This window comes from Gordonia spumicola (assembly GCF_009932475.1).
In the GTDB taxonomy this organism is placed as follows: Bacteria; Actinomycetota; Actinomycetes; order Mycobacteriales; family Mycobacteriaceae; genus Gordonia; species Gordonia spumicola.
In genome coordinates, this window is sequence record NZ_BJOV01000005.1 from 1,206,900 (window position 1) to 1,263,185 (window position 56,286).

The 56,286-nt window shown below is 63.3% G+C and carries 54 protein-coding genes and 5 pseudogenes (1 of these 59 cut by a window edge); 24 read left to right on the forward strand and 35 right to left on the reverse strand.

Going from position 1 to position 56,286, the window contains the following annotated elements; genetic code table 11:
- Window positions 1–4: 4 nt before the first annotated feature.
- From lspA to GYB83_RS16945, 3 genes are read right to left on the reverse strand one after another with little or no spacing between them, the layout of a single operon-like run.
- Entirely contained in the window at window positions 5–535 is a 531-nt protein-coding gene (lspA, locus tag GYB83_RS16935; protein WP_008376365.1) for a signal peptidase II, read from the reverse strand.
- Entirely contained in the window at window positions 532–2,532 is a 2,001-nt protein-coding gene (locus tag GYB83_RS16940) for a heavy metal translocating P-type ATPase (protein WP_161896562.1), read from the reverse strand. Before GYB83_RS16940 ends, lspA begins: the two co-directional genes overlap by 4 nt.
- Window positions 2,529–2,951: an ArsR/SmtB family transcription factor gene (locus GYB83_RS16945; protein ID WP_039855988.1), complete on the reverse strand. Its 423-nt coding sequence runs from the start codon at window positions 2,949–2,951 to the stop codon at window positions 2,529–2,531. The genes GYB83_RS16940 and GYB83_RS16945 overlap by 4 nt, the downstream gene beginning before the upstream one ends.
- Window positions 2,952–3,034: 83 nt before the next feature.
- Between GYB83_RS16945 and GYB83_RS16950 the strand changes: the two genes are divergently transcribed.
- Together GYB83_RS16950 and GYB83_RS24125 are read left to right on the forward strand one after the other, a co-directional pair.
- Window positions 3,035–3,430, forward strand: coding sequence for a class I SAM-dependent methyltransferase (locus GYB83_RS16950; protein WP_223291435.1), 396 nt, complete (start codon window positions 3,035–3,037; stop codon window positions 3,428–3,430).
- A 485-nt stretch (window positions 3,431–3,915) separates the two neighbouring features.
- A pseudogene (locus GYB83_RS24125) lies at window positions 3,916–4,041 on the forward strand (class I SAM-dependent methyltransferase); the annotation flags it as partial.
- A gap of 35 nt (window positions 4,042–4,076) precedes the next feature.
- On the opposite strand, the gene GYB83_RS23695 reads toward GYB83_RS24125, so the two are convergent.
- Complete coding sequence (locus GYB83_RS23695) at window positions 4,077–4,253, reverse strand: hypothetical protein (RefSeq protein WP_228461558.1); 177 nt, start codon at window positions 4,251–4,253, stop codon at window positions 4,077–4,079.
- A gap of 350 nt (window positions 4,254–4,603) precedes the next feature.
- Here GYB83_RS23695 and GYB83_RS16960 point away from each other — a divergent pair.
- From GYB83_RS16960 to GYB83_RS17000, 9 genes and pseudogenes are all read left to right on the forward strand, one after another.
- A pseudogene (locus tag GYB83_RS16960) lies at window positions 4,604–5,857 on the forward strand (IS256 family transposase).
- Between the two features lie 240 nt (window positions 5,858–6,097).
- Window positions 6,098–6,349, forward strand: a complete 252-nt coding sequence (locus GYB83_RS16965; protein WP_008376372.1) for a hypothetical protein — start codon at window positions 6,098–6,100, stop codon at window positions 6,347–6,349.
- A gap of 257 nt (window positions 6,350–6,606) precedes the next feature.
- Window positions 6,607–8,094, forward strand: coding sequence for a multicopper oxidase family protein (locus GYB83_RS16970; RefSeq protein WP_040519338.1), 1,488 nt, complete (start codon window positions 6,607–6,609; stop codon window positions 8,092–8,094).
- A 142-nt stretch (window positions 8,095–8,236) separates the two neighbouring features.
- The gene (locus tag GYB83_RS16975) at window positions 8,237–9,451 is read left to right on the forward strand and encodes a L,D-transpeptidase (protein ID WP_008376374.1); all 1,215 of its coding nucleotides are present in this window, start codon (window positions 8,237–8,239) and stop codon (window positions 9,449–9,451) included.
- 303 nt (window positions 9,452–9,754) lie between these two features.
- Window positions 9,755–10,678: a M23 family metallopeptidase gene (locus tag GYB83_RS16980; protein WP_008376375.1), complete on the forward strand. Its 924-nt coding sequence runs from the start codon at window positions 9,755–9,757 to the stop codon at window positions 10,676–10,678.
- Between the two features lie 363 nt (window positions 10,679–11,041).
- On the forward strand, window positions 11,042–11,470 hold the full coding sequence (locus GYB83_RS16985; RefSeq protein ID WP_008376376.1) for a hypothetical protein: 429 nt from the start codon (window positions 11,042–11,044) through the stop codon (window positions 11,468–11,470).
- A gap of 49 nt (window positions 11,471–11,519) precedes the next feature.
- Complete coding sequence (locus tag GYB83_RS16990) at window positions 11,520–11,873, forward strand: BlaI/MecI/CopY family transcriptional regulator (RefSeq protein ID WP_008376377.1); 354 nt, start codon at window positions 11,520–11,522, stop codon at window positions 11,871–11,873.
- 28 nt (window positions 11,874–11,901) lie between these two features.
- On the forward strand, window positions 11,902–12,723 hold the full coding sequence (locus GYB83_RS16995) for a M56 family metallopeptidase (protein ID WP_228461560.1): 822 nt from the start codon (window positions 11,902–11,904) through the stop codon (window positions 12,721–12,723).
- A 93-nt stretch (window positions 12,724–12,816) separates the two neighbouring features.
- The gene (locus GYB83_RS17000; protein WP_161894958.1) at window positions 12,817–14,115 is read left to right on the forward strand and encodes an IS256 family transposase; all 1,299 of its coding nucleotides are present in this window, start codon (window positions 12,817–12,819) and stop codon (window positions 14,113–14,115) included.
- A gap of 283 nt (window positions 14,116–14,398) precedes the next feature.
- On the opposite strand, the gene GYB83_RS17010 is transcribed toward GYB83_RS17000, so the two are convergent.
- From GYB83_RS17010 to GYB83_RS17025, 4 genes and pseudogenes are all read right to left on the reverse strand, one after another.
- On the reverse strand, window positions 14,399–15,208 hold the full coding sequence (locus GYB83_RS17010) for a cytochrome c biogenesis CcdA family protein (RefSeq protein ID WP_008376379.1): 810 nt from the start codon (window positions 15,206–15,208) through the stop codon (window positions 14,399–14,401).
- The gene (locus GYB83_RS17015; RefSeq protein ID WP_008376380.1) at window positions 15,205–15,819 is read right to left on the reverse strand and encodes a TlpA family protein disulfide reductase; all 615 of its coding nucleotides are present in this window, start codon (window positions 15,817–15,819) and stop codon (window positions 15,205–15,207) included. Before GYB83_RS17015 ends, GYB83_RS17010 begins: the two co-directional genes overlap by 4 nt.
- A 143-nt stretch (window positions 15,820–15,962) precedes the next feature.
- A pseudogene (locus tag GYB83_RS17020) lies at window positions 15,963–17,708 on the reverse strand (heavy metal translocating P-type ATPase); the annotation flags it as partial.
- 173 nt (window positions 17,709–17,881) lie between these two features.
- Complete coding sequence (locus tag GYB83_RS17025) at window positions 17,882–19,273, reverse strand: IS1380 family transposase (protein ID WP_040520992.1); 1,392 nt, start codon at window positions 19,271–19,273, stop codon at window positions 17,882–17,884.
- A 420-nt stretch (window positions 19,274–19,693) separates the two neighbouring features.
- Here GYB83_RS17025 and GYB83_RS17030 point away from each other — a divergent pair, with 420 nt between their 5' ends.
- On the forward strand, window positions 19,694–19,939 hold the full coding sequence (locus tag GYB83_RS17030) for a hypothetical protein (protein WP_008382572.1): 246 nt from the start codon (window positions 19,694–19,696) through the stop codon (window positions 19,937–19,939).
- Window positions 19,940–20,331: 392 nt separating this feature from the next.
- On the opposite strand, the pseudogene GYB83_RS17035 reads toward GYB83_RS17030, so the two are convergent.
- Window positions 20,332–20,892: pseudogene (locus tag GYB83_RS17035) on the reverse strand (PaaI family thioesterase).
- Between the two features lie 53 nt (window positions 20,893–20,945).
- On the opposite strand from GYB83_RS17035, the pseudogene GYB83_RS23700 reads away from it, so the two are divergent.
- A pseudogene (locus GYB83_RS23700) lies at window positions 20,946–21,550 on the forward strand (TetR family transcriptional regulator C-terminal domain-containing protein); the annotation flags it as partial.
- Here GYB83_RS23700 and GYB83_RS17045 read toward each other — a convergent pair.
- The 6 genes from GYB83_RS17045 to GYB83_RS17070 all read right to left on the reverse strand — a co-directional run bounded on the left by GYB83_RS17045 (window position 21,510) and on the right by GYB83_RS17070 (window position 27,870).
- A complete protein-coding gene (locus GYB83_RS17045; RefSeq protein WP_161896564.1) occupies window positions 21,510–22,262 on the reverse strand; it encodes a TetR/AcrR family transcriptional regulator in 753 nt (250 codons plus the stop codon). The pseudogene GYB83_RS23700 and the gene GYB83_RS17045 overlap by 41 nt on opposite strands.
- Window positions 22,263–22,338: 76 nt before the next feature.
- The gene (locus GYB83_RS17050) at window positions 22,339–23,256 is read right to left on the reverse strand and encodes an alpha/beta fold hydrolase (protein ID WP_161896565.1); all 918 of its coding nucleotides are present in this window, start codon (window positions 23,254–23,256) and stop codon (window positions 22,339–22,341) included.
- Window positions 23,246–24,316, reverse strand: coding sequence for a ferredoxin--NADP reductase (locus GYB83_RS17055; RefSeq protein WP_161896566.1), 1,071 nt, complete (start codon window positions 24,314–24,316; stop codon window positions 23,246–23,248). Before GYB83_RS17055 ends, GYB83_RS17050 begins: the two co-directional genes overlap by 11 nt.
- Window positions 24,313–25,182, reverse strand: coding sequence for an SDR family NAD(P)-dependent oxidoreductase (locus GYB83_RS17060; protein ID WP_075052040.1), 870 nt, complete (start codon window positions 25,180–25,182; stop codon window positions 24,313–24,315). Before GYB83_RS17060 ends, GYB83_RS17055 begins: the two co-directional genes overlap by 4 nt.
- 40 nt (window positions 25,183–25,222) lie before the next feature.
- The gene (locus GYB83_RS17065) at window positions 25,223–26,746 is read right to left on the reverse strand and encodes a flavin-containing monooxygenase (RefSeq protein ID WP_161896567.1); all 1,524 of its coding nucleotides are present in this window, start codon (window positions 26,744–26,746) and stop codon (window positions 25,223–25,225) included.
- A gap of 155 nt (window positions 26,747–26,901) precedes the next feature.
- On the reverse strand, window positions 26,902–27,870 hold the full coding sequence (locus GYB83_RS17070; RefSeq protein ID WP_161896568.1) for an AurF N-oxygenase family protein: 969 nt from the start codon (window positions 27,868–27,870) through the stop codon (window positions 26,902–26,904).
- Between the two features lie 133 nt (window positions 27,871–28,003).
- Between GYB83_RS17070 and GYB83_RS17075 the strand changes: the two genes are divergently transcribed.
- Complete coding sequence (locus tag GYB83_RS17075; RefSeq protein WP_030175653.1) at window positions 28,004–28,345, forward strand: DUF4873 domain-containing protein; 342 nt, start codon at window positions 28,004–28,006, stop codon at window positions 28,343–28,345.
- 62 nt (window positions 28,346–28,407) lie between these two features.
- Window positions 28,408–31,497, forward strand: a complete 3,090-nt coding sequence (locus GYB83_RS17080; RefSeq protein ID WP_161896569.1) for an MMPL/RND family transporter — start codon at window positions 28,408–28,410, stop codon at window positions 31,495–31,497.
- Window positions 31,498–31,756: 259 nt separating this feature from the next.
- Here the strand turns inward: GYB83_RS17080 and GYB83_RS17085 are convergent, their stop codons facing one another.
- The 11 genes from GYB83_RS17085 to GYB83_RS17135 form a co-directional block, all read right to left on the reverse strand.
- Window positions 31,757–33,400 carry a long-chain fatty acid--CoA ligase gene (locus GYB83_RS17085; RefSeq protein WP_008382348.1) on the reverse strand — a complete coding sequence of 548 codons (1,644 nt, stop codon included), beginning with the start codon at window positions 33,398–33,400 and terminating at the stop codon, window positions 31,757–31,759.
- Window positions 33,401–33,427: 27 nt separating this feature from the next.
- Window positions 33,428–34,108 carry a hypothetical protein gene (locus tag GYB83_RS17090; protein ID WP_228461564.1) on the reverse strand — a complete coding sequence of 227 codons (681 nt, stop codon included), beginning with the start codon at window positions 34,106–34,108 and terminating at the stop codon, window positions 33,428–33,430.
- 49 nt (window positions 34,109–34,157) lie between these two features.
- Window positions 34,158–35,090: an MlaD family protein gene (locus GYB83_RS17095; protein WP_161897560.1), complete on the reverse strand. Its 933-nt coding sequence runs from the start codon at window positions 35,088–35,090 to the stop codon at window positions 34,158–34,160.
- Window positions 35,091–35,116: 26 nt separating this feature from the next.
- Entirely contained in the window at window positions 35,117–36,154 is a 1,038-nt protein-coding gene (locus GYB83_RS17100; RefSeq protein WP_161896570.1) for an MlaD family protein, read from the reverse strand.
- Window positions 36,154–37,203: an MlaD family protein gene (locus tag GYB83_RS17105; protein WP_161896571.1), complete on the reverse strand. Its 1,050-nt coding sequence runs from the start codon at window positions 37,201–37,203 to the stop codon at window positions 36,154–36,156. The genes GYB83_RS17100 and GYB83_RS17105 overlap by 1 nt, the downstream gene beginning before the upstream one ends.
- The gene (locus GYB83_RS17110; protein WP_161896572.1) at window positions 37,197–38,192 is read right to left on the reverse strand and encodes an MlaD family protein; all 996 of its coding nucleotides are present in this window, start codon (window positions 38,190–38,192) and stop codon (window positions 37,197–37,199) included. The genes GYB83_RS17105 and GYB83_RS17110 overlap by 7 nt, the downstream gene beginning before the upstream one ends.
- A complete protein-coding gene (locus GYB83_RS17115; RefSeq protein ID WP_161896573.1) occupies window positions 38,189–39,193 on the reverse strand; it encodes an MlaD family protein in 1,005 nt (334 codons plus the stop codon). The genes GYB83_RS17110 and GYB83_RS17115 overlap by 4 nt, the downstream gene beginning before the upstream one ends.
- Window positions 39,194–40,228, reverse strand: a complete 1,035-nt coding sequence (locus tag GYB83_RS17120; RefSeq protein ID WP_161896574.1) for an MlaD family protein — start codon at window positions 40,226–40,228, stop codon at window positions 39,194–39,196. It abuts the gene before it with no gap.
- A gap of 8 nt (window positions 40,229–40,236) precedes the next feature.
- On the reverse strand, window positions 40,237–41,100 hold the full coding sequence (locus GYB83_RS17125) for an ABC transporter permease (RefSeq protein ID WP_161896575.1): 864 nt from the start codon (window positions 41,098–41,100) through the stop codon (window positions 40,237–40,239).
- 10 nt (window positions 41,101–41,110) lie between these two features.
- On the reverse strand, window positions 41,111–41,848 hold the full coding sequence (locus GYB83_RS17130) for an MlaE family ABC transporter permease (protein WP_030175681.1): 738 nt from the start codon (window positions 41,846–41,848) through the stop codon (window positions 41,111–41,113).
- Window positions 41,849–42,396: 548 nt separating this feature from the next.
- Window positions 42,397–43,320 (reverse strand): metal-dependent hydrolase, encoded by a 924-nt coding sequence (locus tag GYB83_RS17135; RefSeq protein WP_161896576.1) that lies wholly within the window; start codon window positions 43,318–43,320, stop codon window positions 42,397–42,399.
- 465 nt (window positions 43,321–43,785) lie between these two features.
- Here GYB83_RS17135 and GYB83_RS17140 point away from each other — a divergent pair, with 465 nt between their 5' ends.
- Window positions 43,786–44,055: a DoxX-related protein gene (locus GYB83_RS17140; protein WP_161896577.1), complete on the forward strand. Its 270-nt coding sequence runs from the start codon at window positions 43,786–43,788 to the stop codon at window positions 44,053–44,055.
- A gap of 555 nt (window positions 44,056–44,610) precedes the next feature.
- Here GYB83_RS17140 and GYB83_RS17150 read toward each other — a convergent pair.
- Window positions 44,611–46,296 carry an FAD-dependent oxidoreductase gene (locus GYB83_RS17150; protein ID WP_161896578.1) on the reverse strand — a complete coding sequence of 562 codons (1,686 nt, stop codon included), beginning with the start codon at window positions 46,294–46,296 and terminating at the stop codon, window positions 44,611–44,613.
- Between the two features lie 10 nt (window positions 46,297–46,306).
- Window positions 46,307–47,323, reverse strand: a complete 1,017-nt coding sequence (locus GYB83_RS17155) for an AurF N-oxygenase family protein (RefSeq protein WP_161896579.1) — start codon at window positions 47,321–47,323, stop codon at window positions 46,307–46,309.
- 643 nt (window positions 47,324–47,966) lie between these two features.
- Here GYB83_RS17155 and GYB83_RS17160 point away from each other — a divergent pair.
- The gene (locus GYB83_RS17160; protein ID WP_228461568.1) at window positions 47,967–48,485 is read left to right on the forward strand and encodes an SDR family NAD(P)-dependent oxidoreductase; all 519 of its coding nucleotides are present in this window, start codon (window positions 47,967–47,969) and stop codon (window positions 48,483–48,485) included.
- A gap of 138 nt (window positions 48,486–48,623) precedes the next feature.
- Here GYB83_RS17160 and GYB83_RS17165 read toward each other — a convergent pair whose 3' ends face one another.
- Together GYB83_RS17165 and GYB83_RS24130 are read right to left on the reverse strand one after the other, a co-directional pair.
- Entirely contained in the window at window positions 48,624–50,015 is a 1,392-nt protein-coding gene (locus GYB83_RS17165; RefSeq protein WP_040520992.1) for an IS1380 family transposase, read from the reverse strand.
- A 101-nt stretch (window positions 50,016–50,116) separates the two neighbouring features.
- Window positions 50,117–50,299 carry a hypothetical protein gene (locus GYB83_RS24130; protein WP_371865215.1) on the reverse strand — a complete coding sequence of 61 codons (183 nt, stop codon included), beginning with the start codon at window positions 50,297–50,299 and terminating at the stop codon, window positions 50,117–50,119.
- Between the two features lie 69 nt (window positions 50,300–50,368).
- On the opposite strand from GYB83_RS24130, the gene GYB83_RS23710 reads away from it, so the two are divergent.
- The gene (locus tag GYB83_RS23710) at window positions 50,369–50,704 is read left to right on the forward strand and encodes a hypothetical protein (RefSeq protein ID WP_008376382.1); all 336 of its coding nucleotides are present in this window, start codon (window positions 50,369–50,371) and stop codon (window positions 50,702–50,704) included.
- 27 nt (window positions 50,705–50,731) lie between these two features.
- Here GYB83_RS23710 and GYB83_RS17175 read toward each other — a convergent pair whose 3' ends face one another.
- The gene (locus tag GYB83_RS17175) at window positions 50,732–51,316 is read right to left on the reverse strand and encodes a YdhK family protein (protein WP_008376383.1); all 585 of its coding nucleotides are present in this window, start codon (window positions 51,314–51,316) and stop codon (window positions 50,732–50,734) included.
- Between the two features lie 173 nt (window positions 51,317–51,489).
- The gene (locus tag GYB83_RS17180; RefSeq protein WP_040519341.1) at window positions 51,490–51,699 is read right to left on the reverse strand and encodes a heavy-metal-associated domain-containing protein; all 210 of its coding nucleotides are present in this window, start codon (window positions 51,697–51,699) and stop codon (window positions 51,490–51,492) included.
- 628 nt (window positions 51,700–52,327) lie between these two features.
- Here GYB83_RS17180 and GYB83_RS17185 point away from each other — a divergent pair.
- Window positions 52,328–52,489: a hypothetical protein gene (locus GYB83_RS17185; protein ID WP_157435742.1), complete on the forward strand. Its 162-nt coding sequence runs from the start codon at window positions 52,328–52,330 to the stop codon at window positions 52,487–52,489.
- A 119-nt stretch (window positions 52,490–52,608) separates the two neighbouring features.
- Here GYB83_RS17185 and GYB83_RS17190 read toward each other — a convergent pair whose 3' ends face one another.
- Both GYB83_RS17190 and GYB83_RS17195 read right to left on the reverse strand, forming a co-directional pair.
- Window positions 52,609–52,992, reverse strand: a complete 384-nt coding sequence (locus tag GYB83_RS17190) for a hypothetical protein (RefSeq protein WP_008376386.1) — start codon at window positions 52,990–52,992, stop codon at window positions 52,609–52,611.
- Entirely contained in the window at window positions 52,989–53,258 is a 270-nt protein-coding gene (locus GYB83_RS17195) for a hypothetical protein (RefSeq protein ID WP_186349799.1), read from the reverse strand. Before GYB83_RS17195 ends, GYB83_RS17190 begins: the two co-directional genes overlap by 4 nt.
- A 23-nt stretch (window positions 53,259–53,281) precedes the next feature.
- Between GYB83_RS17195 and GYB83_RS17200 the strand changes: the two genes are divergently transcribed.
- A complete protein-coding gene (locus tag GYB83_RS17200) occupies window positions 53,282–53,596 on the forward strand; it encodes a hypothetical protein (RefSeq protein ID WP_008376388.1) in 315 nt (104 codons plus the stop codon).
- On the opposite strand, the gene GYB83_RS17205 is transcribed toward GYB83_RS17200, so the two are convergent.
- Window positions 53,593–53,946 (reverse strand): Rv2640c family ArsR-like transcriptional regulator, encoded by a 354-nt coding sequence (locus GYB83_RS17205; protein ID WP_005206748.1) that lies wholly within the window; start codon window positions 53,944–53,946, stop codon window positions 53,593–53,595. The two genes, GYB83_RS17200 and GYB83_RS17205, sit on opposite strands and share 4 nt — an antisense overlap.
- 95 nt (window positions 53,947–54,041) lie before the next feature.
- Between GYB83_RS17205 and GYB83_RS17210 the strand changes: the two genes are divergently transcribed.
- The 4 genes from GYB83_RS17210 to GYB83_RS17225 all read left to right on the forward strand — a co-directional run.
- Window positions 54,042–54,497, forward strand: a complete 456-nt coding sequence (locus GYB83_RS17210) for an ArsI/CadI family heavy metal resistance metalloenzyme (protein ID WP_161896580.1) — start codon at window positions 54,042–54,044, stop codon at window positions 54,495–54,497.
- A gap of 125 nt (window positions 54,498–54,622) precedes the next feature.
- Window positions 54,623–54,997, forward strand: a complete 375-nt coding sequence (locus GYB83_RS17215; RefSeq protein ID WP_085941944.1) for an ArsR/SmtB family transcription factor — start codon at window positions 54,623–54,625, stop codon at window positions 54,995–54,997.
- Complete coding sequence (gene arsB, locus GYB83_RS17220; protein ID WP_161896581.1) at window positions 54,994–56,091, forward strand: ACR3 family arsenite efflux transporter; 1,098 nt, start codon at window positions 54,994–54,996, stop codon at window positions 56,089–56,091. The genes GYB83_RS17215 and arsB overlap by 4 nt, the downstream gene beginning before the upstream one ends.
- On the forward strand, window positions 56,091–56,286 hold the beginning of the coding sequence (locus GYB83_RS17225) for an arsenate-mycothiol transferase ArsC (RefSeq protein ID WP_161896582.1). It continues 239 nt past the right edge of the window; 196 of the gene's 435 nt are visible here — the first part of the coding sequence; it begins with the start codon at window positions 56,091–56,093; the stop codon falls past the right edge of the window. Before arsB ends, GYB83_RS17225 begins: the two co-directional genes overlap by 1 nt.

The following is a 56,286-nucleotide window of genomic DNA, read 5'->3' on the forward strand; positions in this document are numbered from 1 at the left end:
CAGCTCACTGGTCCTCAGCCGGTACCTGCCCCTCGTTCTGCGATGGTGATTCGTGTGGGTCGACAATGATGCACACGACGAGGGTGAGGGCGCCTAGGACGATGAACGTGTCGGCGAGATTGAACGTGGGCCACCAGCCGGTGTGTAGGTAGTCTGTGACTTTTCCGTCCGGTATGCGGTCGATGATGTTAGCGATCGCTCCGCCCAGGACGGCGGCAATCGCGACGCGCCAGAGCAGTCCGTGGGAGTCTGCGGTACGCCAACCGAGGACCGCGACTCCACACGTGACCGCGGCGGGAATGACCAGCAGTACCCACCCCGGAGCGGTGGCGGCAAAGGAGAAGGCCGCGCCCGAATTGAACGCTAACTGCAGGTCCACCGGCCCGGCCTCTATTCGGGTGCCGTCAAGTGCATCGACTGCCCATGCCTTGACGGCCACGTCAACGATGACGAAGGTCAGGGCCAGCAGCAGCATCCCCAGGCGGCGGGCATATCCCGACCTACCGCCTGACACCGCCGGACCAGACGGGGTCATCGGTTCGCCCCGACTGCTACCGATGCTCCAGCGGTATCGGCCATCGTCAGGCGGTTCTTGACCCGCCCAGCACGGACGCCGTTGGCGATGACGACGATCTCACCGAGTTCGTGGACAGCGACCACCGCGGCCAACCCGAGCAACCCGAACAGTGCGAGCGGGATGAGAACGGCGATCAGACCAAGGGACAGCCCCACATTTTGCAGCATGATGGTCCGCGCCCGACGAGCATGATCGAGCGCTTGAGGCAGCACCCGCAGGTCCTCGCCCATCAGTGCCACGTCCGCGGTTTCAATCGCGACATCAGAACCCATCGCGCCCATGGCGATTCCCAAGTCAGCTGTGGCCAGTGCGGGAGCATCGTTGACCCCGTCACCGACCATTGCGATGAATCCGTCGCCGCGCAGCGTGGACACGATTCGTGCCTTGTCTTCTGGACGCAGATCCGCATGGACATCGTCGATCCCGGCGATCTGTGCAAGAGCAGTCGCCGTCGCGGCATTGTCACCGGTGAGCATCACCACGGCATTTCCAGAATCGTGCATGTGCGTGATGACCTCCCGTGCTTCGGGGCGAAGCTCATCACGTACCGCGACGACTCCGAGGAGACGTTGGTCTTCCTCGACGAGAACCGCGGTTGCACCATCAGCTTGAAAGGCCGCGACCCGGTCGGCCAGAGCACCCGCATCGATCCAACCCGGCCGCCCAAGCCGAGCGGGGCGACCCTCGACCAGACCGGTCAGACCCGCTCCTGGCACCGCCTGTACATCAGTCGCAGCCCTACTCACCCCACCGTCAGCTGCAAGGATCGCACGAGCCAGAGGATGTTCACTGTGAGCTTCCAGCGCCGCGGCAACCGCGAGCACTCGCGCCTGCTCAATCGAATGCCCAACGTCGCCGGTCACACCGGGTTCTCCCGCGACCTCGTTCGCCTGACCGCCAACAGCAACACCGACAACAACCGGCTTGTTCGCGGTGAGCGTTCCCGTCTTGTCAACAGCCACGATCCGGACCCGGCCGAGAGACTCCAACGCCGCACCACCTTTGACCAGCACACCAATCTTGCTGGCGGCGCCGATAGCAGCAACCACTGTCACCGGAACCGAGATTGCCAGCGCACAGGGTGAGGCTGCCACCAGCACCACAAGAGCTCGTTCCACCCACGTCGCCGGGTCGCCAAACACTGCGCCGATACCCGCGATCACAGCGGCCATGAGCATGATTGCCGGAACCAGCGGCTTAGCAATCCGGTCAGCTAACCGCTGCGCATCGCCTTTTCGAGACTGCTCCGCCTCGACAATCTGCACAATCTTCGCCAGCGAATTGTTCTCCGCAGTAGCGCTGACATCAACGGCCAACACACCAGTGCCGTTGATCGATCCCGCGAACACGACGTCCCCAGGATTCGCTTCAATCGGCACCGATTCGCCAGTAATCGCCGATACATCCAGCGACGATCGCCCCTCGCTTATGCGCCCATCAGTGGCGATACGCTCACCCGGCTTGATCAGGATCTGATCCCCGACACGAAGAACTGACGGCGACACCGCTGTCGGGACGCCCGCCCTCAACACCATCGCCGAATCTGGGACCAGATCCAACAACGCCCGCAGGCCCCGACGAGTACGACCAACGGCGTACTCCTCAAGGCCCTCGCTAATCGAGAACAACACCGCGAGCATCGCCGCTTCCCCGACCTCACCGAGAATCACCGCACCCACCGCAGCGATCGTCATCAGCGTTCCAACGCCGATCTTCCCCGATGCCAGCCGCCGCAGTGTCGACGGGACAAACGTCGCCGCGCCTACTAGCAGAGCACCCCACTCCAGGGTCATACTGATCGTCCTCGGACCATCTGCCCAGCCAGTGAGATAGGCGGCCACCAACAACAATCCGGCAACCGCAGCTGCCTGAAGTTCTCGGACGTTCCACCAATGTCCAGGCGCCTGCTCATCCTCCCCGATCTCGTCGTGCCCACATCCACATGCATCACTCATCGTCGATCACCCCCCACACCGCGGATCTCCTCAACGACCGCGCCGGCAGTGGCCTCACCATCGCAGGCACTGTCCAACCCATAGTTGGGACACAGCACTACGGCACTGCCCGTCGCAGCAAGCACCGTCTCAGCCGCCGCCAGCAGGTCGAGAAGCTCCGGCCGCGCCAGACGGTAGAACACCTGCCTGCCCTCTGGCCGACCCACCACCAATCCGCAGTCCCGCAGGCACGCAACATGCGCGGACACTGTCGACTGAGCAAGACCCAACTCAGCCATCAGATCAGCCACTCGAGCCTCACCACTGCGGGCCAATCGAGCCGCGATCGCTAGCCGGGTCCCGTCAGACAAACTCCGAAACAACGCGACCGCAGGATCGAGCTCCGTCCCCACCATCACCGAACATCTATTCATCGTCATACGACGATGATAGCGTCCAGGCACGGTGGAATCGAAGCTCCCACCTCACCCGCACCCCGAAGGAGCAATCCGCGATGCCGTCGATGTCACAAGTCGAAGCACTGTTCTGCCGAAGCGCACCATGGGAGACCGCGACCAGTCGGTGGGTGCTCCCTTGGGCTCTACAAGGAGTCCAGCCCAACGGCGCCCTCCTCGAGATTGGCGGCGGCGGTGGCGCTATGGCGGCCCACATTCTGGCGGCAAGCCCAGAACCGCAGACGACAACCATTACCGTCACCGACTTCGACCCCCGAATGGTCACAGCCGCTCAAGACCGCCTCCGCGCCTTCGGTGACCGCGCGCACACCCGGGTTGCATACGCAACTGCTTTACCATTCGCCGACGGCCAGTTCGACATGGTCGTCTCGTTCATCATGCTCCACCACGTCGTCGACTGGGAGCAAGCACTAGCCGAAGCAGTCCGAGTGCTTTATCTGTAACTTGGCCACAGCGTATCCGACTGTGAATCACATAACGGTTTAGATCGTGGGTGACACCCCTCCAGTCGGGTGTACCCGTCGATAGGGCTTACGGGGCGTCGAGGACTGGCGTGGAGTCGTTTGAGATTGGCAGTCGGGGCCGGCGGAGGATAGGTACCGTGATTCATCCGGTGAGTCGCTTCCGATGTCACACCCGGGCGAACTCTCCGGGAGTCCCCTGATGCGGTTGCCGGGTCTAGGATGCTGCAATCGAGGTATGGATGTCGGCGAGCAGGTCGTGGCGAGTATTTCTCGGCAACTTGGGCGACCTGCCGGGATTCGCGGTCGAATCGTCGGCCGGGTACTGAATCGACGCAATCGTGAACCTATTGCTGCCGCGGTGGAGGCTGCCGGAATCCGGACGGGTCGAGTAGTCGCCGATGTCGGGTTCGACGGTGGTGTCTGTCGGATTAGGGTTGTTGCTTGATCGTGTAGGGCAATCGGGCATGGTGCACGGATTCGAGATCTCCACAACGATGATCGACGGCGCACAGAGACGCTTTCGTCGCGAGATCCAAACGCGGAGACTGTCACTGACTGCCGCGCCGATGGAGTCCCTACCTGTTCCGGACGCTTCGATTGACGCGTTGATCAGCACGAATACGATTTACTTCATCGATTCGCCGCATTCAGTGAGCTCCATCGGATTCTCGCCGGCAACGGCTGCGCCGTTCTCGGCATCGCAGATCCGGATGCTTTGTGAGCGATGCCGTTCACCCAGTACGGGTTTCAGGTCCGGGAATTCGATGCGATTGTCGACGAACTCCAGCGAGCCGGCCTGCATGTCGAGGAACGGATCCGCGCCGGCGGTGTCGACTTTCCCTATTGGTTGCTCGTCGCACGCAAGTCCGGTGTCCGGTAGCGGCTTTTCGATGGCGCCGTTGCCTGAGTGCGCCTGACCGCGTCTCTGTGCGGTCCGGCTCGCCCGCAGCTTCAGGTAGGCGACGTCGCTGAAGGAAACTCGTCGCGGACAACAGCATCAATGCTGGGGTGAGTCCCCTGGAGTGGTGGGGTTTGGTGGCTCGGTGACGGTGGTGGACACGCCGCACGGGGTCGGTGTCGCCGGTTGGGCGGGCCATCGCGTGATGATCAGTGAGTTACCGGCAAGTGACTCAACTGAAAGGCATTCACGCGATGACCCACGACCATTCTGCCCTGCTCGACCAACTGACCGAAATCGCCTCACTGCGCTCTGATGAACTCGCCCTGGTCGGGGTGCTCCCGGAGATCCTGCGGGCCGGCCTGCAGGCCCTGATCGAGGCCGAGGCGACCACCAAGATCGGCGCCGGCCGCTACGAGCGCTCCGCAGACCGCACCACCGTCCGCAACGGCCACCGACCCAAGACGATCTCGACCCCCGCCGGTGATGTGCAGGTGAAGATCCCCAAACTGCGCGCCGGGTCGTTCTTCCCGGTCCTGTTGGAGCGACGACGCCGGATCGACAAAGCCTTGTACGCGGTGATCATGGAGGCCTACGTTCAGGGCATCTCCACCCGCAGCGTCGACGATCTGGTGCGCGCCATGGGCGTGGACTCCGGCGTCTGGAAAAGCGAGGTGTCCGGCGATCTGTGCAGGTCTAGACGCCGAGATCGCCGAATTCCGCGGCCGTTCGCTGACTCATGCCGAGTTTCCGTATGTGTTCTGTGATGCCACGTTCTGCAAGGTCCGCGTCGGCGCCCACGTGGTCTCCCAAGCGTTGGTGGTGGCGACCGGGGTGTCGGCGACCGGGACTCGCGAGGTGCTCGGTACCGCGGTCGGCGAGAGTGAGTCCTTCGAGTTCTGGAAGGACTTCCTCACGAGTCTGAAAGCCCGTGGTCTGCACGGGGTGCACCTGGTGATCTCTGACGCCCATTCAGGTTTGAAAGCTGCTGTGGCACAACAGTTCGTGGGCGCGGCGTGGCAGCGGTGCCGGGTGCATTTCATGCGGAATCTGCATGGGGTGGTGCCGGCCAAGCAGCAGCCGGTCGTGACTGCCGGGGTGCGGACGATCTTCGCGCACACTGACCGCGAAGACGTTGCGGCGCAATGGGATCAGGTCGCGGACAGTTTCCAGGCACCGATGCCGAAGGTGGCGGCGATGATGCGAGAAGCCAAACCGACGTGCTCGCGTTCTTGCCGTTCCCGAAATCCCATTGGCAGAAGATTTGGTCGAACAATCCGATCGAGCGGCTGAACAAGGAGATCAAACGCCGCGCCGACGTCGTGGAGATCTTTCCTAACCCGGACGCGTTCCTCCGGCTGGCGACAGCGGTGGTGATCGACGCCCACGACGAATGGCAAGTCACCCGCCGCTACATGTCCGAGGTGTCCATGGACGAGCTCCGCGCGGTCCTCGCCGAGAAGGCGAAAGCCGCCGCACTACTGGACGAGCAAGCCCAGCTCGCATAGCGTTCACAACGACTCGTTGATCAGAACGCGTGGGCCCCACGCCCGATCCGAAGTCCACCACCCCACGGGGCTCTATCCAATGCTGTTCAGTCCAGGGCGGTGTGACATGGGGAAGGCATCGTTGGGCCGTGATGGCCGAATGCCTGAAGTTGTCGGCCTGTGCCCCGGTCGGTGCAGGCGAGACTCGGTCTGCCACGGTCGGCGGCGTACTGTTGGATCGACGGTGAGTGAGGTGTAGCGATGATGTTCTCTAACGGCGGCCACATGGGCAGTTTCGGACACGGTTGGATGCTGCTCGTACTGATCGCAGTCTGGGCGTTGATCGCCGTCGGAATCACTCTGGCGATCCGTTCGTCGATACGTGCCTCTTCGGTGCTGGACCCCGAGTCTGTCCTCGGCCAGCGTTTGGCGTGCGGGGAGATCTCTGACGTGGACTACACGCGGATGGTTCGGCTGATTCGCGACGACCCCCAGGGGCCTCCAAACTGGTGAGAGCCGACGAGTCGGCGCAGTGGTCAGGCCTGTGGGGTTGGTGATACTTCTCGTTGAACGGTGAGCCAGGACATGCCGTTGTGCGTGCTCCAATGTCGGTGACGGTGATCGGCCACATTCGTATCGTCAGCATCGATTCAAGGTTTCCTCAAGATCGTCCGCGAGAGTCGCTACCCGGCGCGTCGGAGACGACTATGGGAGTGGACGTCCGCGATACATGCTCGCGGATTCAGCGCGGACCAGAAAGGCTGATCAGGATGGTTGAGGTTTCGAGGCGATCGGTGCTCATCGGAGGGTTGGCGGCGCTGGGGGTCGGCGTACTCGGCGCGTGCAGCCCGGACCGCCCTCAACGCCCTGAGTCGTCGCCGTTGCCGGGACCGCCGTTGCAGGCGTCGCCGAAGCCGGGGCAGAAGGTGGTGGAGGCGTCTTTGACGGCCCGACCGGTGGCTGTCGATCTCGGTGCGGGCATTATCGCGAACACCTGGGCCTACGGCGACGAGGTTCCCGGGCGAGTGGTTCGCGCCACGGCGGGCGACTTCCTGCGAGTCAACGTCGACAATCAACTTCCTGCGCCGACGACCGTTCACTGGCACGGCATCCGACTTCGCAACGAAGCCGACGGAGTCCCAGACGTCACGCAGCAGGCGATCGCACCCGGAAACCGGTTCGTGTACGCCTTCACGGCCCCCGATGCTGGGACGCACTTCTTCCACCCCCACGTCGGGGCACAGCTCGATCGGGGTCTGTACGCGCCGATCATCATCGATGATCCGGCCGATGCGGGCGACTACGACGCGGAATGGATCGTCGTCCTCGACGACTGGACGGACGGGGTCGGGAAGAGCCCCGATCAGATTCTGGCCGACTTTCAGGCCGAGTCCGGACCGTTGAAGTCGGGCATGGGCGGGATGGATCACTCGTCGATGCCGGGAATGAACCACGGCAACTCGTCGCTGGGTGACGCCGGAGACGTCGCCTACCCGCACTATCTCATCAACGGCAGGGTTCCGGAGGCGCCGACCGAGTTCCGCTGCCGACCGGGTCAACGAGTCCGGGTGCGACTGATCAACGCGGCATCGGACACGGTCTTCAAGGTCGCACTCGCCGACCACACGATGACGGTGACGCACAGTGACGGCCATCGGGTCAACGACAAGCAGACCGGAGCCCTGTACGTCGCGATGGGCGAGCGCTACGACGTGACCATCACCGCCGGAGATGGTGTGTTCCCGCTTGTCGCGGCAGCCGAAGGCAAGAGTGGCCAAGCCTTGGCGTTCCTGCGGACAGCTTCGGGACAGGCCCCGCCGAGCACCATCCGCCCGCGCGAACTCGAGGGCCCAGTACTTCTTGGCGCCGATGACCTGGCCGCGGCGGAATCGGCACGATTGCCCGACCGCGATCCCGACACCACACTCAAAGTCACTTTGAACGGGCAGATGTCGCCGTATGCCTGGGGGATCAACGGCAAGAAGTACGGCGAGGACACACCGCTGACTGTCCGGCCCGGCCAGCGGCTGCGAATGCAGATCACGAACTCGACGATGATGGTCCATCCGATGCACATCCACGGCCACACCTGGTCGCTGCCCGACCGCTCGGGTTTGCGCAAGGATACGGTGCTGATCCGTCCGATGGGCCGCGTCAACGTCGACCTCGACGCCGACAACCCCGGCGCCTGGGCTCTGCACTGCCACAACATCTATCACATGGAGACCGGCATGATGACCACGCTCCGATACGCGTAGACCCACCAGCCCTGCGGCGCCTAGACCGGTACACCGCGGGCCGACTGCGACACCTCGACCACCCCATCTACTAAGCTGCTTAGTAGATGGGGTGGTTTCGCCCCTCGCGGTCGCGTTCTGTGCACACGAGAGGTCGTATCTCATGGTCAAAATCCCTAGAGGCGGTCCCGTCGCCCTCCTTCTTGCTGCCGTCCTGATCATCGCAGGGTGTTCGCAGCCATCCCAGGATCCGGTGGCCGATCCATCGATTGCGTCGGCCGCGCCGTCGATCGAGCTCACCCCCGACGACGGCGCGAGCGGAGTCGATCCCCTCGCCCCGGTCACGGCCACCGTTCGGGGCGGCACCCTCGAGGAGGTGACGCTCGTCAACGAGGAGGGGCGGCCCGTAGTCGGCATTATGACACCGGACCGCACCTCCTGGAAGGTCGGTGAACCGCTCGGCTACGGCCGGAACTACACCGTGACCGCCACGGCTCGCGGCGGCGGACAGGGCGCCTCGCGCACCGGGTCGTTCACCACGCTCACCCCCGACAATCAGGCCGGCGTCACCCTGCAGACGACCGGCGGCACGCCGCTGTCGACCGGAGGGACCTACGGCGTCGGAATTGTCATCGTTGCTCACTTCGACGAGCCGATCGGCGACCGCGCCGCAGCCGAGCGGCGACTGTCGGTCCGCACCACGCCCGGAGTCGAGGGCTCCTGGTACTGGCTCGACGACCAGAACGCCCACTGGCGGCCGCGCGAGTACTACCGTCCTGGCACCGAGGTCACCGTCGAGGCGCGGATCTACGGCGTCGACCTCGGCGGCGGCCTCTACGGTCAAGAAGATGTCGAGGCGACTTTCACGATCGGTGACTCGCACGTAGCGATCGCCGACGATCGCACCAAGCAGGTCAAGGTGTACGAGAACGGCAACCTCGTCCGCACGATGCCGACCTCGATGGGGATGGGTGGCACTGAGGTCGTCGGGGGCACCGAGATCAGCTTCTGGACTCAGCGTGGCATCTATACGGTGCTGGATAAGGCGAATCCGGTCGTCATGGACTCGTCGACCTACGGTCTGCCGATCAACTCCAGGCTTGGCTACAAGCAAACCATCGCCTACGCCACGAGGATCAGCACCGACGGTGTCTACCTGCATCAACTGGACGAGACCGTCTGGGCGCAGGGAAACACGAATCTCTCGCACGGCTGCCTCAACCTCAATGGCGCCAACGCCCGCTGGTTCTACCATTTCTCGATCCCGGGCGACGTCGTCGAGGTCCGCAACACCGGCGGGGCGCCGCTGGAGGTTTGGCAGAACGGCGACTGGGGCGTGCCCTGGGAACAATGGCGAGCAGGCAGTGCGCTGGCCTGATCAGAACTCCTGCGAGACGATCACGAATAGATCTCACTCCGGCAACGATCTACTAAGGCGATTAGTAGATCGTTGCGGTGACATTGACGGCGTTGCGGCCCGCGCTGACGTCGGCCCGTCGACCGCGCTGACCTTCATGTTCTGTGATTGAAGGCGGGTCACACATGCATTCTCCGTCTGGTCGAATGTCCAGTTTGTTACTGGTGGTGCCAGTGGTGTGCAAGTGTCATAGTGACGTCCATGACTAGAGATCCCCTCGTCGGACTCACCTCCTCGCGATCATCGGCAACGCTCACGCCTCGGGTGCGGCACTGGGTGGGCACGGCCCCTGTCGCTCTTGGCCTGGCCGCGGCTGTTGCGGCGGGGACGCTGAGTCCAGCGCCCGCCGTGGCTGAGACCGCCAACGGTGTTGACGGTCACGTTGTGGTCGAGCTGGCGGCCATCGTCAAAGACAGCGTGCGGGCCGTGGCCGGACCTGACGGACTGGTGAAGCTGCTGGCCCCGATGGCCACCGTGACTTCATGTCTGACCGTCTCTGCCGAGACCGACCCCGCCGCAGGCGATCGGGTCGGAGCTCTGGGGTGCTTCGCGGCCGCCGGGACTGCCTTCGGTGGGCAGGCGCCATTGATCCTCGACGCGGTCCCTGTCAGGCGCCTACTGGCGACACTCGCTGCCGCCGTCGCGCCGCACGACCCGTCGATTTCGCACGGGGGATCCTCCGATCGGCCGGCCCCGGACGACGCCCGCCCCGCTCCCGGGCAGACTGCGGCCACCCCCACCCCCGGCGGGGTCTTGACCTCCACGTTCGGTGACGGTCGCGGTCATCAGGGCATCGACATCGGCAACCGCCTGGGAGCGCCCATCCTGGCGGTCGAGGACGGCGAGGTCATCAACTCAGGGCCCGCGGAGGGGTTCGGCCTGTGGATCCGCATCCGCCACGCGGACGGTACTGTCACGACCTATGGTCACAACGATCAGAACTCGGTCAACGTCGGCGACCGTGTGCGAATGAGTCAGCAGGTCGGCACTGTCGGCAGCCGCGGGGTCTCAAGCGGGCCGCACGTGCACTTCGAGGTCGCCGACCCCGCCGGGACGGCGATCGATCCGCTGCCGTGGCTGCAGGCCCGCGGCGTCACCATCGCCACCGAGGCATCGCCGCCGCCGACTGTGACGCCTCCGGACGTGTCGGTGCTGGCTCGGGGGCAGGTGCGCGACCGCCGACCCTGACCTACTATGTCTCTTAGTAGATGGAGAGGGGTTGGCAGTGACGCGAACAAGGGTCAGTCATCAACTCGCCGTGGCGGTCGGCGTTCTCGCAGCAGTCCTCAGCGGTGCAATGATCATGGTTTATGCCGAGACCGTTGACGTGCGAGGGCGCCCACATGCGCACCGCCTCGACTGGCCGCCGACCTGGCATTGGGTGTGGGCGGCAATAGGAGCGGCGATCGTGGCGCTCGTCGCGCGAGCGCTGCTGCGGCGACTGGTATTCACCGCGCACTTTCGCCGTGCTTCGACGACTGCCGACCCGGCGGACGGGACCGACTCGGCGGGCTGAGACACAGATGCTGACCAAGACAAGAAGGAGTGGCCATGCTGCGTGAGTGGTCCCTGGTGCGCTGGGTGGTGGCAGCAGTCACCGCCACCGCGATCGGATTGGCCGTCGGTATTCCGTCCGGGCTGATTGACACGCCGTGGTATTCACGCATGACGCCGACCCTGTGGTGGAACTACCCGATCTGGCTGGCGACCGCAGTGTTGGGCGGCCTGATCGCGGCCACCTACATTCAAGCCCGGACGGCGCCGCGGATGGAGAAGAAGCTCTGGGCGACGGTCGGTTCGGCGTTGGCTGTCGGATGCCCAGTGTGCAACAAGGTGGTGGTCGCGGTCGTCGGTGTCAGTGGAGCCTTGACTGTCTGGGCGCCGTTGCAGCCGATCCTGGCTGTGGTGTCCGTGGCATTGTTGGGTTGGGCCCTTCAGCGACGGCTGCAGGGCGAACGGCGATGCGCGGTCGCGGGCTGACCGCGCCGTTTGCCGCAGTCAGTGCGGTGGGGTGAGGGAAAGGTGTGCGATGCACGGTCTGGGCGAGCTGGAGGCGCGCATCATGGAGGTCTTCTGGCGCGATGACGCGGACAAGCGCGTCCGCGATGTGCTCGAAGGGCTGGACGCGGAGCGCGAACCTGCGTACACGACGGTGATGACGGTGATGGACAACCTGTATCAGAAGGGCTGGCTGGGACGCGACCGGCGAGGCCGGGCGTATTGGTATCACTCGCTCAAGTCGCGTGAGCAGACCGTCAGCGATGCCTTGCGTGCGGTGCTGGCCGACGCCGGCGACCCGTCTGGGGCGCTGCTGCATTTCGTGCGGCACGCCTCCGACGAGGAAAGTGCAGCAATCGCTCAGGGCCTGCGGGAAAGGGACTGACACGGTGGTCACGGCAGCATTGTTGGGCGTGAGTGCGCTGGCTGCGACTCTGGTCGGTGACCGGGTCCTCGACGTCCTGATCGCGCGTGATCGACTCACGGCCAGGACCCTGCTGCGGGTGTGGGCCGCGCTGACCGCTGGCGTGTTCGTCGCCGCTGCGAGCTCGGTGGCCATCGTCGCCGTTCCCGGCCATGCGAGCGTCGTGGGTGGGGCGCTGCAGACCTGCCTGAACGGTCTCGACAGTGCGGTCAGCCGCACCATCGAGTTGGTCGCCGGGCCAGGCGTGTTCGCACTCGTCCTGGCCGTGTCCGGGTGGCGGGCTGCGGCGTTCTGGCAGACCGCCCGTCGCCGTGACCTCGAGATCGGGGCGCACCACGCACTGTTGGCGCGATTGCTGAACCCGACGGGCGCCCGGTCCCCGCTGTGGCTGCCGACGAGCACACCCATGGCGTACAGCACGCCCGGACGGACCCGGGGCCTGATCGTGGCCAGCGAAGGGCTGAGGCAGCGACTGGACCCGGAGGCGTTGTCGGCGGTGATGGCTCACGAACAGGCGCACGTCCATGGTCACCATCATCTGTTCGTCCGCGTCGCCGACTGTCTCTCCCACGCGGTGCCCTGGCTACCACTGACTCGGCAGGCGAGTCCCATCGTGCGCGCCCTGGTCGAGTTCGACGCCGACGCACACGCCGCGCATGAGCACGGCGATGATGCCGTCGTCCGCGCGATCACGCACGTTCACCCGACCGCGCCGGCGGGCGCTCTAGGGATCGCTCGTGACTGCGTCGAACTGCGGTTGCATCGACTAGGCCGTTCCGCGGGCGTGTCAGATGGTCTGTGTAAGCGGTGAGGTTCAACCCTGAAGGGAACCGCTGTAGTGACTATCAATGATGATGTGAGCGTGGATGATTCGCGTGCAGATCGACGACAGAAGCAGACCGAGATGGCCAGTGAGTTGGTGGCATCGGGTGCGTTGGATGAGGTGTTCGCTCGTATCGATGCCGGCGAGCCGGTCGGCGGGCAGGACGGACTACTGAGCTCGCTCCTCAAAGCCACCCTCGAACGCGGCATGAACGCGGAGCTGACCGAGCATCTCGGGTACGAGGCCGGAGACCCCGAAGCAGCATCGTTTCCGAACTCGCGCAACGGATTCAGCGCGAAGACGGTCGCTTCCGAGGTCGGCGATGTGGATCTGGCCATCCCGCGCGATCGGGACGGGACGTTCACCCCGATGCTCGTGCGCAAGGGCCAACGCCGCCTCGATGGTCTGGACGCGATGATCGTCTCGCTATACGCGGGCGGGATGACGGTCCGCGATATCGCCCACCACCTTGCGTCGACGATCGGCACCGAACTCTCGCACGAGACGATCTCGAAGGTGACCGAGGAAGTCGCCGACGAGGTCGCGACCTGGCAACACCGTGATCTCGACGCTCTGTATCCGGTGATGTACCTCGACGCGATCGTGGTCAAGATCCGCGATGGCGCACACGTGCGGAACAAGGCCGCCCACCTCGCCGTCGGCGTGGACATGGACGGGGTCAAACACGTTCTCGGGATTTGGATCCAACAGAGCGAAGGCGCGAAGTTCTGGGCGTCGGTGTGCGCGGAACTGCGTAACCGCGGCGTACAGGACGTGTTGATCGTGTGCTGCGACGGGCTGACCGGGTTCGCTGAAGCCGTCGAGGCCACGTGGCCGCACGCAACAGTCCAAACGTGCGTGGTGCATCTGATCCGGGCCTCGATGCGGTTCGTCTCCTACAGCGACCGTAAAGCCGTGGTGCGCTTGCTCAAGCCGATTTATCAAGCGCCGACCGAGCACGCTGCCGCGGACGCGTTAGACGCGTTCGCGGACTCGGATATGGGCCGAAAGTACGTGTCGGCGGTTAAAACGTTCCGCGATGCGTGGGAACGGTTCATTCCGTTTCTGGCGTTTCCACCGGAGTTGCGGCGGGTCATCTACACCACGAACAGTATTGAGTCACTGAACTATCAACTGCGCAAGGTCACGAAGAACCGGGGGCATTTCCCGAACGACGCGGCCGCGATGAAGCTGTTATGGCTGGCCATCGGCAACATCGAGGACAAACGAGCTCGCGAGCGCATCAAGGAACAAGGACTTCCCTCGCACAAACGCAAAGCCGCGGGGCGGCTCGTGGAAGGCGCGGTCACCACGAACTGGAAACGAGCGCTCGAGCAACTCTCACTGACCTACCCCGAACGTATCGACCATCACCTCTAAACCGAACACCTGACCGACTTACACAGAAATCTTGACAGGCTCCGTTCCGCCGCTCCCGGCACGCGACCGTCGCGTAGTTCGTCTTACGCTGCCCCGACAGCCGCCGCGATGTTCCCAGTTCTGCTATTCCTCGCCGGTCTGGCCACCGTGGTCCTGGCCGCCTGCCCTGCCTGACCCTCCCAGGAACCGACCGGTGCTCGCCGGCCCGTGGCATCGATCGCGATCGAGAGTCCGCACGCCGACGCGCACCGTCAGCCCGGGGCCAGGCTTGTTGGTCGCCCGGTCACACGGGCAGGACGACGTCGTTGACCAGCGCCATTCGAACCCAGTCCACGAATACATTCCACAAGCCCGTCACCAACATCACGCCGACACCGACCAACAGGACGCCCCCGACGATCTGAATGGTGCGGGCGTGGCGGCGGAGGAAGCCAAGGCTGCGGACAGCCCATGCCGATGAGAACGCCAGGACCACGAACGGGACGCCGAGGCCGAAGCAGTACGCGACGACCATCAGCGCGCCGCGGAACGGCGCGTCGCCGTTCGTGCTGATCGCTAGCCCGATGACGGCACCGAGGGTGGCACTGCTGCACGGTATCCACCCGATGGCGAATACGGCCCCCAGCAGTGGCGCGCCGACCATACCCGTGCGGCGGTGAGGCGTCATGCGACGTTCGCGCCGGAAGAACGGAACCACGCCGACGAACACCAAGCCCATCACGATGGTCACGACCCCGCCGATGCGTTGCATCACTGCCAGGCGGGCCTGATCGAGGAAGATCGAGGTCATACCGAACAGCGCCACCGTGGCCAGGACGTAGACGAGCGTGAAGCCGAGGACGAACAGCCCTGCCGCGGCAACCACCCGCCACCGGCCGGACTTGGGGCCCTCACCGACATGGACGGCGGGAGCTTCGGCGCCGACCAGCCCCGCCAGATACGACAGGTAGCCCGGTACCAGGGGCACCACGCACGGCGAGGCGAACGAAATGATCCCGACCAGCGCCGCGACACCCAGGCCCAGCAGCAGCGGACCACTGGTGACCGTGGCCGCGAACGTCGTTCCCAGATCCGCCAAATACAACTGACTCACTTCGGTGCCGCCTTCTCCTCGGCCACCGTCAAAACGGCGGCACGCAATTCGGCCTCGGTGATCGCTCGCAGGAACAGCTTCGCCGGGCGGTGCTGTCGGTCGAGGATCAGAGTGGTCGGGACAACGCCCACGGGGACTCCGAGTGCGGCGAGGGTGGCGCCGCCGTAGTCGAAGATCGACCGATAGGGCACCTTGCGGTCGGTGGTGAAATCCTGCGCGGTCGAGCGCGAATCACGAAAGTTGATCCCCACGAACTGCACCCCACGGGCGCGGGTGTCGCGGTAGACGTTCTCCAGTGCCTGAAACTCGGTACGGCACGGTGGGCACCACGAAGCCCACACGTTCACCACAACAACGTCACCGCGGTAATCGGCGAGCCGGACAGTTCCCCGGTCGAACAAGTCCTCACCCTCGACCGCGCCGATCGCGCGCCGCTTGGCTGGCGCGTAATCGATGACCGTCTTGCCGTCAGGGGAGACGAACTGATTGGCGCGCACCGCAGACACGGCATCAGTGCCTGTACCGCACGCGGTCAGCACCGTGGCACCGATGAGCATCGCGCCGACGAGCGCCTGCACGCGTCGCCGACGGCCACGCGCGCAGTCCGGCATCCTCTCTGCGATCCGGTACCGGTCCTCGGGAATTTGTCTGGGTTCCACAACCACCTCCATCTACTAAGAAGCGTAGTACTAACCGGCTTAGTAAATGGTGAGAGTGATCGATGCTCCGGCGCTGACGGCGGCCTGGCTGCGGATTAACCCGGCCAGCGGTCCAAGACTGCGCGCGTCGTTGATCCTGGATGCAGGTCGAGTCTGCGCAGCAGTTGTGCGTTCAGGGCCACGACGATGGTCGACACCGACATGAGGATCGCACCCACCGACATCGGCATGACAAATCCGATGGGTGCGAGCACTCCGGCCGCAAGCGGGACGGAGATCAGGTTATAACCGGCCGCCCACCACAGGTTCTGTTTCATCTTGCGGTACGCCGCTCGCGACAGTTCGATAACCGAGAGCACGGAGCGAGGATCGTCGCTGGCCAGGATGACACCGGCCGAGGCGATAGCGACATCAGTGCCTGCGCCGATCGCCAGGCCGATATCGGCCTGGGCGAGCGCGGGAGCATCGTTCACCCCGTCTCCGACCATCGCCACCCTGCGACCTTCGTCCTGCAGTTGAGCTACCTTGGCGGCCTTGTCTTCGGGACGGACACCGGCGAAGACACGGTCGATGCCGAGTTCATGAGCAACGGCATTCGCGACAGCTTCAGCGTCACCGGTGATCATCACGACCTCGACACCCTGCGCATGAAGCGCATCGACAGCCTCGCGTGACTCGCTGCGGATCTCGTCGGCGAGTTTCAACGCTCCGATCAGTCGCCGGTCTTGAATGACATGCAAGATGATCGCCCCGTCCGCACGCCAGCGATCAGCAACCGGCAGTTCGTCGAGGTGTTCTTCGGCGAGCAGGTGCGGGCCCCCGACCCGCACTGTCGTTCCCTCGATCGTCGCGGTGACCCCTACTGCGGGCGATGAGGAGAAATCGCTGCTGGTCGGGACTCTGAGGCGGTGGCGATCGGCGGCACCGACGATCGCGCGTGCGAGGGGATGCTCGCTGTCGGACTCGGCGGCCGCCGCCAACGCCAGCAACTGATCCTGGTCGACGTCGTCGACGGCAAAGACGTCCGTGACAGTGGGTTCGCCCCGGGTGAGCGTGCCGGTCTTGTCGAACAGGACGCTGTCGACCGTCCGCATGCTCTCCAACGCAAGTCGGTCTTTGACGAGTACGCCGCCCCGAGCCGCACGCTCGGTCGCGATCGAGACGACGAGCGGAATCGCCAGGCCCAGAGCGTGCGGGCACGCGATCACCAAGACGGTGATCGTGCGAACCACCGCTTCATCGGGCAAGCCGATCGCCGTCCACACAATCGCGGTGATCGCCGCGGCTCCGAGCGCAAACCAGAACAGCCATCCGGCCGCGGTGTCGGCGAGTCGTTGAGCACGAGACGACGAGTTCTGAGCATCGGCGACAAGCCGTTGGATCCCGGCGAGAGTCGTCTCGTCGCCGGTGGCGGTGATCACGATTCGTAGTCCTGAATCGGAAGCGACGGTCCCCGCGGTCACGCTGTCGCCATCACTACGGGTGACCGTCTGGGACTCACCGGTGACCATCGATTCGTCCATCGCCGCACGCCCCTCGACGATCCGACCGTCGGCCGGGATGCTCCCGCCGGGGCGAATGACGACGATGTCGCCGACCTCCAGATCAGCGGGGGCCACGGCCATGATTTGCCCGTCTCGGACACGTTCTGCTTGATCGGGCAGAAGCGCGGCCAGGGAGTCCAGAGCCGAGGTGGTCTGAGCCAGCGACCGCATCTCGATCCAGTGGCCCAGCAGCATGATGACGATCAGCAGCGCCAATTCCCACCAGAACTCCAGTTGATGACTGACAAGTCCCAGCGTCGCCGCCCAGGACGCAAAGAACGCCACCGTGATCGCTAGCCTCGATCTTTCATCCGGTGCCTATCCCTGCCTGAGCGGTTCGGATTGATTGCGGCAGGGCTGATTTTGCGGTTCGGGTACGACAGGCTGGCCGGTTGCCGCCGGATCACGGCCGGGTTTCACGGGCCCGGAGGGTGTCTTTCAGGTCGTTCGGATACGTCAGGACACGCTGGTCACGTGCTGTTCGGGTAGCCGTCGAGACGATCGAGCCCGGCGATCAGCAGACCGGTGTACTTGGCACGGGCATCGAACCGCAGCCGTCGCTGACGGGCGTGCCGAGCGATCCGAGCCGCGATCGCGAACAACCGAAGACGCAATGTCTTCAACTCCCACGTGCGGGCATCAGTGCTGGTCAACGCCAGCATCTGCATCCACGCGTTCAGATCGATCGCCAACGCTACGATCGAGGTCCACACCTGGTTCTGCGCGAACGAGAACAACGGAAGGTTCAACAGCCCGCAGTCTTTGCCCTGCCGGATCCGATCCTCGCACCGGGCGCGTCGGCGGTGCCGTAGTTCCAGATCAGCCAGCTGCCCGCGCGTGGTATTCGTGGCGAACGCGGTCAATCGCCACCCGTTGCGGTCAGTGATCCGCAGCTGTGCACCGGGATGGGGTTTCTCCCGCCGCACGATCACCCGCATCCCCGGCGGCCACCCCGACAGGTCGATCACTCCGGTCAACTCGGCGACGTCGGCGCCGTCTCGCTGCTCGCGGTCGCTGTTGTAGGCCGGAGTCCATGCCTTCTTCGGGAGTCGGTCGATGATCTCACCCAACCGGGCATCGAGACCGAATCCGACCGAGTACGAGACTCGCTGTTTGTGCAGGTAGTCGAGGAAGTCGTGAGTGGCGCCGGCCGAGTCGGTACGGATCAGGATCTTGCGGCCGGGACGCGGTGGTAGGTCGGGGATCTGCGCCAACGACTGCTGGGTGGTGGTGATGTGGTCGGTGGCGGTGTTCGATCCGGCATTGCCTGGTCGTAGCAGGATCGTTCCGGCTTCTCCGGTCGCGCCGGGCCCGTGGTCGATGAACGCGGTCATCGGATGAAAACCGTAGCCGCCCTTGTAGTTTCCCGCCGCTGACTGCTTGTCCGAGTGTGCGGTGACCAGGGTTGCGTCGAGGTCGATGACCAGTGGGTTCTTCGCCGAAATCCCGTGGTTCGGAGCAGCAGGACCGGCCAACGCCCACACCCGTGCCCGGGTCGCTGCTCGAGCCGCAGCGATCGCCGACAACGCCTGGACCGGCGAGGCGGCCAGCGTTGAGATCAGGCGGGAGACGGTCGGGTCGGAGGCGACGTGGCCGAACGTGTCGGGTTGTTCGCGGATGGTGGCGATGTCGGCGAGGCAGTCGCCGCCGGCGACCAGTGCGACGGCGAGGTCGGCGATGATCTTGCCCGGATCATGGACTGCGGAGGGCGTGCGCCACGGCGCGAGTGCGGTCGACAACTCGGCCGCGAGGCCGCTGACCTCGACTGTTCGGGTCAACAGGATGGTTCCGGCGTGGGACACGAGGTTCTCGCCGTCGCCGGTGGCGCGGATGTGTGGGTAGAACACGGTAGAGTTACTCACCAGAAAGGTGCTCCCTCGCTCTGACGTAATCGGACTGTCGCAAGAACGATTATCGCAGGTGAGAGCACCTTTCTTCATGCATCAGGGTCGGCGAGTCGAATTCACCGATGAAAGAACCAGGCTAGTGACAAATACACCATGGACGCATCCCGCCGGCACACTCGACGGGGTCGCTGCGCGACCAGCTCATCGAACTGATGTGAGTAGTTCGACCAGGACAACGACGCCGAGCAACGAACCGACACCGACGCCATGATCAGGACCATCACCAGGTTCGCTCCGATCAGTGAACTCGAGTGGGCCGGCAGGCTGCCTGAACATATGGGCGGTGGAGAACAGCAAAGGCCTCTGCCATCCTGTAGCTGTGGCTGCTCGAGCAGGGGAATCAGTTGTCGATGTCCCTCCACCGAGACCGCCCGAGTGCGCCAGCTCTCCCGCGGCGGCCGCCGCAAGAACGACCACATCCACGCCGCCGCCGACGCGTGCGTTGCGGCGCTGCAAGGCGAAGGCCGGCCGATCTACACCGAGGACTACACCAGCGTATTGCGGGTCCTCGATGAACGCCGCCGCAACCTCTTGCACACCAAAGGCCGGCTGATCAACCAACTCCACGCGATCCTGCGCCCGGTGCTTACCCGGCGGTGCCCCAACGGATCTCGACTCTGAGAAAGCTGCGATGGGGGTTTTGATTCGGGGCTGATCAAACTGGCTCTTGAACGCGGCTTCAAAGCCGAGCCGACCGACCACCTAGGCTATGAGAAGGGCGACCCCGCCGGGCGACCGAGAAAGCTACTTGACCCTGGCTCCAATCGGCGCCGGCGGCAGCCAACTCGGCAGCATTAAACCTTCGAACTGCGGGCCGTCGATGACGTGCACATCTGCCTGGAACTCATCGCCTCCTTGTCATTCGAGAAGTTCCATCCGCACCAGAAACGAGCAGGCCCCATGACAACCAACGTCACCGGGCCTGCGCCTCACAGTTCTCCGACTTCTTCCCGGCGTTCGTTGCTCGGGACTACCGCTCCGAACGGTGAGTCACAGCGCATGCAGGGTTGGCGTCATCGGCGGATTCGGTTGCCGTGTCGGTGATGACGGCGGTCACCCGGTAGGTCCGGCGTCGCGGGAAAGCCGGTTGAGCAGGCCCGCCGCAATCGCCGAGATCGATCTCCGTGCGCGGCGAAATGGTCGGTGTCGACAGCGACGAAGACGGCGGTTGCGGTGAACCGGGTGACACTGTCGTCTCCGGTGCCGTAGCAGTGACGTGCAGAGCGCGGCCCCTCCTTCCGGTGAGGCGGCCGCTGATGCGGTGCGGGCGGCGCAGCGGGACCGGCAACAGGTACTCGACTGTGAGGCGGCGGGTGACCGCCGGGGTTGCAGCAACCACAAGGTGAGCCCGGCAGGTCATCACACGCGGCGGCGATCGCGCCGCCGTGCGCCAACCCCGGCGCGCCTAGATGCCGTTCGTCGAACGCGATATCGGTGAACACCTCATCGCCGCAGCGGTGCACGGCCATCTCAATGCCGTGCAGGTTGTCGGGGCCGAAGCCCATGCACCTCGCAGTGTGCGGGGGTAGCAATACTGGTGACTCGTCCGGCGGTTCCTCACGATGATCCGCCATCCGATCGGGTATGGCCGCCCACCGGCAACCGCGCGTTGGCGTCATCGTTGCGGCTGTCTCGTCACAGTTCCTCGCAACTGCTGGCCGCCACCTTCGAGCGACTGCTGCCCCACGTAATCCCACCGGCACCCTCGACGGGTCCGCTACGCAGCCAGCTCATCGAGCTACTCAGCCGACAAGCTTCCCTCTTTGCCGCGGCGCCCCTGCATGTCACGACTCTGGCCTGCCTTACCCTCGGGTCGCAAGTAGTGACCCAGGGAAAGCGTAGACGCGCAGACCCCAACCGGAACGCTGCGCATCCGGGTAATCGACCAGTACCGCCAACCGTTCGACGCCATTCTCAAAGCTCTCATGCCCGCGAGGAACTAGACGACTTCGACATCGAACTCGCAATGTGCAACTCATCGGACCGTTGGTTTTCGCACGAAGAACCGGGCTACGAAACATCGACCGGCACGACTGCGCGCACATCGTTGACGACTTTCTCGCCGCCCACCAACGCACACACACCCCTCCACCGGAACGCACGATCAACCCGACCGCAACGCAAAGAATTGGTCGAATCGCGCCGCCACTGGCAAAACAAGTTCGGCGAATGGCTCGCTGCCAAACATGGGTCAGTCCACTTCGAGGCGGGACGCGAAACCGGGATGGCTGAATGGCAGACCACGTGAGAAGGCAACGCCTACGGTTGCGGCCGCGCCGTCGATGATTCCCCACGTCGTCTCCAATAGGTGTGCGGCGAAGAACTTGTCGTCCACCCCTTGCTCACGACCGCCGTCGGTCCACCACTGCGTCGCAGATAGACCAGAACCCAGAATGGACGCCACTGCCATGGGAACAATCGAGGTATCTGCATGAATACGCTGCAGACATTCAGTAAACCGACCGGCGATGACCTCCATCACCGACCTCAATTGCTCCGCAACTCCGCCACTTCCCGATCCGGAGTACTCAAACAAATGATTCGCCATAAGAAATCTGACGACCACGGGATGTTGCCCGACGAGCGCGACGTACGACTGGATAGACGAGCGAACCATGTCGTCGACCGAAGCATGATCTTGCTCGGCAAAAATTGTGACTTGCGCCGACTCCCACATCAACGCCCCGAGCTTCGCCGCCACCGCCCCGTTCAAGCCCGCTTTGTCGCCGAAATAGCGGTACAGCTTCGGTTTAGATACCTCGGCCTCCGCAGCGATGTCGTCCATGCTGACGCCTACGCCACAGCGTTCGATGGCCCGTATGGCCGCCTCGACCAGCTGCGCGCGTACCGCGACCCGATGCTCATCCCACCGCGTGCTACGGGCATCACGCACCCGACGCTGTACCTGAGATGGTGCGGAGGAAACGCGGCGGACGACTGACATTGTGGAAGAAATGATACCGGAAGGGCCCTCCCCCCGCGATCATCAGCTATGTGCGTCCGGTCATAGGCATCAAGAGTTAGCCTTTCTCCGTGGCTGCGTCCAATCGCGCCACCGCTTCGTTGAAATCGTTCGGTGCCTCCATGTTGATCATGTGACCGATCTGCGGCAACACCGCGAAATCGTGCAACTGCCCGCGCTGCTGCAGCCGTTCGGCGAGATCGGTGGAATGAACCTCGGGTGTCAACCGGTCGGCAGAGCCCACGATCACTGTCGTCGGAACCGCCAGTGAGTCGACTCCTTTGCTGACATCGATAGTGGCCAGGACCCTGCCCCACATTCCCCGCACCGCAGGAGGGCAACGCAGTACTATCTCAGAACACTCAGCCACAACGTCGGCCGACGCGTGCGGACCCATCGTCCCGTATTTCACCAACCGCCGGTTGAAGCGAGTGTCAAGCATCTCCGGCCCCGCCATGGCGAGCCCGGCCGCGAAGGCCCGCTCCAATGAGGCGCGGAATCGACGCGGCGACCCAATCAGCGTCGATCTACTTACCAACTGGGAGGGGCCAGTGCTCGCCAAGACGGCACCGCGGGACAGGAGGGGCACCGACTCCGGGTGCTCGGCAGCCCAACCCATGACCGACATCCCGCCCATACTGTGACCGGTCACCAATGCCTTACGACTCGACGTGACGACAGCCCGCAGGACAGCCTCGAGATCGTCGCCGAGGACCGACGCAGAGAAAGGGGTATGACCCCGGTCACTCCAGCCATGCCCTCGTTGGTCATACACCACCACACGGTGTGTGCTGGCGAAGTGTTCGATCTGAGGTCTCCAGAATCGGCCCTGGCACGCCCACCCGTGACTGAACACCACCAGCGGCGCATCATCACCCAGCCCGTACTCCTCGACGAACAGCCTCGTGCCGTCACTGGAGAGAACCTCACGCGAGCGCCGCGACAGTAGGCCGGCTCCCGAAGACTCAGAGGTCATCGAAACTCACCGTCACAGCGTCGGTGAGCGGAAGTGCCTGGCACGCGAGTCGCTCACCGTCCTCGATGTCGTCGTCGACGAGGATGTTGTTTTGCACCATGTCGACATCGCCTTCGATGAGTTTGCAGACACACGCGCTGCATGCGCCCTCTCGACACGAGTATGGGGCGTTGTGTCCTTGCGAGAGAAGCACGTCGAGCAGCGGCGTGTTACGTGGCCATGCCGTGGTGATGCACTCTCCGTTGAGATAAACCGTGGCCGTCGCCACACCCTCGTCGTCACTGAGTCGACGCAGTGTGGCGGTGTCGAACGGGTCACCCGCCAGAGACTGGAACACCTCGCGATGCACACTCGAATGGTCCACTCCACACGCGGCGGCGGACCTTTCCACCAGGTCCATGAAGGGGGCAGGGCCGCAGGTGAAGATCTCCGCCCCTTTGTGGTCACGGATAATTTTCTCGACAGCCTCGGATGTGGGGATCCCGTTCTCGGACTCAAGCCAGCCGACCAAAGTGAACCGCTCGGCGAACTCAGAGCTGATCTGCTGAAGCTGGCGCTCGTACATGATCGAGTCGGCGTCACGGTTCGCGTAGAACAGGACGACGTTCCCACCGCCTGACACCAGTGCCGACTTCACCAGCGACAGGACCGGCGTGATGCCGCTTCCGCCAGCGAAGAAAAGCATGTCGACGTCGAGGCTCTTCGCGGTAAACTTCCCTGACGGCGTGAGGACGGTCAGCTCCATGCCGACGGAGACGTTGTCGCACAACCAGTTCGACGCATATCCCCCATCGGTGCGCTTGACCCCGATCTCGAGGCGGAAGTCATCGACATGAGGCGAACTGCTCAGCGAATAGCATCGTGCGACGTGGCCCGTCTGGTCGGACGGGATCTTCAGCGTGATGAACTGCCCGGGAAGGTGTTTGAAATCGTCGACGATCTCGTCAGGCACCTCGAAGGCGATGCTCACAGAGTCCTTGGTCTCTTGCACGACCTCCGACACGGTCAGCGTCCGCGACCGGGCGGTGGTGCCCGGCCGAGTCTCCTGCTCGACGGTCATTTGATGATCCCCCGCTTGCGAGCCAAGGCGTAGCCCGCGCGTGTCATCGGCGCAGCCATGTCCTGGTAGCGCGGACCCACCACGCGTGCGACAAAGTCAAAGCCCCGTGCGTCTGCGCCGATCAACACGCGGGGCTTCTTCTTGTCCATTCCTTTGAGGATGGTGGCCGCCGCTTTTTCCGGGGTGGTCCTGGCGATGTTGTTGAACATCGAGGCAATGGTCGCGGTATCTGCCCCCATATCGGATACACCGCGAGCGTTGTTGACGATATTTGTCTTGACGCCACCGGGGTGAACGCATGTCACCGTGACCGGATACCGGCTGATTTTCATCTCTTGGCGAAGTGCTTCGGTGAAGCCACGCACACCGAACTTCGCGGCGTTGTAGGCACTCTGACTGGGGATTCCGACCAGACCGAAGACACTGGAGGTGTTCACCAGATGACCATCACCCGAGGCGATCAGATAAGGCAGGAACGCCTTCGTCCCGTTGACAACACCACCGAAGTTGATACCCATCAGCCAGTCGAAGTCCTCCCAGGACATGTCGACGACGTCGGCGCCGAGGGCGACGCCGGCATTGTTGAACACCATATTGACGCGCCCGAATGTCGACTGGACGCCATCGGCGTAATCCTGGAACGCCGCCCGATCTGCCACGTCCAACACGGCGGTCTCGACCGTCGCCCGATGCGCGGTACGGCACATGTCCGCCGTCTCTTTGAGATGCATCTCGTCGACGTCGGACAAGGCAAGGCTGGCCCCGCGTCCGGCCAATTGGAGGGCAAGGGACCGGCCGATCCCCGAGGCGGCTCCCGTGACGACCGCGACCGGGGTCGCGTTATGGCCTGCTGTCGAACTACTCACTGTTGTGTACTCACTTCTCCGATGACCTACGGCTGGACTGTCAGGCGATCTCGTACTCGGCGGGCTCGAAGTCTTTCGTCGCTCGCCAGTACTGCCAGGTGAACCCCGGCCACACCGTACGGTTGACACCCTGCGAGTCCAGATACCAGCTCGTACATCCGCCGTTGGTCCACACGCCCTTGGCGAGCTTGCGCTGGATGTGCTTGTTGAAGTGTTCTTGCACCTCGGGCCGTACATCAACGCGCTGCGCACCGCGACTGTCGACGGCGTCGATGGCCTTCAAGATGTACTTGATCTGCTGCTCGATCATGAACACGACAGAGTTGTGCCCAAGACCTGTGTTGGGTCCGAGCAGGAAGAACAGGTTCGGGAAGCCCTCGGTGGTGATGCCGAGGTGGGTGTTGATGCCCGTCTGGTGCCAGTGCGACGGCAGGTCCTCGCCCCGCGCGCCTTTGAGGGCGAGTTGATCGAACCCGTCCGTGACATGGAACCCTGTGGCGTAGATGATCACATCTACCGGATGCGACACGCCGTCAGCGGTGACGATCGAATCCGCGGTCACCTTCTCGATCCGATCGCTGATCACTGTCGTGTTGGGCGCGGCGAGCGCAGGGTAATAGTCGTTCGATCCCAGGATGCGCTTACATCCGATGCGGTACGACGGCATCAGCTTCTGGCGTAGCTCGGGGTCGGTGATGGAACGTTCGATGTTCCACTTGGCCACCTTTTCGATTGGCCGCATAAGGTTGGAGTGGCCGTTGAGCCCGAAGGCCAGGCTCTCTGCGCCCCAGTAGACCGACCACCGAGCGAGGCGGCGAGTAATCGGGATCTTGCTGAGCAGGGTACGAAGTGGTCCCGGCACCGTGAAGTTCTTGCGCGGAAGTACCCAAGCCGGGGTGCGCTGGAACACCGTGAGTGTGCCGGCCTCCTTCTGCACGAACGGCACGAACTGAATCGCGCTGGCACCGGTGCCAATGACGGCCACCCGCTTGCCTTGGAGGTCCACCGTGTGGTCCCACTTTGCCGAATGGAACGCCTGGCCGGCGAATTCGTCGATTCCGGGGATGTTCGGGAAGTTCGGGATGTGCAGAGCGCCGACACCGGACACGACGTACTGCGTGACGTACTCCCGGCCCGACTCGGTACGCAGGTGCCACCGGGATTCGGACTCGCTCCAGTATCCGGAGACCAGTTTCTGTCCGAAGTGGATCTTCTGGGTGATCCCACGCTTGTTGGAGATCTCCTTCAAGTACTGCTCGATCTCAGGCTGTGAGGACCACACCTTCGACCAGCTACCGCGGCTCTCGAACGAGTAGGAGTACATCAGGGACGGTACGTCGCACGCACATCCCGGATAGGTGTTGTCGCGCCACGTCCCACCGACGGAGTCGGCCTTTTCCAGCATGATGAAATCGTTATTCCCGCGTCGGCGGAGCTGCACGGCCATACCGAGGCCGGAGAAGCCGCTGCCGATGATGAGCACCTTGGTAGTGATGGGTTCGGTCGTTCCCGGGTCTGTCGCCGTGGCGGCGCGCGGCGCGCGCTTGGTGTTGGAAGACGGCATTGAGTGAAGGTCTCCTGATCAAAGAGTAGAGCGAACGGACCTGCTCGGCGCGGGACGCGTGGCAGGCAGATGCGAGGCATCCGTCTGAGCCCAGAGAGATCCGGGCGTAGGGTCGAGAGACGGATTAGCGGCCGCGTGGACTCGGCCGGGACGGGTCAGCGCAGGTCGTCGGGGAGGCTGCGCGTTGCGCGCCACATCGCCATTGTGAACTTCCCCTCCATCATCCCGGCCTCGTGGAAGAACCGGATCATCGGCTCGGACATGAACTGCAAGTTGACGCGATAGTTGGGGCTCGTCTGCTGCGCCCACAGGCCACGCAGCCGGTTGATTCCGTTAGCCGGGTATACCTTCGGATTGATGAGCAACGGGTACGCAAAGTTCGCAATGACCGCCAACGTGCCTCGATGCCAAGCGCGGGAGATTCGCCCGCGGCGTTGCATGCCCTCCACCATTTCCAGCCGCGCGAACGTAATGTGGCGGGCCTCTTCGAGAACGTGGATCTTCATGAGCTGGCGCAGGTGCGGCTGCATCTTCGGGTCATTCATCGCCTCACGCTGAGCGCGGTCGAGGATCTCCTCGATGAGCAGTGTCGCACCGGACACGGACGGGCCGAGGGGCACGACGTGCAAGATCTTCGCGAAGCTCAAGAACCCCTTCGGTAACCTGTACGGTGCCACCCCCGTCTTGTTGATCAGCCGGGCGAACATCGTCGAATGGCGTGCCTCGTCGCCGATCTCGTTGAGGGCGTAGAGGGACCTTTGATCTGTCAGGGCGCCTTTGGCAGACATTCGGAGCAGCGCCGAACTGAGCAGATTCTCTGCGTATATACCGAAGCTGAGAATGCTGACGATCTCGTGGCGCCCGAGTTCCACCTTCTGCTCGTCGCTCATCTTCTCCCACAGCTTGGTGCCGTAGAGCGAGACCCGATGCTCTGGCAGGAAGTACTTTCCTTCCTCCCAAGGCGAGTCCCAATCGATGTCGATCTCCGCGTCATAAAATTTCTCGGCCGCCGCACGCAGCAGTCGACCGGCAGACCTCTGCATGTCGACGGGCTTGCGGGCGCTGACGCGCGCAACGCCTTCCGTCGAGACGTCGGGCTGGATCTCCACATTTTGAACGGTCATGTGACACCTCCGTTGTGTTCCGGGTCGAGCTGAGTCTCGACTTCATACCCGATACTATGGGTACCCGATACTGCTAGTGTCTCCGCTAGCTGGTTCTTTTGTCAACGTTCGATGTGAAGAAAGTGGGCCTTGCGTGTCTGACAACCACGATCTCGACTACTCCGGCGAGGGCACCCTGGTGTGCCGTGGCAAGGAGATTGCTGTCGAGGTGGAGATCAAGGGCTATTTTCAGCCCCTGAACGGCTTTTACACCTGGTACGGCAGGATCGACAAGAACGATGCGCTCGACGCCCTCCTCGGGGGCAGGCGCACGGTTGCTGTCTTTGTGACACCACAGGGACGCGCCGAGTGCGTCGTGGGCGATCCTGATTTCTGGGATCGCTATCGCATCTCGGGCACGAGCAGGCCGCCGTACCACATCCCCACCACCCTGGAGGAAGTGGAGGCGATAGCAGAGAGCGAACATCACAGCTGACCGATCTGCGCAGCCGCCCTGGGGGCGTCCCCCAACAATCCAGTCTGAGAGGAAATTTGTACGTGGCCAGGCCGTCGATCATCCGGAACCGTCCATCGAGGCGTTCTGCCAGAACCGGTGAATACAGCGCTGTACTGGAAAAGGTCGCCTGGTTCACGCTGCGGCGCAAGGGGGTCGTGGCGTTGGTCTGGGTCGTGGTCGCGGTCGGCCTCGCAGTGCTGTTCCCGCAGCTGGAGTCGGTGATCCGACAGCAGTCGGTGGACCCGATACCCGCGAGCGTACCGTCATTCCAGACGCTCGACCGGATGGGTGAGGCGTTCAATGAGAAGGGGGCCAAGACCACCGTCTTCGTCGCCATGGAGAACGACGAGGGCTTTTCGGACACCACCCGCGCCCTATATGACGAATTGGTGACCACACTACGTGCGGACACAGAACACGTCATCGCGGTCCGCGACCTGCTCGGTGACCCGCTCACGGAGAGTCAGGCGTTGAGCAAGGACAAGAAGGCGTGGTATCTGCCTATCGGTGTCACCGGGACGTTGGGCGGGCCGGACGCTGCCGACGCGGTGGAAGCGGTCCGTGACACCACGGACGAGATCTTCGGTGGTACCGGCACAACTGTCCGGGTGACCGGTCCACCTGCCACGTTCACCGACCAGCTCGCGGTGGGTGAGACCGATCTGGTCGTGATCACGCTCGCCACGGTGCTGTTGATCGCCGGGATCCTACTGATCGTTTACCGATCGATCTTCACCGCTCTCATGCCGCTGCTGGTGGTCGGCATGAGCCTGGCAGTGGGCCGCGGGGTGCTCTCGGGTCTGGGCGAATTGGGCATGCCCGTGTCTCAATTCACCTCGATGTTCATGACAGTAATCATCTTCGGCGCCGGAGTCGACTACTCCGTATTCCTCATAAGCCGGTATCACGAGGGCATCCGGGCGGGTGACACCCCGGACGTGGCCATTGCGAACGCCACCGCAACGATCGGTCGCGTGGTGCTCGCGTCCGCAGCGACAGTTGCCCTTGCCTTCTTGGCGATGGCGTTCGCCAAGCTCAGCGTGTTCAACACGCTCGGCCCGGCGTGCGCGATCTCCATCGCCTTCGGCTTCCTGGCAACCGTCACTCTGCTGCCCCCCGTGCTGTCGTTCGCGGCAAAGCGTGGCGCGGGGCTACCTCGTCGTGACCTCACCAGACGGTACTGGCATCGGGTGGGAACGGGGGTGATCCGGCGTCCGGTCCCGCTGCTCGCGGTGAGCCTGGTGGCACTGATCGCTCTCGGCCTCATCGCGACCACCATGACAATCACCTACGACGATCGGGAAGGTCAGCCGCCGGACACCGGAAGCAACGAGGGATACGCGCTGCTGAACCGGCACTTTCCCAAAGACACCATCATCTCCGAATTCCTTCTGGTGGAGTCGAACAAAGACATGCGCACCGGCCAGGGACTGGCCGATCTTGAACAGATGGCGTCGCGCGTCGCGCAGACTCCCGGTGTCACCCGCGTTATCGGGGTGACTCGCCCGACGGGTGAGAAGCTTGAGCAGGCTGAGTTGTCATGGCAGAACGACCAGATCGGTAGTGGTATCACCGAACAGACCGGTGACGCACAGTCGCGGAAGGGCGAACTGGAGCTACTGAGGACCGGGTCCTCACAACTCGCCGACGGTCTTGCTTTGCTGAACGAGCAAATCACCACCGACCTCGCGCCGCTGTCGGGGTTGCTCGAGCAGGCCTCGTCGGCCGGCGAGCAGCTCAGCCAGTATCGTCCGCTCGTCGATCAGCTGGCTGCTGCGGCGCCCGCACTCGATGAGTTTTCCCAACAAGCTCCCGAGCTGTCTCGAGTGGCACGACAAGCACAGTCGGCTGCCGACGCCGTCGCACCAGTGTTGAGTGCACTCGATGCTCCCTGGTGCGTCCAGATCCCGCAGTGTTCGGCCTTGCAGACACAGACCTCGGACATCCGCGCACTGGCCGACAACCAGTCCCTCGGTCGCTTCGCGGACTTCGCTACCCAGCTCGGTGGAGTCAACGGCCCGGGAACGGCGGACATCGCGCAGTTGCAGAGCTCATTGAACGTCCTCGACTCCGCTCTGCAGACGATCAACGGCCAGGACCTCGGCAGTCGGTTGTCACAGCTCCAGACGGGCGTCCGAGCGCTCGCCGACGGGGCCCGCCAGCTGTCCGGCGGTGTGAGCGCATTGGTGGACAGCAACCTACAGCTGCTGGCGGGCCTGTCTCAAGTGGCCGCCCAGCTACGCGCGCCCGCCCGGGACATCGGCAACACCGACTCGGCAACGGGATTCTACCTACCCGCCGACGCGTTCAAGGATCAACAGTTCAGCCAAGTGGCGCGCCAGTTCATCTCGCCGGATGGCAAGACTGCTCGCTATGTAGTGCAGACCGCCTACGATCCGTATACCGCGGATGCCATGACGTTGGCTAACAGCCTGTCAAAGGTGGCCGAGGACGCCATGCCGAACACCACGCTGCAGGGTGCGCGCGCATCTGTCGCCGGGTTCCCGGCGATCAACGCCGACATCCAACGACTTCTGGCGTACGACTTCAAGTTACTCGGATTCGGGACGCTCCTGATAGTCGGCCTGATCCTAATGCTCTTACTCAGGGCGATCGTCGCACCGATCTATCTACTGGCCACTGTCATTCTCAACTACGCAGCCGCTCTGGGCATCGGTGTCCTAGTCCTGCAACACATTGTCGGCAACGAAATAGCGTGGCCGGTCCCACTGGTGTCCTTCATCGTTCTAGTGGCAGTGGGGGCCGACTACAACATGCTGTTGGTTTCCCGGCTCAGAGAGGAATCGACGGCCAATATCCGGCTCGGAGTTCTGCGCACGGTCGCGTACACCGGCTCGGTCATCACCTCAGCCGGTTTGATCTTCGCGGCGAGCATGTTCGGACTCATGCTGGGATCGATCGACGTGATGGTGCAGATCGGCTTCATCATCGGTATCGGGTTACTCTTGGACACCTTTCTCGTCCGCACGATTGTCGTCCCGGCGTTAGCAGCATTGCTCGGTGAGGCGAGCTGGTGGCCAGGGAGGGTGCACCGTGCGGACGGTGAGCCGGATTCCACCGAGCCGGGTGGTCCCCTGCCCGAGGACGATCTGACGGTGTCTAATCGCTGACGGCGGATTCAATCCGGCGTCAGCGTGGCAAGGGCGGACAGGCATTCTCGGTTCTCGCTGGGGAAGCGATACCACGACCGGTGTCGATTGCGCATTCGCGCGACGGTTCCGCCCGTGCCGTGGCTGCTCAGGCGCAAAGTTAGGCATCGCTGCCGACGGCGGCCTGGGATGCTTCTAGGTGCACCGGCCAACCGGCCAGGTGAGGTGAACACCAGACGGCGGCGGTCCATTGCACCGCCGCCGTCTGCAAGAGATGTGTTCAGTTTGGCACGACGACGAAATTCCCGTCGGCATGTTGGGCACGCAAGACCTTCTTGTCGAACTTGCCCACGCTGGTGCGTGGCACCTGGTCCACGAACGCCCAGTGCTGGGGGATCCACCAACGAGGGATCTCGTCGGGGCAATTGGCGAGGAACCATTCTCTGAGCTGATCGGCGGTTACGTCACTGTCGTGCGCCCGGACGACCACGGCTAGGGCGGTCTCCTGCCATCGATCGTGGGGGATGGCGATCACTGCGGCCTCGGCCACCTGCGGATGGCCCATGATGGTGTTCTCAAGCTCCACCGATGAGATCCACTCGCCGCCGGACTTGATGACGTCTTTCGATCGATCGGTGAGCGTGAGGTAACCGTCCGGGCTGATGTGGCCCACATCGCCGGTGCGCAGCCAGCCGTCACGGAATTTGTCGCTGTCCTCGTCGAGACGGTAATAGGCACCGGTGATCCACGGTCCCTTGACTTCCAGTTCCCCCACGGACTTGTCATCACGCGGAACCGGCATCCCGGCCTCGTCGGTGAGACGCATCTCGACGCCACAGATGGCACGGCCCTGACGCTTGCGATACGACATGGCCGATTCCGGTGCGACACCGGCCGGTGGTCGACTGACCGCGGCCAGCGGCGAGGTTTCCGTCATCCCCCACGCCTGGATGATCTGCACGCCGAACCTGTCGGCGAATCCCTCGATCAACGACTGCGGCACCGGCGCACCACCGCAGGCGACCAGACTGATCGACGACAGATCCACCTCGGGGTGCGATACCCCATACTGCAATAAATCGCTCCAGATGGTCGGGACGGCACCAGCTTTCGTGGGTCGATGTGTCTGGATCATGTGCGCCAGCGGAGCAGCTTGCAGGTAACGGTCCGGCATGAGTAAGTCGGCACCCGCCATGAGGGACGCGTAGGGAAGACCCCAGGCACTGGCGTGGAACATCGGCACCACGGGCAGGACTCGGTCCCCTTCCTCCACGGCGAGCGCATTACCGGTGCAGGCTGCCATCGAGTGCAGGAACACCGACCGGTGGCTGTAGACGACCCCCTTGGGGTCTCCCGTGGTTCCGCTGGTGTAGCACATACCCGCCGCCGATCTCTCATCGGGATCTGTCCACGGGAACACCGGCGACTCCGCGGCGAGTGCGTCCTCATACCGGATGATGTCGACGCCGTTGCCCTCCAGCGCCGACACCTCTCCATCGCCGGCGACGAAAACGACGCGTACGGTCGACAGGCCCGGCAGGACCGGTGCCAACAACGGCACCAGGGAACTATCAGTGATGATGACCCGGTCCTCGGCGTGGTTCGCGATGAACTGCAGTTGGGACGCAGACAACCGCAGATTCAGGGTGTGCAAGACGGCACCCATGGCGGGAACCGCTGCGTACGCCTCCAGATGTTCCTGGTTGTTCCACAGCAAAGTAGCGACACGGTCATCGTCGCCAACACCGGCACGACGCAGAGCATTGGCCAGCTGACCGCATCGTTCCTCAAGGGACCCGTAGGTCGTGGTCCGAGCCGGTTCGTTTCCGCCGTAGGTGATGACCTGCCTTGCGGCGTGATTCGTCGCGACGTGGCGGAGGATCGACGCCACCGTCAAGGGCACATCCTGCATCGTGCTCTTCATGGGAACTCCTTCTGCGGCGCAGCCGCCTTATTCAGCTGGGCCATAGTCCTGGATCTGCCAGCCCTGGGCCGTTTTCGACACGACCACCTTCAACAACGTCGGCAGTTCACTCGGTTGTGGGTTCTGCACGTTCTGGGTCTTCTGGCTCGCGAAGACCATCACCGTGTATTCCCCGTCGGTGTCACCGGTGACGCTGGTGGCCAGAACGCGTCCCGACGCCTGCACCTGGGCCTGCTGCATGATCTGGGTCAGCGTCGGCCGGACCTCGTCGTAACGCTTGATGAGCGCCTCACCCGCGTTCTCTTTGACCGCCGCGAAAAAGGCGTCTGTGTTCTGGTAGTTGTAGGTCAGGGACTGGGTCGTGTAATCCGAGGCGGCCTTTGCCGCCGCGGCCCGTTGCGCGGCGTCGTTTTCCAATACCGACTTCGCGTCGTCGGCCTCGACGTAGAGGTAGGCAAACACGCCGGCCAGCACAGCGAGCACCACGATCACGGCCGAAACGACCAAGGCACGCAACCGCGGCGCTGCTGACCAGCGACGCCCACCTGGCGAGGGGGGATCAACGTCGCCGTCTCCCGGCTCCGCCGTGGCTACGGAAGCGGTTTTGGCGTTGTCGTCCACCAGCAGATCGCTATCCGTCGCCGCTGCTGCCGCGGCGTCCTCGACCTCAGTGGGCTCGGTGTGCGGCTCGGTCTCGTCATTTGTCATCTGGGGCCTTCTGTGTACTTGTGGTGACAGTCCGCGTGGGACATGGTCGTCACCGTGGTGACGGCGACACGGTGATGGGGACCTCCGCGCGACCTGGTCCCGACGCCGGGAAGGTTCGGGCGAGGAGGTCGCCGATCGACCCGAAGTCGACGTAGGTGTCCGCGACCTTCGCGGTCGCCGGTTTCACCGCCCGGGTGATCGTCAGCAGATCCGGCTGCAGGATCTGGATATAGCCGTCGAGCTTTTCCACAAGCTTCAACACGGGAGGCCACTTGTCGTACGAAGTAGTTGTGAACTCGATGAACGCCCGTTGAATGCGCGCCAGTCCGTTTACGGCGTCAGGGGTGCGCACAGCTGCCGTACTGAGGACGTCCCCGACATTGGACATGAGGCCGAGCAGGAACTCGGCGTTGTCCGCGGTCACCCGGACGGACCCATCTTTGCCGACGAAATCGACTAGACGGTGCATCATGTCGCCGATCGTGTCGAGGTCTTCCTGCCGTCCTGCGACGGCCTCGGCGACGGTCTTGTTGATGGACTCGATCGATGCCGGGTCGAGTCCATCTGCCACTGCAGCCATCTTCGGCAACACCTGGGGCACCGATTGCGACACGTGCACCGCGTCCGCGGGCACCACATCTCCGTTGTGGAAGTACCCGCCGGTGGCCGTGCCCGTGGGCACGAAGTTGATGTACTGTTCCCCCGCGATCGACAGATTCTGGATCGACATCACGCTGTCCTGGGGGATCTTGTGATCGGAATCGATCGCCATCTCGACCTTAAGTGCCGAATCCACGACGTTGATGGAGGCCACTTTTCCGACGGGTATCCCCCGCACCATCACCGGCGACGTGTCCAGTAGACCGCCTGAGCTGTCGATGAAGGCGGTTAACGAGTACTCGGAGCGGGTGGGGTTGACGCGTGCCACGCCGACGACGAGGTAGCCGAGCCCTACGACGAACACGACGGCCAAAGCCACCATCGATATGAGCGTGCTGCTGCTGCGGTTCACGGCATCATTCCGATCGATTTCAACACGGTAATGAACGATTCGGCGTCACGCCGCGCCAGGTCCCGACCATCGATGGAGATGTCCGAGAGGTTGATGTCCGGCGACCCCACGAATGGAATGAGTTTGTCGCGGATGACGCGCGTTGCCTGCTCCGTGACGGACTTCGAGTAAATGTCGGAGTTGGCGATCGCCGCGATCACCGGGGCGATCGCGGCCACCGACTCCTTGATGCGTGAGTACTCCGGATCCACGATCCTGCCCGCGGCCGTAGCAAATGTACGCAAGTTGGCGATGAGTAACGCGACGTCGATCAGGGAGTAGCCGAGGCCATAGAAGTTGGTTCCGCCCTTAGTCAGCATCCGGTCGATTCCCGACGGATCAGCCAAAATCACCTTCAGAGTCCGATCAGCCGACCTCAACACCACGTCGAGCTTGTCAGTGTTCGAGGAGACCTCCGAAACGGTCTCCAGCGTTGTCCGATACAGGGCGTCGAATTCCTGCGGATCCTTGGGGAACGAGGTGTTCAATGTCGAGATCGCGGTGTGGATCTTGTCGAGTTCACCGCCGCCGAGGACATTCGCCATCCCACGCATGACGTCCTCGACATTTGCTGCCGGCTCGGTCCGTGCCAGCGGGATCACCGAACCCGACCGCAGCAAGGCACCCGTCGACGGCTCGGCTGGGGGAAGGATGGAAACGTAGATTTCACCAAGGAGAGTGTCTTGACGCAGCTCGGCTCGCGATTCGGCCGGCAGCTGAGTCTTGTTATCGATGCGAGCTTTGACGACTGCATGCCCGTTCTCGTACGTGACATTCTCGACGGTTCCGACGCTGAGCCCCTCTGAGAGGACTTTTGCGAGGGCCGGCAGGTTGAGTGCGCTGGTGAACTCCATCTGGATGTCGTAGCCGTTGCCGTCGGAGGTTCCTATGGTCGGCGGATTGTCGGCGTTGATCCCACACGATGTCACGAACACCATCGCTGCCATCAGTACGACCATCATGGGTCCGAGGCGTGCGCGGTTGACTGAGATCATCAGGCCCCTCCCCCCATCATCCCGGCGATCGTCCTTGATGCATCGCCGGGCCCGCAGACGCCGTTTGCCGCCGGCGCGGCGCAGCCACTGACGAGGCTTCGCAAAGGCAGCGACACTGCGAATGCCCGCACGATCGACTTGGCATCGGGGTGTTTCATGATGAGGTCTGCCGTGCGGGCTGCGACCGCTGCCACCATGTCCGGCTGCTCTCCCATGCCGGCGATGAGCGGAACGGCAGCATCACCGATCGCGAATATTGGGGGCCCGAAATCCGTTGCGAGCCGCGAGAGGATCGGTACGAACGTCCCCGCGTACTCGACTGCCGCGCCGAACGTCTGGCCGAACGCGATGATGACATTGATGGCGCCCACGAAGTTGTCGAAGAGGGCGGTCACCTCTTTGTCGTTCTCGGTTGCCACCCCCGTCAGTGTTGCGAGGTTCCCGACGATCCTGCGAATCTGTCCATCCCGCTTGGCCGGGTCGTTGATGAGCGTGGCAGAGTCCTTGATGATCCCGGCCACGTCACCCTGGGTCCCTTCCAGATTGCGGGCGACGAGCTTGAGGGACTGCAGGATGGCGTCGGTGTTTCTGCCGTTGTCCTTGACCAGGTCCTCGGACAAGTTGCTGATCGAGTCGAGCGTCTGACTGATTCCCAGCGGGGTTCTCGTCTTACTCAACGGAATGCACTGATTCGTCTCGTATCGGGCTCCACCGGAGTACGGCTTGGTGAACTCGATCTGACGTTCGGTCACGATGGATGTCGACACCAGAGTCGCGCCGACGTCGGCAGACAGCGGCACGCTCTTGTCGACCCGCATGTCGATCCTCACACCGGACTGACCTTTATTCTGGTGCACCCCGACGACGCTGCCCACCTTCTTGCCGAGCATGGCGACTGCGTTGCCTTCGAAGAGGCCCGATGCATCGGTGAACTCTGCGCACAGGGCGCGCGTGTCGTCGGACGCTGTCCGGCCTATCCCGATACCAGCGATGACCACCACCACCACGGCGATCAGGAGCAGCAGTCTTCGGACCCAGGTGGTCAGCATTTGTCGTCACCACTCGGAATGCACACACGAACCTCTGGTTCTGTGGTGGCCGGCGCACCGACCGGCGCCTGGAGGAGGACGCCGAGGCGCTGAGTGATCTGATCGATCTGTGTCAGGGCATTGGAGTAGCCCGGCATCTCTGTCGACACCTTGTCCAGGAGCGTCTTGAACTGTTGCACGGACGGTTCGATGCCATCGCGGTACGCCACGAGCGGCCTCGTCAGGAGTTTGAACAGACGCCTGAGATAGTCGAACCCGCCGCGGACGTTCTGGATATCAGGTCCCAGCGTCCTGGCCAGGAAGCTGAGTTGACGGAGAAAGTCGACTAGCACCTGTTTTTGGTCGGCGAAAGCTTTGACGTATTCATCCGATAGAGCGACCGTTTTGTCGAGCTGACCGTACTGTCGCTCTAGGAGGTCCATCAGACTGCTGGTGTTCCTCAGTGCGTCGGGAATGTTTGTGTTGCCGTCGGAGAACGCATTCTGCAGCAGCGCCGCAGTTTGACGGAGATCGACGCCGTTCACATCACGGAACACCGGCGTCGTCGTCTCGAGCGTGTTGGAGATGTCGTAGGTACTCGATGTCTGAACAAGGGGGATGGCCCCCGACAGCGCGGTCGGTCCTGACCCTGGGTCCAGATCGAGAACTCGCCCGCCGATCGGCGTGATCAGGCGAACCGCTGCGGTAGCATCCGAACGGACTGACACCGAGTCGTCGAGTCGAAATTTGACTGTGATAACCGTTCCCGTGAGGTCCACCGACGACACCCTCCCTTGTCTTATCCCCGCTATACGCACCTGATCACCCGACTCCAGCCCGCCGGTGTTGACCAGATGGGCCGAGTACACCTTTTGACCGGGCGGTGCGATATACACGGCCCCGGCGATGACCAGACCGACCACCACGGTCACCACCACCACACCGGCGACGATGAGGTCGCGTCTGCGTTCGGGCTGGTGATGCGATCGATTTCGATTGAACAACCTCACTTACACACCACCAATCGTTGCCCCATAAGCGCAATCTGCGCTGTATCCGGCAGGGGCAGGAGACCTTTCGAACATTGCGCCTCGCTCGGCGTGGAGTTCGTCGCAGCGGTGAGCGAGTCCATAAGGGGCTTGAGCAGTACCGCACCGTTGAGTAGACCCTCTAACTCCCCGGGTTCTCGCGCCAGACGCTGATAGATCGTCGCGAAACTCTGGTCGTACGTTGACTCGAGTTGCTCGCCGGTGAGGACCGTCTTCGACATGGACCGGTTGACCTCGCGTAGCGACTCTCGCAGCCGGTCACTCACGCGGCTGAAGGCGTCGACGATCGATCCCAGCTTGTCGACGAGTTCGACCATCTCCGCCGAGCGGCCTTCGAGCTGGTCGGAGACCTGGCCGAGACTCGTCACAATATTCGTGATGATCTCAGACCGCTGGTTCCCGTAGGCGGTGATGTTGGCGATCTGCTTCAGAACAGGCGATATGCCCCTTCCATCACCTTGAGCAACGCGCAACAAGTTGGACTGCAGTTCATTGATCTCGTCGGCATTAAGCGTGTCGAACACCGGCTTGAATCCGTTGAACAAGGTGGACACATCAAATGAGGGAATGGTCTTGTCGAGCGCCACCTGTGTGAGTGCCCCCTGTGTTTTTCCCTGTTCCGCACCGATCAATTCGACATATCGCTGTCCGAGAAGATTCTGATAACGCACGGCGGCGGTGGTTTTCGATGTGATCGTGATGTCGTCGTTCAGTTGGAAATGAACGACCGCCGTGGCCCCTTTCAGGTCGATCGCCGTCACATAACCGACCTTGACCCCTGCCGACCGCACACCGTCGCGAGGTTTGAGCCCGGAGGCATCGGAGAAGACCGCTGATCGTTCAGAACTCGCTCCGTCCGAGCTGGGTTGGAGGATGGCGATGATCACGTAGGTGAGAACGCCGATGACTGCGGTGAACGCGACGATCTTGATGATGGTGGGAGTTAACGACTTGAGCTTCATCTACCTCGGTCCTCCTGCTGCAAGCGCGCTCTGCAGCGCAGGTGAGGTCTGCACTATCAGGGCGACCTGAAGTTGCACTCGCTCCCCGACCTGTGGCGTGGCCTTGTCGATGCTGTCCAGGATCTGCGGGATGGTGTAAACGGTCCGCGCGAGCCCCGAGGCCGATCTGGCGACTGGCCTCGCCAGATCGAGGCCGACGTCCAGTAGTGAACTCAACGCCGGGTAGTTTTTGTTCAACAGTCCTCCGAGTGCGCCGAACAGGACCTCGCCGGTGTCGTTGAGGTTGCCTTTGGTCTGTTTGATGGCCTCGTCGGTGGCGAAGAAGTCAGCGATGTCGACGTTTATGAGGATGCCCGGAATGAACGGCTTCATGAAGTCGGCAACACCCTCGGACAGGTCTGCCGCGATCGCCAAATCCTGGCCCACTGGCCGCTGTTGAACGTCCCGAGTGAGCTGTGCGATCTGGAACATGAGTTTGCCGGTGTCGGCAAACGTTTGGGAATCGTCGACGACAAACTTCACCACAGAATTGAACGCCGGCTGATCGAGAGCATTGACCAGCTTGGAAAGTTTTCGAATCAGGGTCGATACCGACGTTTGTTCGGACTGCTGCTTGCTCACATAGACACTGCCACCATCACGGATGAGCGCTCCCCGCCCAGGGTCGACAACCTCGAGTGCCGTCGGCCCCAGCGCGCTGGCGGACGTGTAATTCACCGCCATGCCCTGACTCAACCGGATGTCGTCGTTCGCTCCGGTGAGCTCGATTTTCACATTTGTGCTTTGGTCGCGCACCGACACCGAGGACACCTTGCCCACCGTGAAGCCCCGATACTTCACCTCCGATCCGCTCTTCAATCCGTCACCAATCGCGTCGGTGGTAATCGTCACTGTCTTGTTGTCGTCATATTTTCCGTTCGCGTTGCCCACCAGAAGATAGGCGGCAACCACCACGACGACGAGAACCCCGATCCCACGCAGGGTCAAGTTCGTTCGTGACGGCGCGCGCCCTGACAGATCTTGAAATACAGCCACTTAAACTCCTAGCCCGAAATCCTGACGCCCGAATCGAAGCCCCACATCAGCAGGGTCAAGATCATGTCCTCCACGACGATGATGATGAGACTGCTGCGGATCGCTCGACCAGACGCGCGGCCGACGCCTTCTGCTCCACCGGTGGCGTAGTAGCCCTGGTAGCTGTGGACGATGACGACCGATACCACGAAAATTAGGACCTTGATGACTGAGAACACCAGATCCTGCGGTTTGAGGAACGCATTGAAATAGAAGTCGTAGGTGCCACCGGACTGACCGTGCATAAGGATGACGACCAGTTTGGCCGCGACGAAACTGAGTATCAGCGTCACGATGTAGAGGGGAATGATAGTGGTGATCGCTGCGACCACGCGCGTGCTGACGACGTACGGAATCGGCCGCACCGCCATCGACTCGAGTGCGTCGATCTCTTCGGCGATGCGCATAGAACCGATCTCCGCAGTGAGGCGACAGCCGGCCTGGGCTGCGAAGCCGATCGCGGCGATAATAGGTGCCAACTCCCGAGTGTTGGCGTATGACGAGATGAACCCGGTAAGAGACCCCATCCCCACCAGGTCCAGCGAGGCGTAACCCTGAATGCCGATAGATGCCCCCACAGCCATTCCGAGAATGACAAGCACGACCGCGGTACCCCCGCCGACCAGAACAGCGCCTCGTCCCCAAGCAAACTCATGTATGTACAAAAGCGTCTGTCGTCGATAGGTGGTCGCGACGTGACGAATTCCTGCGACGGTGTCGATGATGAACGTGGTGATGTGCCCGAGTTGTGCAGGGACTTCGGCGAGGGGCGTCACAGCACGCACGATCGGACGAGTGACAGAAGTGAACCGGGTGGATGGTATGGCGGTCACGTGTTCTCCGTCATCCGATGGTCTGCGGGACGAACATAATTGTCAGCTGGGTGATGACCACGTTGATGACGAAGCACGCCACCACCCCCAGGACCACGGTGGCGTTGACAGATTCGGCCACACCCTTCGGGCCGCCTTTCGTGGACAGACCCCGGTGACATGCGATCGCCACGACCACGAGACCGAACACCACTGACTTGATCAGTGCCACCACGATGTCCGCCGACGAGGCAAAGGATGCAAACGAGGAGACGTAACTTCCCGGCGTGATGCCCTGGACGTTGACGCTCAGGATGTAGCCGGCCACGAGACCGGTAAACACGATGAGCATGCACAACAGCGGAGCGACGATGAGAACCGCGACGAACCGCGGGGCGACGACTCGACGGGCCGGATTGAGTCCTAGCGTCTCCATGGCATCGATCTCTTCACGGACGGTGCGTGCGCCAAGGTCAGAGGCGATGGCCGACCCTGCCGCACCACCGAGCAGCAGCGCTGTCACGATCGGGGCCCCCTGCTGGATGATCCCGAGTCCACCAGCGGCGCCGGCGATGGACGTGGCCCCGACCTGCTGGGTCAGGCTTCCCACTTGCACCGAGACGATGACGCCGAACGGGATCGCCACCAGGATCGCCGGCAACGTCGTTACGGTGATGACGAACCAGGTCTGGGTGACAGCCTCCCGAAACGGAAATCGTCCGGTGACAATGTCATACACGGTCCACCGCAGTGCCTGACCGGCGAGCATGGTCGTGTTTCCGAAGGTCGCAAGACTATCCGTCGCACGACCAGTGACTCCCGTAGCGATACTGCTCTCCTTCATATGGCTGCACAGCCCTTCAATGATGTGCATCACAGTATCAGGTACTTCAAGTACTTCAATACATGATTCGGAGATTCCTGCCGGAGTTAGCCGCACTGGCGAGGCGACACCCGTCGTCGCACCACGATGGTCCTCGATGTCATCGAGATGGCGCGGTGGGCACTCACCCTGATCATTCCTATAACGAGCAGCACGCGGCGCCGACCACCTCTACACCCTCAACTGCGAAGAGCCAAAAACGTTCGGTTCCATCCGCTGCTGGTATTGGACCGCCCCGAGATCCGGCGGGGAAGCCCTGGCCGGGCCGCTCGATGCCTCCGAGAGCTTCGGCAAATGCGGCGACGGACGACTTCACCGATTCGCTGTCCGACGTTGACCCGACTTGTGAAAGACCGTTCCGGACTCGGACAACTCGGCGGCGACCTAACAAGACGTTCTGGCCCCGAGCACAGGTACCCACCGACGGCCCTCGTTCAGCAGCGGTCCGAGCGGCGCTGACGTCCACCCACGAGGTTGTCCGTCAAAATACCTTGGTCGCCGAACAACTCCGAGCGCCAGGTCTTGAGCAGATAATCTGTGGGGTTGTCGCTGGGATGGAACCCGCGACGCGTGTAGGTTCCCAACTCGCGCAATACATCTCGGTTGATCCACGGGTTGGTGCGCATAGCCGCCACGCTTCGCAGAAGACGAGCCGGGTTGTACGTGGCGCGATCGGTGAGCATCGACGCCAGCGTGGACACGGTGACAAGCCCCAGGAACGTGATGTGGATCCCGCGCATCGTGCCGATACGCAGAGCTTCGCTGCCACCGATGGTCCGGTAGACGTCGAACGCCACCGCTTTGTGTTCGACCTCCTCGTAGGCGTGCCACAGCAGGAGTCCCCGCACCTCGTCGGAGGTGAGTAGCGCGCGTGCCTCGGTATTCGTGAGGAGCAGAGAGGCCAGGGTCGCCGTGTAGTGCTCGAGGCCGGCGGTCATGGCCAACGAGAATTTGTGCGGCGCGTGGCGGTAGATCATCGCCAGCGCTCGCTTGGTGAGGCGGTCATTGATCCGAGTGGGGTAACCCATTTCCTGGAGATGCTCGTTGATCTCGCGGTGCTCGCGTCCGTGTGTAGCCTCTTGGCCGATGAACCCGTCGACCTGCGCCCTCAATGTCGCGTTGGCGATCTCATCCTTGTAGTACTTCACCGACCGGATGAAGAAGTCCTCGCCCTCCGGGAAAACCGATGACAGCATGGACACGACGTGACTCATGATCAGGTCGTCGGAGACATAGTGCCGGTTCATGGAGCCCTGCGGATAGGAGAACTTGATCCGCCTTGCACGGATGGGCGCTGCCTTGAAGTCGACCACACCGGCGTCGTCGGTAGAGCTGATGTCGGGTTGCTCCGCGTCCATGCTGTCCTCCGGTCCCGTGCCGCCACACCAGAATATGTGTGTCAGCATCCACAGCTCGGTTCCCAATTATCAGTCCGCAGAGACAGTGCTGTCAATGATCGATAAGGCCCCGATGGGGGTACCGCGGTCGGCGAACGCACACGTGATGGCACCTGCCCCAGGCCGAAGTAGACGCCCTGTGGGGCCGCGCCGAAGGACCCCAGCCAGGCATATGCTGACCCCGCCAAATTGCGCTACGTACAATGCTCGGCTGACCAGCTGCGGCCGCGCGCAGCTGGTGCGCCTGGCCATCAAGCAGTTTGTCCGGATCGGGAACTGGACCTGGGTGCTTCAGGATACTTGAGAACTAACCCGTGAACCGCGATCATTTCGCCCGCCCCACCGCCGGCATGTGGTCTTGTCTCTCGACCGCCGGTGCGCTTGGCTCTGATGAGCTATCGAATCCACCTCACAGAAGGACACCCAATGCCCAACCAGACCACGTCCGTTCCTCGCGCTGCCGGAGTCGTCGTCGCCGCGACCGGCTTAGCACACTTGGTGGTGCCGCGGGCGTTTCATGCCATCACCGCGCCGGCGTTCCCGAAGGACACCACCACGTGGACCAAGCGGAACGGGGTCACCGAGGCCGTCGTGGGCACCGCGATCGCGATTCCGGCGACGCAGAAGGCGGGGCTGATCGCACTGGGCGCCTACGTTGCGTTCCTCGGTTCGCGGATAGTTCTCGCGAGACGGTGACACTCACCCGGTGCTGGACTGATTTCGGTCACCGGGAGTTCTGACGACCACCTACGAGGTGAAGCCTGGGATCGGGTACTGCCCGTTGAGGGGTGCTTGCCGACGTCGGCGATCTTGTATGCCACCGGGTCGTGCCGGGTGTGGGTACGCACGTTGCGCAGAAACGGTCGAAGCCGTACTTGGGATTGGTCCCGCGCCGCACCGATCACCTCGAAGATCCCGCTGTTGACGTTGAGCGCGGCAGTGGTCGCCAACGCCTTGACCCCGGACACCTTCACCATCAGTTCGCCGCGGTCCTCCGGGTGAGCGCATCACCGCTTGTCCCAGACCCGTTCTGCAGCAGACGCGCCGCTTCGCGGGCGGCGGCGTCATCGCCCTGCAATGCGCTTAGGAATACGCCGTAGGAGCGAAGCGTGTAGGGATCGTGAAGGCGCACCCCTCGCGAAGATCGATCCGCCGGCGATCGCCGAGACCAGCACGAACGGTAAGCAACATCGGCCCCCATCCGGGTAACCATCCGCCACCTCGTGTCTCAGCATGACAGCGGGCTCGTCGTCAGTGACAGAAACCGGCCAGCACCCGCTGCGCGAACGACGGAGTAGGTGCGGCGGCCGCAACTGCCAACATGTCGGCGACCGAGGTGAACTTGTCGCGCGGGCGGCGCCCTCCGCCACGCTTGATTTCGGCTTCGTCGATGGCCCTCCATCCAGCCGCGTTCACCACATCTGGTCTGCGGCTGCGCACCAGTTTCGCCAACGCGTGGGGCCTTGTGCGCGGCCCGGTCAACAGACCGGCGTTGTAGTCATCGACGACGCTTTGTACCGTCTCCGCCGCGCACGACTTGTTGGTGCCGATGAAACCGTTGGGGCCGCGCTTGATCCAGCCCGCCACGTAGCTGCCTGGCACCGGCTGTGCCGTTTGCGGATCGATGACCCGGCCCCCGTCGTTAGGTATCACGGCGGCGACGTCATCGAACGGTAGATCGCGAATGGCCTTCCCGCGGTATCCGATCGATGTCAGCACCAGGCCGGCGTCGAGATGACAGATTCGATCCGAACCCGTCACTGTGAACTCGATGCCGCTCACGAGGTCAGTGCCGAGGATGCGCGCGGGCGTCAGCCGGTACGCCAGCCGGATCTGCGGGCGCGTCGCGGGCACCGACGCGTCTCCGAGCTTGCTCAGTACCTCCAGTTTGTTTCGGATCAGCGGATCCTCCGCCGTGGCGAGGTCGGCCTGCACGAGAGCTTGGTCGGCCGCATCGAGAACCACGTCGCACGTCGACGTCAGCCCGATCAACTCGGGCAGGGTGAAAGCGGACTGCGCCGGCCCGCGGCGGGCTGCGATCACCACTTCGGTGACCTTCGACTGCCGCAGTGCGGCCAGCGCGTGATCGGCGATGTCCGTGCGCGCCAATGCGTCCGGATCGGTCGTCAAAATGCGGGCCACGTCGAGCGCGACGTTGCCGTTGCCGACCAGCACCACTCGTTCATGTTCCAGCGCGACAGGGAGATCTGTGTATTCGGGATGTCCGTTGATCCACGCGACCATTTCGGTGGCCGTGCCGGTGCCGGACAGTCCCATGCCGTCGACGTCGAGTCTGCGATCGTTCGGCGCTCCGACGGCATACACCACCGCATGATGGTGGGCCAACAGTTCGGAGTGGGACACATCCGATCCCACCTCGACGTTGAGGTAGAAGGTGAATCCAGACGATCGGCTCACTTCGTCGAAAAGCCGTGTGACCCGCTTGGTGTTCTGATGGTCGGGTGCGACGCCGGCCCGCACCAGCCCATAGGGCGTCGGGAGCCGTTCGAAGACATTGACCCGCACCCCCGACTGGGTCAGCAGTTCGTCGGCGGCATACATCGCCGCCGGGCCAGAGCCAACAATCGCCACCGTCAATGGATCCGACTCGCGTGCATCGACTTTCGGCGCGTCGATGACCGTCGCCAGCTTAGACGTCGGCGGGACCCTCTCGCCTGCGGGCCGATCCGGGTAGAACGCCGCGTTGAGGGAGACAAACGGCAACTGTTCAGGCCGCAGCTTTACCTCCGGCGCTATCGCCCCGACCGGGCAGGCAGAGACACATGCGCCGCAGTCGACACACGAGACCGGATCGATGTACAACATCTCAGCGGTGGCGAAACCGGGTTCGTCCGGCGACGGATGAATACAGTTGACCGGGCAGGCGTACACACAGGAGGCGTCGCTACAGCACGACTGGGTGATCACATGGGGCATGACGCCGCTCCTACGCTACGGCGGACACGTGCTGGCGCTGCGGCTCGCTACGGTAGCGACTCGGCTTGCCATCGATCTTGCAGATCCGCCAAACGATCTTGGCGAGCGGATTGATCAGTCCCGTGTCGTGGCACAGCATCCGGACGTCACCGAACATGTCACGTAGCATTTGCCGCGACTCCGGCGAATTGAAGAAGACCTCCTTGCGCACCGAGCGCGGAATATCGAATTCCTTCCAGAACTCCCGCGGCGGAACCATGATCGCCGAACACAGCACGCGCATCATCACCGGCACAAACATCGACAACAAGAACCGCTTCCCCCGCGACAAATGCGGCACCCGCTTACGCAGGTACTCATGCGCGAACGAGATGTGCCGCGCCTCTTCAGCCACATGGATCGCCATCACCCGCTCCATGATCGGGTGCAGCTGTTTACCCTCACGCAGAACATTCTTCTGCGTATGATCGATGGGCTCTTCACCGGCGAGAATGCCGAACCAGAACGGTATCGGCAACGGACCCGCCATCAACGGGACCACCGGTTGGGACCACCTCAGCAACCGAGGCATCCCGGGCACGTCGACCCCGATGCGGTTCACCATCTCCTGGAACATCATGGTGTGGTTACACTCTTCGGCGGCCTCATGCAGGCAGTAGCGGTACTCGGGCGACCCGTTGGGCGTCCAGAACGCGTAGTCCATCAGGCCGCGGATCAGGACCAACTCGAAGTGCAGGCCGACCTTGGCAACGTTGGCCTGACGCCACATACCGATCTCGATCTGGCGCTCGACCGATTGCGCTTGATACCACGGGTGACGTCCGAGCGGATCGGTCCCCGGAAGGATCCAGCGCTCGTCATTGGGTGTCACCGCGAACTCGGGTGCATCCCAATCGATATCGATATAGGGGTTAAAATGCCGTCGCACTGACCCCTCAGACAGTGTGTTGAGCATGTCGGTGTACACGGTGTCGTCGAGCACATCCATATTGCTACGCCAACGATTGATGATGCCGGTTCTAGCCATAAGAAGCCTCCTCTGAGGTTGATATTTTCTACGGCTTTTATACGTACACGGTACCGCAGGTATCGGATATCGGAAATGCCCCGGTCGTGCGATGACCGAAACCGCCCCGACCAGGGCCGCGCGATAGGGAGCGGTTGCTGGCAAGACGGCTAACCAGCAAGACGCAAAGACGGCATGACGGCCTGGGCACGCGGAGCGTCGGACGGTGATGAAATCATCGAATTGTGCACATGTCAGAACAGACCGGGCGGGCGGGCGGTGTCGTCGTGCGCCGGTTGCCCCCGTGTCGCTTCGGCGGGCTCATTTTCCACCGGAACCGACACCTCCCTCAGGACAGTTCTTACCGCTGACAGCTGATCTTGACGGCTGATGGTGACCAGGTGATCGTAGGGGCCGCTCAACCGGCTACGACGCCGTCCTGGCCGAGCTAGATCGCCAAATCGGCCAACCACCGGCCGTCAAGCACCAAGTCCGGCTTTTGTTGGTGCACGAAGGCGGCAGCGAGGGGCTCTCGCTCTGGCACGGCGGCCCACACATTTCGTGTTCTCCGGCCCACTGGGACGACGGGCAAGACGACCCTCGGCCGCATCCTCGCAGCGGATGGGGGTCAATAGTGCTGCGCCTCGTGATCTACGGTCTATGCATGGTGGCAGCAGCTGTGAGATACGTGCCAGCCCGAGTCGCGCATACTGCTTTACAACGACCACGTACGCCGGGCGAGCTCGTCAATACACTTCGCACCGGGTCGCCGGCCAGGCGGCTACGGTATTCAACCGTCCTCGTCACTGGCTCTTCGTCGGGCATCGGCGCTGCGGCAGCTGAAGAGTTCGCCCGTCGTGGAGCCCACGTCTTGATGGTGGCGCGGCGTGCGCACAGCCTAGACGAGCTCGTCACGCGTATCCGGGCCGAGGGCGGCTATGCCGACGCCTGTCCGGCGGATCTCTCCGACACCGACGACACGGCTCGCCTGATCCAGCACGTGCTCGCCGAGTACGGCTGCCCAGACATCGTCGTGAACAACGCCGGGCGGTCGATTCGCCGCGAGGTCCTCGACTCGACGGATCGGCTGCACGACTATCAGCGCACCATGGCGGTCAACTACTTCGGTCCCGTGCAGCTGACGTTAGCCTCGATCTTTCATCCGGTGCCTATCCCTGCCTGAGCGGTTCGGATTGATTGCGGCAGGGCTGATTTTGCGGTTCGGGTACGACAGGCTGGCCGGTTGCCGCCGGATCACGGCCGGGTTTCACGGGCCCGGAGGGTGTCTTTCAGGTCGTTCGGATACGTCAGGACACGCTGGTCACGTGCTGTTCGGGTAGCCGTCGAGACGATCGAGCCCGGCGATCAGCAGACCGGTGTACTTGGCACGGGCATCGAACCGCAGCCGTCGCTGACGGGCGTGCCGAGCGATCCGAGCCGCGATCGCGAACAACCGAAGACGCAATGTCTTCAACTCCCACGTGCGGGCATCAGTGCTGGTCAACGCCAGCATCTGCATCCACGCGTTCAGATCGATCGCCAACGCTACGATCGAGGTCCACACCTGGTTCTGCGCGAACGAGAACAACGGAAGGTTCAACAGCCCGCAGTCTTTGCCCTGCCGGATCCGATCCTCGCACCGGGCGCGTCGGCGGTGCCGTAGTTCCAGATCAGCCAGCTGCCCGCGCGTGGTATTCGTGGCGAACGCGGTCAATCGCCACCCGTTGCGGTCAGTGATCCGCAGCTGTGCACCGGGATGGGGTTTCTCCCGCCGCACGATCACCCGCATCCCCGGCGGCCACCCCGACAGGTCGATCACTCCGGTCAACTCGGCGACGTCGGCGCCGTCTCGCTGCTCGCGGTCGCTGTTGTAGGCCGGAGTCCATGCCTTCTTCGGGAGTCGGTCGATGATCTCACCCAACCGGGCATCGAGACCGAATCCGACCGAGTACGAGACTCGCTGTTTGTGCAGGTAGTCGAGGAAGTCGTGAGTGGCGCCGGCCGAGTCGGTACGGATCAGGATCTTGCGGCCGGGACGCGGTGGTAGGTCGGGGATCTGCGCCAACGACTGCTGGGTGGTGGTGATGTGGTCGGTGGCGGTGTTCGATCCGGCATTGCCTGGTCGTAGCAGGATCGTTCCGGCTTCTCCGGTCGCGCCGGGCCCGTGGTCGATGAACGCGGTCATCGGATGAAAACCGTAGCCGCCCTTGTAGTTTCCCGCCGCTGACTGCTTGTCCGAGTGTGCGGTGACCAGGGTTGCGTCGAGGTCGATGACCAGTGGGTTCTTCGCCGAAATCCCGTGGTTCGGAGCAGCAGGACCGGCCAACGCCCACACCCGTGCCCGGGTCGCTGCTCGAGCCGCAGCGATCGCCGACAACGCCTGGACCGGCGAGGCGGCCAGCGTTGAGATCAGGCGGGAGACGGTCGGGTCGGAGGCGACGTGGCCGAACGTGTCGGGTTGTTCGCGGATGGTGGCGATGTCGGCGAGGCAGTCGCCGCCGGCGACCAGTGCGACGGCGAGGTCGGCGATGATCTTGCCCGGATCATGGACTGCGGAGGGCGTGCGCCACGGCGCGAGTGCGGTCGACAACTCGGCCGCGAGGCCGCTGACCTCGACTGTTCGGGTCAACAGGATGGTTCCGGCGTGGGACACGAGGTTCTCGCCGTCGCCGGTGGCGCGGATGTGTGGGTAGAACACGGTAGAGTTACTCACCAGAAAGGTGCTCCCTCGCTCTGACGTAATCGGACTGTCGCAAGAACGATTATCGCAGGTGAGAGCACCTTTCTTCATGCATCAGGGTCGGCGAGTCGAATTCACCGATGAAAGAACCAGGCTAGTGCGATCAGAAGCATCATCCCGGGTTTCCGCGTCCGCAGCTCGCTCAGGGCACCGGCCAGGAACGGCCAGCCGCCCCAGAGGTACATCACGGTGCCGAGCGCGGGCGCGATCCATTCGGCCCACCCAGGGACCGAGTAGCCGACCAACATCGCGAACATCGGTGAGAAGGCGACCACCGGAACCGCGATGATGAGGTTGATCCAGAACAGTCGGCGAAACTCCCCGACGTGGTCACCGTGACCGCTGTGGTTCCCATGCTGCCCGCCGGGGTGCCCGTGCCCACTGTGGTCCCCGTGCTCACCGTCGTGGTCCAGGTGCCCGCTATGCCCGCCGGGGGCGCCATGCTCACCATGATGGTCGGCGTGGTCGTTGTGACCTCGGCCGTGCTCGCTGTGCCCGCCGTGCGTGGGGTCAGCGACAGCATTGTGGCTCTCAGGCACTGCCGCGTCATGGCGGTCGATGCCGTGTATGGGGGCGCCGCCGACATCTCGGTGGTGGTGGTGCGCGTGGGGGTTAGTCATCCTGCTGCCTTCCTCATCGTCATTCCCCAGCTGGGTTGGTGACTGCTGAAGTCGTCACCAACACCCCGCTCAGGGCATCGGTTGAATTTCGCTCTCGACGACCCACTTATGGTTGGTCATCGTCATGCCGTCCGCCTCGTAATCGACCATGTAGACGGTCTGGTCGGTGGAGCTGGCGATTGTTGCCTTCGCCCCCTTCATGCCCGTCATGTGATCGGCCTCGAGGGTGACTTCGGTGCCATCGGCCAGACGTCGATCTCCTGCGTTCTTGATCTCCTGTTGGACTACCCACTTGTGATCCTTGACCGGCTGGCCGCCGGTGGTCGGGGTGAAGTTCACCGAGTAGGCGCACGTGTCGAAGGCGCCGACGATTGTGGCCCGCGCACCGTACATGCCTGCCATGTGGTCTGCGGTCAGCATGACCTGGCTGCCGACCGGAAACTTGGGTGCCGAGGCCGCCTTGATGCCGGCAGGTGCCGGCCCGCCGTCCATCGGGTGGTCCATCGGCGAATCGCTCATTGCGCCGACACTGCTGGCCGTGCTGCCACCGTCATAGCCTTGGTGGTCCTGGCTTTCGCCGGCACTGCAACCGGCCAGAACCAGTACTCCGACGAGTATTCCCGCCGAGACGGCCGTCATGAGAGGCTTGCGCATGTGGTCTCCTATCCACTCTGATCTCACCGAACGCGACGCACCGGTGTGGTGCATCGCCGTTCTCTCCGTTGTCGGCCGATAGCGATTTGCTCGGCGGCCGCACAGAGCTGAAGGTGTAAAAGTTCGCTAAACCGCGAACGTCACGCCGACAGCAGGAAGCGAGCTGGCGTCCATCAAATCCGCACTGCCGAATAGCCGGCCGCTGTGACTGCGTCGACCACCGCGGCCTCGTCGACGAGGCCGACGGAGGTGACCACGAGCCTGCCGGTCTGCGCGCTCACCTGAGCGTCCTGAACACCCTCTACGGCTGCGACTTCCTTGCGCACCGAGGCCTCGCAATGCCCGCACGTCATGCCTGCTACCTGATACTCGCTCGACGACATGTCTTTCCACCTCTCCAGTTGATACCCCATGGGGGTATGATGTTCTGATGAACATATACCTGCCATCGGCTGTGATGCAAGGGGTGCCGCCACGCATCGCAGTCTGGGGGTCTGGTGGGAGCTGCCAGGTGGGCGGCTTGGTCAGTTTGCGTTTGACTAGATCGGGCACTGACCAGCGGAGCCTCCGAAAACGGCGGCGAATCAGGCGGCTTGTGTGTGGCGACGATGGCATCCATGGAATCGGTCCGACTCTCGGTTGCCGCCGTCCACGATCGTGTGACAGCGCATCTGGACGCCTTCGACGACGCGACACTGGTCGACCAACTGCGCACGCTGCTCGGTGCGCGTTTGGTTGCGTATCTGGCCGGCGCCCAGCACCGCTGCGGTCAGCGACTACATCACACGCGCGGCCGCAGTCCCGGACCACGTCCGAGCCCGTTTGAAGGTGGCCTACACGGTGGCGGCCCTGCAACACCAGCTCGGCGCTACCCCATCGTTGATCCAAGCCTGGTTTCAGGGACGCAATCCGCGCCTGGATGATCGAGCACCGGCGCAGGTCATCGCCGACGATCCCTGCCGCTTCCGAGGCACGCTCATCGCGGCCGCCGTTACTCTGGTGGGTGGCTAGGTGGACACTGACGCCGCGTTTGCGGCCACCTGGCGGATCGGCAGTCGAATCTATGCCGTTGCTCAAGCCGAGATCCTCGTCGACTCCGTGGTGGGACCGCCCCAGCACATTCGGCGACGACTGGATGCCGTCATCGACGACCTCCTCGATCCTGCTGACTAGGCTGGCGAACAGACGGATCAGCCGATGGCCCTACGGTTGGGCGCGATGTGCGCAATGACGTTCTCGAACCGTGGGACGGGACGTGCGCCGGTTACCCGAGAATCGTCGGCGGTCTGTCGTCACTCGTCCGCCGTGTCTAGCCGGCCGTAGAGTGTGGCGATCAGCACATCCTTGGCGCGAAGTTCTGCGCGGAGACGATGGAGTTCGGCATCGTTGGCCGTCAACTGAGCCCGAAGCGCCGACACGATGGAGCTGTCGGTGGCTGCAGCCTCGGGTGGCGGGGCGATGGTGGTGTGGGCGCGGATCTTCTCCCATAGGTCCGGATGGTTGTAAATCGTCTTGCGGGTGACGCCGGCACGTACAGCGACGGCGTTGATGTTGATTGTGGCCCCCGATCTCCGCATCGCGGTGAGGGCCTTCTCAATCCGAGTCCGGACGTCGGCGGAGCGCTGCCGTGCGTGGGCGTTGAGCGCGGCGATCGCCTGATCAGTCGGTGGCGTCATGCCCCATCACCTGGGTTCTCGGCTTTCCCGAGTGCGATCTCGTGCAGCCCTCGAGTCTGGATCTGCAGCAGCGGTCGCCGATCAGAGGTGCCGGCCCCGGCCACCGCCGACTCGCGATCGGCCGATGCCTGGTCACCTTCGGCAGCGAGTCGGGCGATGATGGCATCGAGCGAGGCGATCTCGCGGAGTCGTTCGTGGACCCAGACGTTCTCGTCGGAGAGTTCACGTCCGGTGCGCTCGTAGTACTGACGGCGACGGACTTGCATCCATCGACATACAGGACCTCAACTTGCATAGCTCGAGTTTCCCCGACTCGCCCAGAAAAGAGAGATCCGAACTGCTGACACCCGCGAACTTCGGGTTTCCCGACTCCGTCGTCGTCCGGCTGCGTACGTGGCTCGACGCGTGGACGGCGAACTTCGCCGACGCACCGAGCGACGACCAGCACACGTGGCGTCGCGGATTCGACGTCGCCGGCTGGCTTCACGAAGGCGATACACTGGCCGACCTCATCGCCGAGTCGCTCCCCGACTACACCGTCGAACGCCAGTATCGGACTTACGCAGCTAACGCCGTGCGGCGCGATGCCGATCACCCCGGCTAACAGCAGGTGTCGAGCACTCCTCTCAGTGCTTCCAGCGAGTCCGGTTCGGCGCGATGCAGGACGTTCACGCCTCGACGCTCGGAGCTGACTAGGCCCGCCTTTTTGAGTTGACCGAGGTGGTGGCTCACCGTACCCGCCGAGAGTGCGAGCGCCTCGGCGAGATCACTGGTGCTGATCGCACCTGGTCGGGCGCCCATGAGGATGGAGACCAGCTGAATTCGCGCCGGATCGGCCAGCGCCTTGAGCCGGAGAGCCAGCTCTAGGGCCGCATCCGCTTCCATTGGACCTGCGGAGATCGGTGCACAGCAGATCGGAGCACTGATGTCGACCACAGGGAGCGTCTTGGGCATGACCCCAACCTACCCATCCGTTGACATATGTCAAACCCTGGTCTAGAACTTGAGTCGCAACACTTTTGATGTATGTCGAATCCTTGGAGGATCTCATGTCACGCGTGCAACTCGCCCTCAACGTCGACGATCTCGACCAGTCGATCGCCTTCTACACCAAGCTGTTCGGCGTCGGCCCGGCGAAGGTCAAGCCGGGCTACGCCAACTTCGCCGTCACTGAGCCCGCACTGAAGTTGGTGCTGCTGGAGAATCCCGGCCAGGGCGGCAGCATCAATCACCTCGGCGTTGAGGTCGATTCCAGTGAGAAGGTGCACGCCGAGATCGCCCGATTCACCGAAGAGAAGCTGTTCACCGAAGAGGAGATCGGAGCAACCTGCTGCTTTGCCACTCAGGACAAGGTGTGGGTCACCGCTCCCGACGCCGAGCGGTGGGAGGTCTACACCGTGTTGGCCGACGCTGAGACCTTCAACGGCGAACCGGTCGCCGCCGCGGCCCCCGCCGGCGAATCTACGCCCGCGGCATGCTGCACTCCCGCGGCGAACTGCTGCTGAACGCGACCTTCTCTTAGGGCTGCCAGGCTGGTCGCCACCCGATGCCGGGGTGGCGACCAGTCCCGTTTCGAACGTGGACTGCATGCACCCTTGCAACCAGTATCGATATCTGTCAATATCGATGCATGTCGAACTCGATTCCGTTGACCGATGTCACTGTGCGGTGCTCACCGTTGGTGCGTGAGCCCCTCTCGGAGCGGCAGTCGGTTGATCTTGCTGTGGTGTTCAAAGCACTCGCCGACCCGATCCGGTTGCGACTGTTCAGCTTGATCGCCAGCCACGAGGGCGGTGAGGCGTGCGTGTGTGACATCTCCCCGGCCGTCGACGTTTCGCAACCGACGATCTCCCATCACCTGAAGGTCCTCAAGAACGCCGGTTTGCTCGAGTCTGAGCGCCGCGCGTCGTGGGTGTACTACCGCGTTATCCCCGATGTTCTGTCCTCGCTCGCCGGGATCCTGCAGTCCGGCGAGCTCGCCAGCTCGATGGAGGTTCACTCGTGACCAGCCCCACCCCGACGGCCGGGCATCAGCCGGTCGTCGGCAAGCTCTCGACTCTGGACCGGTTCCTGCCGGTGTGGATCGGCGTCGCCATGGTCGCCGGTCTGCTGCTGGGCCGGATGATCCCCGGACTGAACACCGCGTTGGAGAAGATCCAGGTCGACGGCGTTTCACTGCCTATCGCCTTGGGCCTGTTGATAATGATGTACCCGGTCCTGGCCAAGGTGCGCTACGACCGCCTCGACACCGTCACCGGCGATCGCAAACTACTGCTGGGATCGCTGCTACTGAACTGGGTGCTCGGCCCAGCGCTCATGTTCGCCCTCGCCTGGATCTTCCTGCCCGACCTACCCGAGTACCGGACCGGCCTGATCATCGTCGGCCTCGCACGGTGCATCGCCATGGTCATCATCTGGAACGACCTCGCCTGCGGCGATCGTGAGGCAGCAGCCGTCCTCGTGGCGCTCAACTCGGTGTTCCAGGTGGTGATGTTCGCCGTCCTGGGCTGGTTCTACCTCTCAATCCTGCCGGGCTGGCTGGGCCTGGAACAGACGACCATCAGCACCTCTCCGTGGCAGATCGCCAAGTCGGTGCTGATCTTCCTCGGCATCCCGCTGCTCGCCGGATACCTGTCACGCCGGATCGGCGAGAAGACCAAGGGCCGCGACTGGTACGAAGGGAAGTTCCTGCCCAAGGTCGTGCCGTGGGCACTCTACGGACTGCTGTTCACGATCGTCATCCTCTTCGCCCTGCAGGGCGAACAGATCACCTCCCGTCCCTGGGACGTCGTCCGCATCGCCGTGCCACTGTTGGTCTACTTCGCAGTGATGTGGGGCGGCGGCTACCTCCTGGGTGCGGTTATGGGCCTGGGCTACGAACGCACCACCACGCTTGCGTTCACCGCGGCAGGCAACAACTTCGAACTCGCCATCGCCGTCGCGATCGCCACCTACGGCGCGAGCTCCGGCCAAGCACTTGCCGGCGTCGTCGGCCCACTGATCGAGGTCCCGGTCCTCGTCGGCCTCGTGTACGTCTCCCTCGCACTCCGCAACCGCTTCCCCACCGCTACGACCTCGTCCTCCAGGAGCGTGCACTGATGTCCCGTGTTCCCAGCGTGCTGTTCGTGTGTGTCAAGAACGGCGGAAAGTCGCAGATGGCGGCAGGCCTCATGCGCGCGGCCGTCGGCGATGCCGTCATCGTGCACTCGGCAGGCACTCGACCCGGTTCCGTCGTCAACCCTCTGTCGGCCCAGTCCCTGACGGAGGTCGGCGTCGATATCAGTCAGGAGACCC

Excerpts from the sequence above, each read along its gene's own strand:
- lspA (WP_008376365.1), bottom strand. The coding sequence starts at position 535 with ATGACCCCGTCTGGTCCGGCGGTGTCAGGCGGTAGGTCGGGATATGCC.
- GYB83_RS16940 (WP_161896562.1), bottom strand. The coding sequence starts at position 2,532 with ATGAGTGATGCATGTGGATGTGGGCACGACGAGATCGGGGAGGATGAG.
- GYB83_RS16945 (WP_039855988.1), bottom strand. The coding sequence starts at position 2,951 with ATGACGATGAATAGATGTTCGGTGATGGTGGGGACGGAGCTCGATCCT.
- GYB83_RS16950 (WP_223291435.1), top strand. The coding sequence starts at position 3,035 with ATGTCACAAGTCGAAGCACTGTTCTGCCGAAGCGCACCATGGGAGACC.
- GYB83_RS23695 (WP_228461558.1), bottom strand. The coding sequence starts at position 4,253 with ATGCAGGCCGGCTCGCTGGAGTTCGTCGACAATCGCATCGAATTCCCG.
- GYB83_RS16965 (WP_008376372.1), top strand. The coding sequence starts at position 6,098 with ATGATGTTCTCTAACGGCGGCCACATGGGCAGTTTCGGACACGGTTGG.
- GYB83_RS16970 (WP_040519338.1), top strand. The coding sequence starts at position 6,607 with ATGGTTGAGGTTTCGAGGCGATCGGTGCTCATCGGAGGGTTGGCGGCG.
- GYB83_RS16975 (WP_008376374.1), top strand. The coding sequence starts at position 8,237 with ATGGTCAAAATCCCTAGAGGCGGTCCCGTCGCCCTCCTTCTTGCTGCC.
- GYB83_RS16985 (WP_008376376.1), top strand. The coding sequence starts at position 11,042 with ATGCTGCGTGAGTGGTCCCTGGTGCGCTGGGTGGTGGCAGCAGTCACC.
- GYB83_RS16990 (WP_008376377.1), top strand. The coding sequence starts at position 11,520 with ATGCACGGTCTGGGCGAGCTGGAGGCGCGCATCATGGAGGTCTTCTGG.
- GYB83_RS17000 (WP_161894958.1), top strand. The coding sequence starts at position 12,817 with ATGGCCAGTGAGTTGGTGGCATCGGGTGCGTTGGATGAGGTGTTCGCT.
- GYB83_RS17015 (WP_008376380.1), bottom strand. The coding sequence starts at position 15,819 with ATGCCGGACTGCGCGCGTGGCCGTCGGCGACGCGTGCAGGCGCTCGTC.
- GYB83_RS17045 (WP_161896564.1), bottom strand. The coding sequence starts at position 22,262 with ATGTCAGTCGTCCGCCGCGTTTCCTCCGCACCATCTCAGGTACAGCGT.
- GYB83_RS17050 (WP_161896565.1), bottom strand. The coding sequence starts at position 23,256 with ATGACCTCTGAGTCTTCGGGAGCCGGCCTACTGTCGCGGCGCTCGCGT.
- GYB83_RS17055 (WP_161896566.1), bottom strand. The coding sequence starts at position 24,316 with ATGACCGTCGAGCAGGAGACTCGGCCGGGCACCACCGCCCGGTCGCGG.
- GYB83_RS17065 (WP_161896567.1), bottom strand. The coding sequence starts at position 26,746 with ATGCCGTCTTCCAACACCAAGCGCGCGCCGCGCGCCGCCACGGCGACA.
- GYB83_RS17070 (WP_161896568.1), bottom strand. The coding sequence starts at position 27,870 with ATGACCGTTCAAAATGTGGAGATCCAGCCCGACGTCTCGACGGAAGGC.
- GYB83_RS17085 (WP_008382348.1), bottom strand. The coding sequence starts at position 33,400 with ATGAAGAGCACGATGCAGGATGTGCCCTTGACGGTGGCGTCGATCCTC.
- GYB83_RS17090 (WP_228461564.1), bottom strand. The coding sequence starts at position 34,108 with ATGACAAATGACGAGACCGAGCCGCACACCGAGCCCACTGAGGTCGAG.
- GYB83_RS17095 (WP_161897560.1), bottom strand. The coding sequence starts at position 35,090 with ATGGTGGCTTTGGCCGTCGTGTTCGTCGTAGGGCTCGGCTACCTCGTC.
- GYB83_RS17100 (WP_161896570.1), bottom strand. The coding sequence starts at position 36,154 with ATGATCTCAGTCAACCGCGCACGCCTCGGACCCATGATGGTCGTACTG.
- GYB83_RS17105 (WP_161896571.1), bottom strand. The coding sequence starts at position 37,203 with ATGCTGACCACCTGGGTCCGAAGACTGCTGCTCCTGATCGCCGTGGTG.
- GYB83_RS17115 (WP_161896573.1), bottom strand. The coding sequence starts at position 39,193 with ATGAAGCTCAAGTCGTTAACTCCCACCATCATCAAGATCGTCGCGTTC.
- GYB83_RS17130 (WP_030175681.1), bottom strand. The coding sequence starts at position 41,848 with ATGCTCGCCGGTCAGGCACTGCGGTGGACCGTGTATGACATTGTCACC.
- GYB83_RS17135 (WP_161896576.1), bottom strand. The coding sequence starts at position 43,320 with ATGGACGCGGAGCAACCCGACATCAGCTCTACCGACGACGCCGGTGTG.
- GYB83_RS17140 (WP_161896577.1), top strand. The coding sequence starts at position 43,786 with ATGCCCAACCAGACCACGTCCGTTCCTCGCGCTGCCGGAGTCGTCGTC.
- GYB83_RS17150 (WP_161896578.1), bottom strand. The coding sequence starts at position 46,296 with ATGCCCCATGTGATCACCCAGTCGTGCTGTAGCGACGCCTCCTGTGTG.
- GYB83_RS17155 (WP_161896579.1), bottom strand. The coding sequence starts at position 47,323 with ATGGCTAGAACCGGCATCATCAATCGTTGGCGTAGCAATATGGATGTG.
- GYB83_RS17160 (WP_228461568.1), top strand. The coding sequence starts at position 47,967 with ATGGTGGCAGCAGCTGTGAGATACGTGCCAGCCCGAGTCGCGCATACT.
- GYB83_RS24130 (WP_371865215.1), bottom strand. The coding sequence starts at position 50,299 with ATGTTCGCGATGTTGGTCGGCTACTCGGTCCCTGGGTGGGCCGAATGG.
- GYB83_RS17175 (WP_008376383.1), bottom strand. The coding sequence starts at position 51,316 with ATGCGCAAGCCTCTCATGACGGCCGTCTCGGCGGGAATACTCGTCGGA.
- GYB83_RS17180 (WP_040519341.1), bottom strand. The coding sequence starts at position 51,699 with ATGTCGTCGAGCGAGTATCAGGTAGCAGGCATGACGTGCGGGCATTGC.
- GYB83_RS17190 (WP_008376386.1), bottom strand. The coding sequence starts at position 52,992 with ATGACGCCACCGACTGATCAGGCGATCGCCGCGCTCAACGCCCACGCA.
- GYB83_RS17195 (WP_186349799.1), bottom strand. The coding sequence starts at position 53,258 with ATGCAAGTCCGTCGCCGTCAGTACTACGAGCGCACCGGACGTGAACTC.
- GYB83_RS17205 (WP_005206748.1), bottom strand. The coding sequence starts at position 53,946 with ATGCCCAAGACGCTCCCTGTGGTCGACATCAGTGCTCCGATCTGCTGT.
- GYB83_RS17210 (WP_161896580.1), top strand. The coding sequence starts at position 54,042 with ATGTCACGCGTGCAACTCGCCCTCAACGTCGACGATCTCGACCAGTCG.
- GYB83_RS17215 (WP_085941944.1), top strand. The coding sequence starts at position 54,623 with ATGTCGAACTCGATTCCGTTGACCGATGTCACTGTGCGGTGCTCACCG.